We start from the raw sequence: 57,671 nt of genomic DNA, 5'->3' as shown, positions 1-57,671 counted from the left end.
ACGGCAAATGAAGCATTTGTAATAAGGAACGGTTTGTAAAATGAATGTGCAAATCGGTATCATACGTTATCACACCATCACGGATGGAATGAAATACATTATCGAACTCATTACGCTGTTCCACCAGTTTATTCTGTACCAGCAGACGGGTCTGTGCCTGAATCCGTCGTTTGGATTCACGCCGGTTGGCACGCATCAGCCACACGATAGAGGCTATCAACAATGCGAGGATAGATGGATAGAGAAGTATAAAAAGGTATTTATATTTCTCCCAATATGGTTCATTGACTATCGTTCCGCTAGAAGATACTTTATCAGGATCGATATGGAAAAAATCTAATTGCTTGTAGTCAAAGATGAATCCCTGTGTAATTTCCGTCACTCCTATATCCCGGGGAGAGGTACCTTTCAAGACCGAAGCAGCCCTTTGAGCAGCCAATGATGCAGAAGTATAGCTGTCGGCATCATAAGCGCTAAACACACCGTTAGTCAATCCTACATTTTGAGTTGAAAATACGGGAGCTTTTGAGTTTTTACCTACAAATGAAAGGAAAGGCGACCATTTAGGAGCAACAACCAAACGTTCGTAGCTGTTACGAGGGTAACAAATTGCCGCAATGATATGACTAGTCGTATGATTTTGGGTATTATAGATTTTCATTCTATAATCCGGGTTGTCTTTCTGAAAGATTTTCCACTCTTCTTCAAAATCTTCAAGCCCTTTGTTACTTAAAAAGCTGTTATCTATCACACAAACCACTTCTTTCCGTCGGGGAAATATCTTTTGTGCCTGACGTAATATGACATCGAAATCCGGATTGGCTGTGAATCCGCAAACATTGGGATGAGTGGTAATCAACTTCGTATCGGGATACTTAATACCGAAAAACACCACCGGAATCTGCAAAGGCAACGAATCTCCACATGCAAAAAGGGTATAAAAAGCTTCATCACTCGCAGTTACAATCAAATCTGTCTGCCTGTCGCGGGCACGCTGACAAAAACGACGCATGATTACCTTCTCGGAATTGAATGCCCAAAAATCTGCATCAAGATATTCCGTTGTTATGTTAACCTTTAGACCGCTCTCTTTAAACCCTTTAGCCAAGCCCTGATTAAGGTCACTGTGCCAAGGAGTCTGCGAGGTGTAAGACTGTATAAAAAGGATATTGAATGTACGTTCCGCTGCCGCCGCCTGAGTAAGAACAGCAAAGAACAGAACTATAAACATACAATAGTAGCGTCGATTCATATAATTAAAACCTGCGGTGTTTTCAATATTATGCCGACAAAGATACGTTAAATCTATTGAAAACAAATAGATAGCCCAAGTTTTTTATTCTTCGCGCAGTGCTTCGGCAGGCTGTATGCGGATTACCTGACGGGCAGGAAACCAAATACCTATAAGAATCATTAAAGACATCAGGAAGTAGGTTATGACAAATGTAATAAGAAAACGCACTACTCCCCACTCCATATACCCTTCAGTCAACTCCAGATGGCCGATATTATAACAGATGGCGGCGGCAGGCAAAGCAGCCAGAGTCAATAATAGCAATCCTTCTTTATTTAAACGTTGCCAAAGCTGCATCCGGCTGGACCCGACTGCTATACGAAGCGCAGACTCGGCACGACGGTGCTGCGTACGGAACCAGAAGGTGCCGACAATGCCCAACAGGATATTAAGCAATAAGAAGCCCATCATCCAGAAACGTACCTGTACCTGATTATAACTTCCTTGCTGGAAGTCATTCCGCAGATCTTCATAATCATGCACTTTCAGGATGAATAAGTTACCAACACTCAACTGGTTGGCGGACAATTTCATCAAATGTTCCGCAAAGTCTCTGGAAGTCCCCGGTTTCACCCGCAGACAAACTTCTACACTCGAAGGATAAAGTTCATCGTCAAGTTCGACCATTATCTTTTCAGTAAGTTCAATGGCTACATACCGGTCACTGTAGTTAGGCCAAAAATCATTGTAACGCACTTTCTTCGAAACTCCCCCTATCTTGTACACTTTCGTAGAATCATCCACATCGACCATTTCTTTACCCAACAGCGTACGATCGCCTTTATAATCTTTGGGCCAGAAATTTTCACCAACAACAACATTGCCATTCCTTAAAGCTTGCACCAACGGCTGATAACCACGCCCATCAGCACTTTGATAACGAAAGACCTGAAAAAAGTCAGGGGTTACCGAACGCCGTAGCGGATTACTAACCAATGTATCGATACGTAACATACTACCGGAGTTACTCCCGATATAGGGACGCGCATTATTGGATATTGAAACGGCCTCCACTTCCGGCAACCTCCGGAGACGATTGGTCAACTCGATAATATCTTGTCCTAAAGATGTACTCTTTTGCTCTTTCGAAAGATAGGAATTACTCTTGTCGTTTTTCAGGCTTAGTTCCAAATAATACGTATCGGTAATATCAAATCCTACCGGTTCGTAATAAGTACGCGCTGTCACATACGTCCAGTCGACCACATACCACAGGACCACAAAAACAATTAATAGTTCTGACCACAACCACCCGTTTGACCGGCGCTCGTTCCATATTTGTTTTAATAGTTGCATTTTCTTTAGAATTTAGATGAGTTGAAGAATTATCTTTCGTTGATGGCATCCACAATATTGGTGCGAGTTACTCTCCATGCCGGAATGACGGCACTTAGCAAATTGAGTAAGAAGCAAGCCAGAAATGCCAGCAGGAATACGGTAGGATCGAACAGTAAGTCTACACACATGGTCCGCAAATCTTCCACCCCATTGGATACAAAGTCTACGGAAAAAAGCATTCCTCCCAAAAGGAAAGCGGCGACATAACTTAATACCAGTCCGAGAATTCCTCCGAACAGGGAATAAAGCATATTTTCGGATAGTACCTGCATCATAAGCTCCCGTCTGGGGGCACCAAAGGCTTTTCGCACTCCTATTTCGGAGATACGCTTACGCATGCGTGACAAAGTAAGTCCGGACAAGTTGACGGCAGGAACAATCAATAAGACAAGTAATGTCAGTATGTATTGCCGTACTGCTTCTTTCACAGCAGGAGGATTGTTGGCGGAATAGCGTTGCGCGGCTACGAAATAAGTATCAGGCTGTCCGCGATAGAGTAAATCGAAATTGGGATGCCCTGCCATAAAGATAGCCCGCAAGCGGTCTGCCTCCTGACGAATAGCCGGAAAATCGTCTTTCGATTTAGCCAGTATATAGACGGCAGTCATACCCATGATATTGTCATCGCCCCAAGTGGCTGTGAAGGCACTTGTTGAACTCAAAGGAATCCAAACTTGCGCATAGGCGTACTTCGCCAGTTTAGAGACCGGACGTACCACTCCGCAAACAATATAAGCCGAATGATTCAGAAGGAATGTTTTTCCAACCACTTCTGACGTTCCGAACAAGCGGCGAGCCATATCTTCGGAAATCACAGCTTTTGCTGCTCCGGCATCAAAATCGGCATTATCATACGGTTTACCGGATAGAAACTCAAATTCAAATATTTTCCAGAAAGCATCGTCTGTTTGCAACACACTACAACTTTCCATCTCACCTGCCGGTTTAGCAGCCAGCATTGTTTCCTGCCAGATATTGGTTATGGAAACAACTTCGGGAATTGTCATTGCTTTGAAACAAGCCTTTGCCGTATTGTATCCGATAGGGCCATTGCTTTGCCAATTCACGTTGGACTTACTTTGAAGTCCGGCAAACCGGAAAATAAGCATCCGGTCACGATGGGTTTCCGGTGCAAAGGGAGCAATAGTCGCACGTAAAGTAATCACAATTACCATTATCATAGCAATAGCCAAAGCTGTACCAATAATAGAAATAGAAGAAAGCAGTTTATTTTCTCCCAACAGATGGAATGCTTGTTTAAAATAGAGTTTTATCATGATCGTTACCAGTATAGAGTTCAGTATATTTCTTACCCGTCTTTTTTATTCTTCTTCGATTAGGTTCCACAGAAGTTCGTCAAAGAACGTTCCATATTAGAAATTCCATCCCTTCTTTGTTATATCCTTACATTTCAAGTTTTTGTGATTGATTTTACCAACACCATCCTTTTTAAAGAAAGCAGTATCAGCCTTACCTGATAAAGTGATATTACCTACTCCATCCACTTTAGCCTTGATAAGGCCACAGTCAACATTCATTTTCATATTGCCTACTCCGTCGACATCGAGTTTCAGTTCATCGCAATGAAGATTTTTCACGTTGCAATTTCCCACTCCGTCAAGTTCGAAAGCTATATTTTTAAGATTCAATTTTTCCTTTGCATCAAAGTTCCCTACCCCGTCGATTTTCACTTTACTCAAATCGGGAGCAGTGATGTAAAAAATCAGATTCTTGACATTCTTTACGTTCTTCTCTTTATAATCGATAACCAGTGTGCCGTTCTTCACCGTTACCCGGGTTTTCTCTACAAATTCAGAAGGCCCTTCCAAACGGCAGGTACATTCTGCCGATTGAGCGAAAATAATATTTCCGACAGATTGCAGGTTGATGGCAGAAAAGTCGCCTACATTATAATCTTTACTCACATTTTGTGCCGATAGCGAACAAAAAGCAACACTTAACAGGACAGCTATCGCAACGATGAAAATATTCTTTGTCATGGTGGTTTTTAATTTAGAGAAATATTAATCTGTTTTTCTATTTAGTTTCATGTATAAAACGCAGGTTCTACTGCACCTGACGTCCGTCAAAGAAACGGATGGTACGCGAAGTCTGCTTCGCCTGTTCTTCATTATGGGTAACCATGACGATGGTGCGTCCGTCTTCTTTATTCAGTCGGTGAAGCAGTTCCATGACTTCGGCTCCCATCCTTGAATCCAAGTTACCTGTCGGCTCATCGGCAAGAATTATTTCAGGATTACCGATAATAGCACGGGCAATAGCTACACGTTGGCACTGACCACCGGAAAGTTGTGTAGGAAAATGTCTCATACGATGGCTTAACCCTACTTTTTCCAATACCTCTTGCGCCAACCGCTTTCGCTCACTACTGCCAACACGGCGATAAAGTAAAGGCAACTCCACATTATCCGTCACATTTAACGAATTAATCAGATGAAAAGACTGAAACACAAAACCAAGCGTTTTATTACGGAAAATTGCCAATTCTTTGTCTTTCATTCCTTCGGTACGTATTCCATTGATTTCCACTATTCCCATGGTAGGTGCGTCAAGCAATCCCATTATATTCAACAATGTAGATTTTCCGCACCCGGAAGGTCCCATTATACTTAGGAATTCTCCACGTTCTACCGTCAGATTCACATTTTCCAACGCTACCGTTTCAATCTCATCAGTACGGTAAATTTTGGAAAGAGAGTTCAATGTTATCATAACTTCTAGTATTTAATTTATTTAATCTTCAGCTTATTCTTGTTCTTATATGCACTCATATCGCTTACCACTACCTTGTCACCCGGTTGCAACCCACTCAAAACTTCTACATATTCAAAGTTTGAATCACCCAACTGTATCTTACGTTTGACCAGTTCATTGTCAGAGTTGCAGACAAACAATTCGTATTCACCACGCCCCACATAGAAAGAGCCATTGGCAACACGCATCACATCTTCCTTCACGGCATTCATCACATAAACATCTGTCTTCAATCCGGAGCGCAGACGACGGTGATTATCTTCCTTCAACTGAACCGTGAATGATATGACGCCATTCTTGGATAACGGTGTTACACTGCTGACCGTTCCTTCCAGTTTATCGCTTCCTATCTTAACAATTGCTTTTCCTCCAGCTGCCACACGGTCGCCATACGTATCAGCAATCTCGCCTTCTACCTTAAAATGACTTAAATCGGAAATGATAGCGACTTGTCCGCCTTCGGAAACCTGCGCACCAATCTGGTTATTAATATAGGTAAGAATAGCTTTGCGCGGAGAACGGATTTGCGCATCATCCAAAGTACGTTTCTTTTCGGAAAGGCTCTTGCGGAAGATATTAAAATCAAGCTCCTGAACTTTTAGTTCGGCAGCAGCTACTTCCTTCTCATTTTTATATTGTTGCTGAAGTTGTTCGTACTCTAATTGAGCCACATTATAGCTCAATTCAGCCTGGCGTACCTTATCCGTTGTTCCTGCACCGAGACTGTCCAGATAGTGTTCATTTCTCAACTCCACTTTCATACGACTCAATTTCATTGCCGAAACTTTAATCTGCATCGCCATATCGGAAAGCTTCGTCTGATTATTGACACGAAGCTGATCGAGCTTATACCGACGCATCTGCTCTTCGTCCAGCAACTTTTTATATTCGGTTTCCGTACTCTGAAGATCTAGTTTCAGAATCGGAGTACCTACATCTACGCTATCTCCTCCTTTTTTATAAACTTCAAGAATACGACTGTTGATTGGAGAATTGATTATTTCTTCAAATGCAGGAACCACCTTGCCGGAAGCACTGACACTTACCTCAATAACTCCTGTATCGACTGTGGAAAAGACAAGATCTTTTGCCTCCACTCCTGCCCTTAGTACAGATATAAGTACACCAATGACAACAATACTTGCCACCCCGATGGATGAATAACGAATGATCTTCTTGTTACGTTCTTTCTGACGTATTTCTTTAGGAATTTCTCTGTCCATATCTGATCGTTTACGATTTTATCATGTATCAATTTAGCATTTCATATACCAAATCTATGCCAAAATCATAAGTAATTGATAAATAGAATGTAACAAAAAACAAAGGGTGTCCGATATCGGACACCCTGTACGAATTTACTGTTCAGAATATGAATCTATCCACCTGTCGGCGGAAGGTCAGTATACCTGGATAATGCCGGATTGTCAACTACGGTATAATGACTTCTCATTGACTATTTTTTCTCTTGTTCGGAAGCTTGCTGAATCTCCTGCGGAGAGTGTTGCTTCGGTTCCTGTATCAGTTCTTTTCCCCAATGGGTAGTTTCCTCCACCTTTTCACGATCACGAATCTCTTTTGCTTTACGGGCATAGACAATCATACGCATAGACTGATCGTAAGTGAAATAATTCCATACCCAATTCAAGAGTACAATAACCTTATTGCGTACTCCAAGGATAGAACGCAGATGAACAACGAGCCACATCACCCAGGCAAACCATCCCTGCATCTTTACTTTACTAAACTCTGCTACGGCACGATTGCGCCCGACAGTCGCCATCGAACCTAAATTGCGGTAATGGAAAGGTTTCATTTCCTGTCCTTTCTCCATACGAATCAGATTCTTTGCCAATAGTTCTCCTTGCTGGATCGCCACTTGTGCCAGTTGAGGATGCCCGTTCGGGTAATTTTCATCAGCTAACTGAATACATTGGTCGCCAATAGCAAACACATTATTCATCCCTTCTACACGGTTAAATGAATCGACTTTAATACGTCCTCCACGCCCAATCAGAGAGGCATCCAGATTTCCGATAGTCACACCGGTGACACCACTCACCCAGATAAAAGTACGCGTGGCAATCTCTGTACCATCTTCGAGTACTACTTTATGGTCACGATAATCCACAACGCGTTTATTCAACAGGATATTTACTCCCATTTCACGGAGAAACTGTTCAGCATGTGCAGATGATTCTTCCGACATTCCGGCAAGCAATCGCGGCCCGGCTTCAATCAAATAGATGTGCATCAGACTGCTGGACATATCAGGATAATCATTCGGCAAGACAAATTTCTTCATCTCGGAAAGTATTCCGGCTACTTCTATCCCGGTAGCTCCACCTCCCACAATTACAATATTCAATAACTCTTGTTGTTCCTGCTTCGTTGAACAGGTCAGCGCTCGTTCCAGATTAGCCAGAAGAGCGTTTCGCAATCCCATCGCTTCTGACACATTTTTCATCGGCATGGCTTCCTCTTCGATATGTTTATTACCGAAATAGTTGGTTGTAGTACCTGCTGCTAACACCAGATAGTCATATTCTGCTTTTCCGATGGAAGTCTGTATCATATTCTTTTCCGGGAAAATGGCACGTACTTCCGCCATACGGAAAAAGAAATCTTTCCGATGCTGGAATATTTTACGGAAGGGGAAGGATATGGAAGTTGGCTCCATACCAGCCGAAGCCACCTGATAAATCAAAGGAGGAAACTGATGATAGTTGTTTTTATCTATCAATACGACTTGAAAGCCTGACTTTTTCAGCTTGTTAGCCAGTTTCAAGCCACCGAAACCACCGCCTACTATGACGACACGTTTCTTATTACTTTTTGCAATGTTTAGACTCATATTCTAATCATGTTTTATCAAGATAATAACACATGAATGAGTCATTAAGTTTCCGAAATTCGAAACTTTTGAGAGAAGTCTCTACCGCAGACGCAATCTATCTCCGATTTCCGGAACATACTCACCATCCTTACGATTCATCTTATACAGATTTTTGAGGCGGATACCATATTTTTGAGAGATGCCATGCATGGAATCTCCATCTTTCACAACATATACAGTATAAGGTTTGGAAGCCTTTTTCTTCTTGCTCTTCAGGTAGATGATATCTCCTTCCATCAAGGTATAATCACGCTGCAAGTCGTTGTACTTCACAAGTTTTTTCCAACTAATATCGAATTCGTTGCCTAAATCTTTAAAGGTATCACCGTTGCGGGCTACCACATAAGCGATATCATTAGCGATATACACCTGATGCGGGCTCATCAACCAAGGATTCTTTTTCAGCTTCCGTTCCGAATATACACCCTTACGGTCGTATTTATACAAGTCATAATCTTCGATAATCGTAATCAGACGGTTAGCATAAGAAGGATCGGTAGCATAGCCTGCTTTTTTCAGTCCACGCGCCCAGCCTTTATAATCGGTGATATCCAGTTTGAAAAGAAAAGCGTAACGGGCACCTCTTCTAAGGAAGTCGGAATGATCTTCGTAAGAGTCACGCGGATGCTTATAAGCACGGAAACATTCGTTGCGCGCATCATCATCATGACGAACCGTACGTCCCCGCCAACTGCCACCACACTTAATACCAAAGTGGTTATTACTCTTTCGTGCCAACTGGCTGTATCCGGCACCGCTTTCCAGCAATCCTTGCGCCAACGTGATACTCGCCGGAATCTTATGAAGCTTCATCTGTTCAACAGCCAAATCACTATACTTATTTATATACTCGACGTAACGGGCATTCCGTTTCTGTGCCTGCACTCCTACGGCAAAGAAAAAAACAACGGTTAAAAAGATAAGTCTATGCAGTTTATTCTCCATTTTTATTCAGATGTGAATTAGATGGCACAAAAATCCGAAAAATAATTGGGATTATCAATCTCTTTCCTAACTTTGTAACATTAATTGTAGAAACCAATACCCTGACGTATATGAAAGACCTCACAATTACCGCTATTATTAAAGTATATCAATATGATGAGTTGAATGAGGGCGATCGGTCACTTATAAAGACTGCCATGGAGGCAACAGCTCGTAGTTATTCTCCGTACTCCCATTTCTCCGTAGGTGCCGCTGCGCTATTGGGCAACGGGACAGTAGTGACAGGAACCAATCAGGAAAATGCGGCCTATCCGTCGGGGCTTTGTGCAGAACGTACTACATTATTCTATGCCAACTCCCAATATCCCGACCAACCGGTTGTCACTCTTGCCATTGCGGCACGAACGGAAAAGGACTTCATCGACCATCCGATTCCTCCCTGCGGTGCTTGCCGGCAAGTGATTCTGGAAACGGAAAAGCGTTACAAACACCCCATCCGCATCCTATTATATGGCAAAGAATGTATCTACGAAGTAAAAAGTATAGGTGATCTACTGCCATTATCATTTGACGCATCAGCAATGGAGGATTAATTATGTTACAACAATATCACACGAAACTAAAAGGAACACTCGCACTTACAGACTCTTATCTGACAGAAAAAACACTGCAAAAAGAAAAAGGGCTTTATAAATTTATATGGGTACGCAACGGAAGCATCACGGTAGAAATCGACCATCAGGAAATGACGCTTACCCAAGATGAAGTGATTTCACTCACTCATCTGCAACACCTCGAATTTAAATCGATTGATGGCGAATACCTGACTTTATTGTTCAACAGCAATTTCTATTGTATCTATGGCAACGACCATGAAGTGTCATGCAGCGGTTTCCTGTTCAACGGTTCATCTCACCTGATCCGTTTCACACTGAACGAAAAAGAACGTAAAGAACTTGACACTATTACCGAAGCACTGGAAAATGAGTTTACCGTTTCCGACAGCCTGCAGGAAGAGATGCTGCGCATCCTGCTGAAACGTTTCATCATCCAATGTACCCGGATTGCACGTCACCGCATGAATATCACTCGTGAAAAAGAATCCGGATTCGAGATTGTCCGCCAATACTATAACTTGGTCGACGAGCATTACCGGACGAAGAAACAGGTGCAGGACTATGCCGATATGTTGCATAAATCTCCCAAGACACTATCGAACATCTTTTCTACCTGCAAACTGCCTTCGCCGCTTCGGGTTATCCACGAACGGGTGGAAGCGGAAGCTAAACGTCTCCTGCTTTACAGCAACAAAAGCGCCAAAGAGATTGCCGATATTCTGGGATTTGAAGACCAGGCTTCTTTCAGCCGTTTCTTCAAAAATATGACTGGACAGAGCGCCGTGCAATTCAGAAACACACAGGAAGGGAAAAATTGACAAGGCATACGGAAGTATTGCTATTTTGGGGGTAGTGGAAATGGACGACCTTTGCAACATAAGATAAACCCATTAAAACCCCAACAAAATGAAAGAGAAATTGATCGCTTTACTGACCTTCACTTCAAGTCTGAAAAGTTTTGGTATGAAATTTATCCGCGTTGCCATCCTGGTAGTATTTGTATGGATAGGCGGATTGAAGTATTTCCATTATGAAGCCGACGGGATTGTTCCGTTTGTTGCCAACAGTCCTTTTATGAGTTTCTTCTATGCTAAAGGTGCACCCGAATACAAAGAACATAAAAATGCGGAAGGTGCTTTTGTCCCGGAAAATCGTGCATGGCACGAAGCAAACCGCACTTATACTTTCTCTTACGGACTGGGAGCTCTTATTATGGGTATCGGCATACTGGTATTCTTGGGAATCTTTTTCCCAAAAGTGGGATTGGCAGGCGACACCCTCGCCATTATCATGACGCTCGGCACACTTTCTTTTCTTGTCACCACCCCGGAGGTCTGGGTTCCCGACTTGGGAAGCGGAGAATTCGGTTTCCCATTACTATCCGGTGCAGGGCGGTTGGTGATTAAAGACATTGTGATCCTGGCCAGTGCCGTAGTGTTATTATCCGACTCGTCACAACGCGTACTCAAAACACTTAAAAAAGACTAAGACAACCACTAAAGAGGATTCTGACTTCTTGCCATTGCGGAACAAATCGTATTTTCAGACTGTTATATAGTCTCATACAAATCGTTAATACAAGAAGTTATGAAACAATATGATGCAATTATTATAGGATTCGGCAAGGCAGGGAAAACCCTGGCTGCCGAACTTTCCAACCGCGGATGGCAAGTGGCCATCGTAGAACGTTCCAACATGATGTATGGAGGAAGCTGTCCGAATGTTGCCTGTATCCCAACAAAGACGCTGGTGCATGAAGCCGAGGTTTCCGCTTTGCTTTACCACGATGATTTTCCGAAGCAGACGAATATGTACAAACAGGCCATCGGCCGAAAGAACCGCCTCACTTCCTTTCTTAGGAATGATAATTACGAAAGACTAAGTAAACGTCCTAATGTGACTATCTATACCGGAACGGGTTCTTTTATATCCGCGAATACTATAAAAGTAACACTACCTGAAGGATATATCGAGCTGCAAGGAAAAGAGATTTTTATCAATACGGGGTCTACTCCTATTATCCCGGCAATAGATGGCATTCAGCAAAGTCAGCATGTATATACCAGTAGCACGCTTCTGGACTTAAGCGTACTTCCTCATCACCTGATTATCATAGGTGGAGGATATATCGGACTGGAGCTCGCTTCTATGTATGCCGGTTTCGGCAGTAAAGTGACGATACTCGAAGGAGGAAACAAATTTATGCCTCGTGAAGATCGGGATATTGCAAACAGCGTCAAAGAAGTGATGGAGAAGAAAGGTATTGAAATCCATCTGAACGCTCGTGCGCAGTCTATCCATGACACGAATGACGGAGTGACACTGACTTACTCGGACGTATCCGACGGTACTCCTTATTATGTAGATGGAGATGCCATTCTTATCGCAACGGGACGTAAACCGATGATTGAAGGATTGAATCTGCAAGCAGCGGGTGTAGGAGTTGATGCTCACGGAGCTATCATCGTAAACGATCAGTTACGCACTACTGCTCCTCATATATGGGCAATGGGAGATGTGAAAGGCGGATCGCAATTTACATATCTCTCGCTGGATGATTTCCGGATTATCCGCGATCAGCTCTTCGGCGACAAGAAACGTGATATCGGAGACTGTGATCCTGTGCAATATGCAGTGTTTATTGATCCGCCATTGGCACATATTGGAATTAGTGAAGAAGAAGCTCTGAAAAGAGGATATTCATTTAAGGTTTCCCGGTTGCCGGCTTCCTCCATCGTCCGTACCCGTACATTGAGGCAGACAGATGGTATGCTAAAAGCTATCATCAATAATCATAACGGGAAGATTATGGGCTGTACTCTATTCTGCGCCGATGCTTCAGAAATCATCAATATCGTAGCTATGGCGATAAAGACAGGCCAGACGTCTACATTCTTGCGCGATTTTATCTTCACGCATCCCAGTATGAGTGAGGGATTAAACCAACTGTTTGATGTATAAGAATAAGAAAGAGTATAACTCACTTCTAAAACAGAGCCTCTGAATAGGGTAAACAGAGGCTCTATTTGGAGTAATCGGAGGCTCTGAATGAGGTAAACGGAGCCTCTAAATAAATGAAATTCATTCTTTTTCAGTCTTAATAGAGTGAAATCTAATAGAAAGTGTTATCTTTGCAGCCAAGTTAAACTATATACCTACCACAATGAGAATTACTAAGTAAGACAACACTTCTAAGTAAACATCACTTTTCTTATATGCTTTTTCTATTTTGTTAAGCATCACGAAATCCGTGTTGTTTAGCCAGTATTGTGTTTGTCGTTCCCCTATCCTGTGATTTTTTTCACTCTATTTTCAACCTCAAACCCAATAGATCATCATGTCTATCAGTATCCAACAAATCAGCTATATCCATCCGGATAAAGAAGTATTATTCAGTGACCTCAATTTCGCCATCAGTAAAGGGCAGAAACTAGGATTAGTCGGTAACAATGGTTGTGGCAAGTCTACTTTGCTACAAATTATTGCCGGACAGTTATCACCCTCTTCCGGTGTCATTGTCCGCCCGGACGACCTATATTATATCCCGCAACATTTCGGGCAATATGATTCACTGACCATCGCACAGGCTCTTCAAATAGAGTGTAAACAGCAAGCTCTGCACGCTATCCTGACAGGAGATGTCTCAAACGAGAATTTCACCATTCTAAATGATGACTGGAATATCGAAGAACGTTCCATCGCCGCTCTCGATTTATGGGGATTAGGACAGTTTACGCTATCCTACCCGATGAATCTGCTTAGTGGCGGCGAAAAGACCCGCGTATTCCTGGCAGGTATGGACATTCATCATCCATCTGTCATACTTATGGATGAACCGACCAATCATCTCGACTCTTCCGGCAGACAACGTTTATATGACTGGGTAGAGAAATATCGTTCCACCCTGTTGGTGGTAAGTCATGACCGTACTCTGCTCAATCTTCTCCCCGAGATTTGCGAACTAGAGAAGCATCAAATCAATTATTATGGCGGAAATTACGAATTCTACAAAGAACAAAAAACGCTGATGCAGGAAGCATTGCAACAACGTATTGAAGAAAAAGAAAAGGCACTACGTATTGCCCGTAAAGTGGCTCGCGAAACGGCCGAACGCAGGGACAAACAGAATGTACGCGGCGAAAAGAGTAATATAAAAAAAGGAGTTCCACGCATTGTATTGAACGCACTCCAAGGGAAATCCGAGAAGAGCACTAGTAAACTGACTGGCGTTCATCAGGAGAAAGCCGAGAAGTTAACAGATGAGCGCAACCAGCTTCGAGGTTCGCTCTCTCCGACTGCTGCATTAAAAACCGACTTCAACAGTTCCTCGCTTCATATCGGGAAAATATTAGTGACAGCAAAAGAGATTAATTTCAGTTATCATTCCAATTCGATTAACAATAATATTCTGACAAATGATGAAATAAATTCGTCTGACACAGGTTATCATCCCAATCCGAATAGCAATGATATTCAGGAAAATAGTATCTCAAAACAACAGCTTTGGCAAGCTCCTGTCAGCTTTCAACTAAAGAGCGGAGACCGCCTCCGCATAGAAGGAGCCAACGGCAGCGGGAAAACAACTCTATTGAAATTAATCACCGGCCAACTTCAACCACAGGAAGGAACCCTGACACGGACGGACTTTAGCTATGTCTATTTGAATCAAGAGTATTCGATCATTGACGACCGGAACAGTATTCTTGAACAGGCTTACGCTTTCAACAGTCGGAATCTGCCGGAGCATGAAATAAAGATTATTCTAAACCGTTACTTGTTTCCTGCATCCGAATGGGACAAATCCTGCCGGAAACTTAGTGGTGGTGAGAAAATGCGTCTCGCTTTCTGCTGTCTGATGATTAGTAACAATACCCCTGATATGTTTATCCTGGATGAACCTACCAACAATTTGGACATACAAAGTATTGAAATTATCACTGCTACTATCAAAAATTATGCAGGTACTGTGATAGCAATCTCACACGACAATTATTTTATTCAGGAAATTGGTGTCGAACAATGCATTTTATTGAGTTAGTCTATTGATATTTTATCCAGGGCAACCGCACCAAAATTTAATTCATATCCGCACAGTTTTGAATAAAATAATGGAGTATTCTGGAAACGTTGTGGTAAATCTGAAAAAGATGATTGAGTTTTTAAGATTCCCCGTTATCTTTTTATTATAAGATATGGGTCAAAGGTGAGGGTTGGTGAGGGTAGATTTATAACTTTTTATTTTATTATTTTCTATACTATCTCCTTTTTTATCTATAAAAAAAAATACGAAAGTTATAAATCTACCCTCACCAACCCTCACCTTTGACCCATTCATTAGCGCACCGTTTAACTCATTTCAGTACAGTTCTTAATTAAATGGGAATTTAGCGGTTAAATGAGAATTTAGCGGTTAAATGAGATTTTATCGGTTAAGCTGAAAGCCTTACAATTATATATTTATTGGAGTGCCCTGAAAGGGCTTAATTATATAGCGTAGGGCAACGCCCTACGAAAAAACGGTAATCTGAATTTGCGCCCTGAAAGGGCATAATTGTATACGGTTCCGCCCTTTCAGGGCTTGTGGCTGGTGTGTTTTTTTCGTAGGGCGTTGCCCTACGCTATATAATTAAGCCCTTTCAGGGCACTCCTCAAAATTATCATTTAGCTCATTTCTGCACGGTTATGAATCAAATTTTGGTGCAGTTGCCCTGTATTTTATCTGATAAGCCTAAATATCAATCTAGTTTTTTTATAACTTCGCAGCGCGAAGATCAAGAATTAGAATTAAAATGAATCAGACAGCACAATCATGGTGGTTTATCTTTTACAAAGACCAACTGCTTCTTGAGAAAAAAGAGGATGGTATATATGCCATCCCGTGTGGAGAAAGCTCTCCTATTGTTATTAAAGAAAAAACAACCGTACACAATATCACTACACTGGAAGGGAGAAACTGCAAGGCTTTCTCCCTCTCCTCTCCCATTGAAGAATCGGAGCAATGGATCATGATAGGGCTTCGTGCCTCCTATGAATATCTTCCTTTGTCTCATTATCAGACAGCAGGAAAAGCACATGAGATTCTGCATTGGGATAGAAACAGCCGCTTTTGTTCCGCCTGCGGCACGCCTATGGAACAGAAAGAATCTATCATGAAGCGTTGTCCGAAATGTGGCCGGGAGGTATATCCTTCCATTTCCACAGCGATTCTTGTATTAGTGAGAAAAAAAAATTCACTACTCTTAGTGCACGCCCGCAATTTTAAAGGAACATTCAACAGTCTCGTTGCCGGATTTCTGGAAACCGGAGAAACGCTAGAAGAATGTGTAGCACGTGAAGTGAAAGAAGAAACCGGACTGAATGTAAAGAATATCACTTATTTCGGTAATCAGCCCTGGCCTTATCCCAGCGGACTAATGGTCGGCTTTATTGCTGATTATGCCGGAGGGGAAATCAACCTCCAAGATGAAGAATTGAGTTCGGGAGACTTTTATACAAGAGACAATTTACCCGAACTTCCCAGAAAACTTAGTCTTGCCCGAAAGATGATTGATTGGTGGATAGAGCATCCAAATGAATAAATCAAACATGGAAAATATCATCAAAGAAATCCGTCAGTATGTTCCCGAAGCCTGCTTAGAGATGGGTAAAATGAACATTTACTAAAAACAATCATAAATTAGCCCCATGGAATTATCAACAAAAACACCCCGAATTGAAGTAGTAGATGCTCTTAGAGGATTTGCTGTAATGGCCATCCTTCTGGTTCATAACCTGGAGCATTTCATTTTCCCCGTATATCCGGAAAGTTCTCCTGAATGGCTTACCATTTTGGATGCCGGAGTATTTAATGCGACATTTTCACTGCTTGCCGGAAAGTCTTATGCCATATTCGCTCTGCTTTTCGGATTCACTTTCTATATCCAGTCGCACAACCAGCAGTTGAAAGGAAAAGATTTTGGTTACCGCTTTTTATGGAGAATGATATTGCTGGCAGGATTCGCCACTTTGAATGCTGCTTTCTTCCCGGCAGGAGATATCCTGCTTCTGTTTGTTGTAGTCAGTCTTGTACTATTTATCGTACGTAAATGGAGTGACAAAGCGATTCTAATCACCGCCATCTTGTTTTCACTGCAACCGATTGAATGGTTTCATTATATAATGAGCCTTTTCAATCCTGCCTATACCCTACCCGATTTGAATGTCGGAGCCATGTATGCTGAAGTAGCGGAATACACCAAAGCCGGAAGCTTTTGGGATTTTCTGATAGGTAATGTTACGCTGGGACAGAAAGCAAGTCTGTTTTGGGCTATCGGTGCCGGACGTTTCTTGCAGACTGCCGGACTTTTCCTGTTTGGCTTATATATCGGACGCAAAGAATTGTTCGTTACTACCGAATCTCATTTGAAGTTCTGGATGAAAGCACTTATTATTGCAGCTATCAGTTTCGCGCCACTGTATTCTCTGAAAGAACAGATCATGCAAAGTGACAGCAGTTTAATTCAGCAAACGGTAGGTACTGCCTTTGATATGTGGCAGAAATTTGCATTTACGATTGTACTTGTTGCTTCTTTCGTGTTGCTTTATCAGAAGGATCAGTTCAAGAAAACTGTATCTAATCTGCGATTCTACGGAAAAATGAGTTTGACCAATTATATTTCTCAATCTATTTTGGGAGCCATTATCTATTTCCCATTCGGATTCTATCTTGCTCCTTACTGTGGATATACTCTTAGCCTGATTATCGGTATTATTCTTTTCCTGGCGCAGGTTCGGTTCTGCAAATGGTGGCTGTCTAAACATAAACAAGGACCATTGGAAACAATATGGCATAAATGGACTTGGATAGGCACGAAGAAATAACAGAAAAAAAGAAATAGCACTGACTGAAAAATAGACTAAAAAAGCAGGCCACGAAATACACATAACTACAAACGAACAACTTACGAATATGAAACTGAACGTATCACTCTAAAGCATCAACAAAACATGTGTATCCGCAGCCTGCGGGTTGAAATTGAGATGATGTCAATACAACAAGATTCTCGCAAGAAGGATTAGCAAGTGGACTTAAAGAATGCAAAGGAAATGAAAGAACTGTGCCAAGTTGGGGAAAAAGCCCGAAAATAGGCAGAATCAGGGCTATGTATAGAGAAAAAGAAGCGCCTCCATAATCTTCGAAAAGACCATGGAGGCGCTATTTATTTATCTTTCGTTATCTATATCTGAAATTTCAGAAGAAACAAAATCAGATACCCAATGATTTCTTCACTGCTTCAATCTTTTCCATTGCAGCAGATTCGGCAGAAGCATAACAATTGCGGCAACCCATTTCACCCTGAACTTCCATATAGAACTTAATCTTCGGTTCTGTACCTGAAGGACGAACAGAAACTTTGCTACCGTCTTCAGTGAAATATTGAAGTACGTTAGATGGTTCCGGCATATCGATTGCAGTTACGTTACCTTTATCATCTGTCTGTTTCAGTGTCTTATAATCTTTGCTCAAGATCACTTTAGAGCCACCCAATTCTTTCGGAGGATTGGCACGGAAGTTCTCCATCATCGCTTTGATTTCTTCTGCACCGCTCTTACCCGGTTTCACTACGTTTACAGTAAACTCTTTAGAGAATCCGTATTCTACGTAGATATCCAGCAACAACTGATACAAGGATTTACCATTATCTTTTGCCCATGCAGCAACTTCAGCAATCAAACAGCAAGCTGATACGGCATCTTTATCGCGAACGAAATCTTCGGCAAGGAATCCGTAGCTTTCTTCACCACCACCGATATATTTCTGTTTGCCTTCACGCAGACGGATTTCACGGGCAATCCATTTAAATCCGGTGTAGCAGTCAAGCATTTCGATATTGTTCTTATCTGCGATTTTCTTGATTAGTTCAGTTGTAACGATTGTCTTCACGCAGAACTCGCCACCTTTAATCTTACCCAGTTGTTTGTACTGTGTCAGAATATAATAAAGGTACATCATACAAGTCTGATTACCATTAATCAGTACCCATTCGCCTTTATCATCCTTGCAAGCAATACCCACACGGTCAGCATCCGGGTCGGAAGCCATTACGAGGTCAGCGTCAATTTCTTTGGCAAGGTTTACAGCCATAGAAAGAGCTTCCGCGTTTTCCGGGTTCGGAGATACGACAGTCGGGAAGTTACCGTCCTTAATCATCTGTTCGGGCACAGTAAATACGTTTTCGAATCCCCACATTTTCAATGCACGAGGAATCAACATCATACCTGTACCGTGGATCGGAGTATAGACAATCTTCATATCTTTGTGACGGGCAATAGCTGCCGGATCAATAGAAACAGTTTTCACCATATCCAGATAAATCTTATCGATGTCTTCACCGATAATCTGAATCAAATCCGGATTTCCCTGGAATTTAATATCGGCAGCAGAAGCAATTGCATTCACTTCGTCGATGATACCTTTATCGTGTGGAGCCAATACCTGTGCACCATCGTCCCAATATGCCTTGTAACCGTTGTATTCCTTCGGATTGTGAGAAGCAGTCAGAATGATACCGCTCTGGCAACCGAGGTGACGGATGGCGAAAGACATTTCCGGTGTCGGACGCATGTCGTCAAACAGATATACTTTGATACCATTGGCAGAGAAAATATTAGCAGAAGTCTCCGCAAACAAACGGCTGTTGTTGCGGCAATCGTGACCTACTACTACAGAAATCTGCGGCAGGTCTTTGAAGTTCTTTTTCAGATAGTTGGAAAGTCCTTGAGTGGCAGCACCTACCGTATAGATATTCATACGATTGCTACCTACCCCCATAATACCACGCAGACCACCAGTACCAAATTCAAGATCTTTGTAGAAAGCTTCAATTAGTTCGGTTTTATCATCGTTTTCCAACATACGTTTCACTTCAGCCTGGGTTTCAGCATCATAAGCCGGGGTTAGCCATTTTTCGGCTTTTTCAGTGACCTGTTTAATAAGTTCCTGATTTTCCATTTCGATTGTTATTTATTGGTTAATGAATTATTTATTATCAATTTCTTGAGCACACAAATGTAAAATAATAAGTTTATAATTCCTAGTTATTTAATGAAGAATTAAGAATGAAAAATGAAGAATCGCATTATAAGACATATTTGCAAAGCATAATTCTTCATTTTTCATTCTTAATTCTTCATTTTACCAAATATCTGTCACCAGTCTGCTTGACATATTCCTGCAAGAATTCTTTCGGATATCCGGGACGCATCACTCCGGCAGGTTGTCCGATAGAATTACGCTCAAACTTACCGTCTTTAACACGTTTCACCACTCCATCATTGTACTTCACAATCAAGAATGTACCCAATTGTTTCCAAGTATCGAAAGTGCTTTGTGCAGTCATATTTGTATAGTTTGTCAGAAAGTCAATTGCTGCGTTCTTATCTTTTGCCAGCAGTTTGGCAGCCATTTCTTCAATGCCTTCCTGTGCATTGTTGAAAGTAGTTTCCATTTCTTTCTGCGCTTCCCGTACATCACCGATCATCAAACCATAACGCGGATAGACCATATTAGATACCCAGTTGAAAATCCAGAAAGCAGAATTCCAGGAGAAAGTAATATAATCGGCCCCATCTACACGGGTATAACATACCGGCACTTTAGTAGCACAACAATAAACCGGGGTAAATACAGCCATGTTCGCATCATCCACGCCAAACCAAAGTACACCGCCTATCGGGTCCGGCTTATGAGCCCGCATTTGTGCAACAAATACAAACCCGCTTTGTTGAGTGGAAATCGGACGTTCGTTGAAATATTCCTGACCATCTACCTTGAAGTTCAGAGGAGAAAGACGGTAAGGTGTCTTATAAGGTCCGGCTCCAAAATCATTGGAGATGTCAAGAGGCGTTCCTTCATAATGGTCGCGCATCATATCTTTCACATCTTGCACGGATAACTTATGTTTCGGTTTCACAAAAAGAGGCATCGGCGTATTGGTCTTTCCCTCAATGTAAGGAAGATAATCTTTTCCGTTATCTGTGAACTTATTAAAATAGCTCCACACACGAGCCTCACAGAAACGGCGGGCACCAAAATCAAGAGGCGCATAGGCTAATGAGAAGCTAAAGTCTTTGTTTACTCCATTAAAATATCCCTTCTCACGGGCAAAAGAAACGACATCCGGAGAGTACATACAGTTTTCCTTGTCGTTCATATCAAACTGGTGGATACGTGACTGGTTGGCATGGGCTGAAATACAATCATCGGGCACACGTACAGCTACCCAAACTGCTCCACGGATGCCGGGACCTTTACCAATCATTTCCATAATCCATATTTCGTTCGGATCGGCAATAGTAAAGGATTCTCCTTCGCTATAATAGCCGTATTGCTGCACTAAGTCGGTCATGATCTTAATTGCTTCACGGGCAGTGCGCGAACGCTGCAAACCGATATAAATCAGACTTCCGTAATCGATAATCCCTGTAGAATCGGCCAATTCCGGACGTCCGCCGAAAGTTGTCTCACCAATGGTAACCTGATATTCATTCATATTACCGACTACATTGTAAGTCTGGCGTGCCTGCTCTATTTCTCCCAGATACTTGCCGGTATCCCATTCATAAACTTTCAGCATCGTACCTTTTGGATAGGTAGCAGCCGGATAATGATAAAGTTCTCCGAATAAGCCATACGAGTCGGCAGAATAGGAAACAATCGTCGAGCCATCGGCAGACGCATTTTTTCCGACAATCAGGTTGGTGCAGGCGAAGGTGTTCGCCACAGCCGCCATCAATACGGCGGCACAAAGAATAATTCTTCTCTTCATAATAAATATATGATTCACTTTTAATAATTTACCAAACAAAGCTTTCACGGGCCACTGTTTCATTCCCACAATAGTCGGTCACTGTAAATTCAACAGTATGCTTGCCTCCTTTCTTTACGCGTTTGGGGTCCAACGTACATTCCCAGTATGATTTCACAATATTGGGACGTCCGAAAAGCGCATACTTTCCGTCAATCGTTCCACGATAGGAAGCAATTCCCGCGCCCTGATCTTTCAAACGATAGACAATTTTTCCGTTTCTTCCCCACTGATTCTTGTTGACAGGGATAATCTCCGGCGGGATGGTATCGATGGCAACAGTGTAAGTTCCCAACTCCCGGATAGATGCTTTCATGTATCCGTCTTCATACTTTCCGCCTACGCTGTACTTTCCTCCTTTTGGAGTTATGCGGGCCACATAATATTTCGTCGTATCGGCAATTGGTTTTCTACGCAACCCGATACACAGTTCACAAGCTGCATGCAGCGGAACCGCCTTATCATTCAGCTGATAAGTAAAAGCAACGGCACCACTATCCGCCTTCACCTGATAATTGAGGAGAACATCATCATACAACATTCCTTTCGGAACAACCAGGTTCAATCCCGGTTCTTGCAGATAATTAGTCTTATTCCAGGTAAAATAATATTTCTCCCGATGATTCAACGGTTCAATCGGCTGTTTCCGACCCCGTACGGTGAAACTATATTTGGAAGTGTTTCCGAAAGCATCTTTTAATGTATATAAGAACTGATAGTCCCGTTCCTCATCAATCGTCACCAAGCCACGGTTATCATTCGATGCTTTTAGCAGACGCAAAGTGTTGCCCGGATCAATGAATGATTTCATATATTGCCCGTAAGTCCAGGAATTAATCATCCGGTTCTCTTCCTGCGAGAAGCGATCTACGGTGCTGCGAAATATTTCATTGCCATCTACCGTAAGCACAACCGAATAAACTCCATAATGGTTATTCACTCCATCCATGTAATCGTATGCTTTGATCCCCACACCTATCACTCCCCATGCTTCCACCGGACGCTCACTATTGGGAAGGATGGTTTTATTCTCTTGCTTTCCATCCACTACTCCTTTACCCAGTTGCGGAAAAAATAGAATGCCATCCGCTTTCGGAGCACGCGTATCTTTTATTTTCGATTGAAAGAAAGGCATAGGGTCAATATAATCTCCCGATTCCGTTTCAAATACATCCAGGTGAAGATGCGGACCGAACGAATATCCGGTATTTCCGCTCCATGCGATCTGCTGACCTCCTTTCACCGGATATTCTCCCGGTTCGGGAACAATCTCTACTTCCCAGCTTTCTTCTTCATATTGAAGTTTCTCCACCCTTTCGGCAATGGGAGAAACAAAACCACTCAAATGGCGGTTGATCGTTGAATAGCCATTGTGATAACAGACATCAAGTACATATCCCGAACCATTCGTGACGCGAATACGCGAAATATAGCCATCAGCGAGAGCACGAACGGGTTTACCGATTACTCCGCCTGTCTTAAAATCCAGTCCGCCGTGGAAGTGATTGGAGCGGATTTCTCCAAAGTTCCCACTCAATGTAAGAGGAAAGTCAAAAGGAGGTACAAAGGTTACTTGCTTCTTCTCTTGTCCATACCCTCCGATGCAGCAAGCCAACATCAAAGCAGTGATATATCGTCTCATCATTCCGTTCACTTTTTTACTCCCGCAAATGTACACTATTCCCACTAAACTATGAAATATCCGAGGAGAATGATGACCGTAGATACTAGTTAATATTTCTTTTTAATGTTATATTCATTGCAAATTAGTAGTCATTATGTTATTTATATTAGTACTTTTGTAGCCGTTTTTTAATTATAATTAAAAGTTAGAAACTCAATGAGAATGTATGTAAAAGTAATGGCAGCGGTCATTGCATGTATATTGCTGAGTGGAGAAGCGCTCTCGGCATTTGCAACTACCCCCGCTACAGAAAATCTGAGTTGGTTTAAAAAGAAAAAGAAAAAACCAGAAGAGAAAGAAGAGAAGAGTAAAAGCGACTACGAGAAATTAGTGGAAGACAGTAAAACGACCAAAGGGATGTTTGCTGTACATCAAAAGAAGAATGATTATTATTTTGAAATTCCCACCTCACTTTTGGGACGTGACTTATTAGTTGTCAATAAGCTGCAACGAGTTCCTGCCGAACTTAATGATGCGGGCGTAAACCGCGGAGTAAACTATGAGAATCAAATGGTTTGCATGGAATGGGACAAAGCGACGGGCAAACTAATGTTACGTCAACAACGCCCATTACCTCTGGCCCCCCAAACGGATGCTATCTTCCGTTCGGTAAAGGATAATTTTATCTCTCCGCTGATTGCCGCATTCAAGATCGAAGCAGTCAATGCAGATTCTACGGCATTAGTAATCAAGGTGAATGATATTTATGATGGTACGGAAACCAGTATCAATAACGTATTTACCAATATTAATCTGGGTACTTCGGCTATCAAGAATTTATCACGTATTCTATCCATCAAATCCTTTTCAAACAATGTCGTGGCAACTTCCGAGTTGACTACCCGGGTAACGGAAGGTACTACTACTGTTTATGTAACGGTGGAAGTTAGTTCTTCTATTCTCTTATTGCCCGAAAAGCCGATGATGGGACGATTCGACAATCAGAAGGTCGGTTATTTCACGAATCCGTTATTAAGTTTTAGTGATGCGCAGCAGCGTACGGATAAGACACAGTATATCACCCGCTGGCGTATGGAACCCAAACCGGAAGATCGGGAGGCTTATCTAAAAGGTCAGATGGTGGAACCTGCCAAACCGATTGTCTTCTACATTGACAATTCAACTCCTTACCAATGGCGTTCGTACATTAAGAAAGGTATCGAGGACTGGCAGATTGCCTTTGAAAAGGCGGGTTTCAAGAATGCGATTATCGCCAAAGAAATCACGGACAGTATGCATGTAGACATGGATGATGTCAACTACTCCGTACTGACTTATGCTGCTTCGGAAAAGAAAAATGCAATGGGACCTTCTCTGTTAGATCCCCGTTCCGGAGAAATCCTGGAAGCTGATATTATGTGGTGGCACAATGTGCTTTCTATGGTACGTGAATGGATTACTGTCCAGACCGGAACAGTGTGTCCGGAAGCACGTAATGTACAATTGCCTGATGCTTTGATGGGAGATGCCATTCGATTCGTCGCCTGTCATGAGGTAGGCCACTCATTGGGACTCCGTCACAATATGATGGGATCATGGGCTTTCCCGACGGATTCATTACGTTCCGAAGCATTCACTTCCAGAATGAATTCTACCGCTTCATCTATCATGGATTATGCACGATTCAATTATATCGCACAACCAGGAGATGGCGTGAAAGTTCTTTCTCCGCATATCGGTCCTTATGACATGTTTGCTATCGAATATGGTTATCGTTGGTACGGAAAGAAGACTCCGGAAGAAGAAAAGGATGTTTTATTCGATTTTTTGAGCAAACATACTGATCGTCTTTATAAATATAGTGAAGCACAGGATGTACGTGATGCGGTAGATCCACGTGCACAGAACGAAGATTTAGGTGATGATCCGGTTCGTTCTTCTTTACTTGGCATTGAGAATCTGAAACGTATTGTTCCGCAAATTCTTCAATGGACTACTACCGGCGAGAAAGGACAAACTTATGAAGAAGCATCACGCCTCTACTATGCAGTAATCAACCAATGGAACAACTATTTATATCATGTCCTTGCCAATATTGGCGGTATCTACATTGAAAATACAATTGTTGGAGATGGCGTCAAGACTTATACATTCGTTGAGAAAGAGAAACAACAAGCTTCACTAAAATTTCTGATGGATGAAGTTTTGACATACCCTAAATGGCTGTTTGACACGGAAGTGGGGCAATATACTTATCTACTTCGCAATACTCCCATCGGAAAACAGGAAAATGCTCCTACACAAATCTTAAAGAACGCCCAAGCCTATATCCTTTGGGATTTACTTGGCAATACTCGTTTGATGCGTATGATAGAGAATGAATCTGTCAACGGAAAGAAAGCCTTTACAGTAGTGGAACTTATGGACGGACTTCATAAGAATATTTTCGGTGTTACCGAACGCGGTGGTATCCCTAATGTTATGGAACGTTCTTTGCAGAAAAACTTCCTTGATGCATTACTTACAGCCGCTGCAGAACCGGAAGCCGTTAAAATCAACAAGAAGATTGCCAACGAGCATTTCTTGCTTGACCACGCTACTCCTTTCTGTAGCTGTTACGCTGCCGAACAACGTGCACTTCGTCAGGAAGACCGGATGGGTGCTCCACGTGTGCTCAATTTCTATGGCAGCCAGCTCAACCGTATTTCAGATGCTATCTCTGTGAAACGCGGTGAATTACTACGTATCAAGAAGTTGTTGCAGAACCGTCTCGGAACTTCCGATACTGCTGCACGCTATCATTATGAGGACATGATTCTGCGTATTAATACGGCTTTAGGAATCAAATAAAACCACTTATTACTTTAACTATCTACATTAATGAGAAAAAAATACTTGTGCATTCTTATATGCCTCTTTGCAAATGCGCTGGCCTTTGCCAGCGCTGCTAATCGTACAATCACCGGAGTCGTTATATCCGGTGAAGATAATGAACCTCTGATCGGTGCTTCCGTATATGTTAACGCAGATGACTTAAAAAAGGCCGGAGCATCACAGACTTCTCTAGGTACTATCACTGATATGGATGGTAAATTCTCCATTTCCATTCCGGAAAAGGTGACTAGGTTACATTGTAGTTATATAGGATTTGAAGAACAAGACATCGTTTTGCAAGCAGGAAAAGATACTTATCGTATTGTACTTCAAGCTTCTGCACACACATTGGGAGACGTCGTAGTAACCGGTTATCAAGAACTGGAACGTCGTAAACTGACTGCTGCCATTGCCAAAGTAGATGTTACAGATGGAATGGTAGGTGCTGCAAAAAGTATCGACCAGGCATTAGCGGGACAAATCGCCGGTGTGGCTGTAACGACAACTTCCGGTGCACCGGGAGCTCCAGCACGTATTCGTATTCGTGGTACTGCTTCACTGAATGGAACACAAGACCCGTTGTGGGTATTGGATGGAATACCTTTAGAGGGGACAGATATTCCAGAAATCAACAAAGACAACGATAATGACATCGTAAATATGTCACAATCTTCTATCGCAGGTTTAAGTCCAAACGACATTGAAAGCATTACGATATTAAAAGATGCAGCTGCTACTGCTATCTATGGTGCACGTGCTGCAAATGGCGTAATTGTGGTAACAACCAAAAGAGGAAAAACCGGAAAACCTGTTATTAACTTCAATACTAAATTGACTTATACTCCAAATCTCAATACTTCACGACTCAACTTACTAAACTCGGAAGAGAAAGTCGATTTGGAACTTCAATTATTAAAAGAAGCACGGTTTGACATATTATGGGGATTAACAGATCCGATACCGGTATTTCCTGAAAAAGGAAAAGTTGCTGCTATCATGAAACAATATAACTTAATAGACATCTATAAAGAACAGGGGTGGAACGGACTGACACCTGAAGCCCAAAATGCTATAAACAAACTGAAAACAATCAATACAGACTGGAATGATATATTATTCAGAGATGCTTTCACGCAAGAATATAACTTTAGCATTTCCGGTGGTAGCGAAAAGGTTACTTATTACAACTCACTTGGTTATGTCAAAGAAAACGGAAATGTACCAGGTGTAAGCATGAGCCGTTTTAATCTGACCAGTAAAACGTCTTACCAAATCAACAAAATATTAAAAATTGGAATGTCTATTTTTGCCAACAGACGCAAGAATAACACATTTATGACTGATACTTACGGACTTATTAACCCTATATATTATTCACGTATCGCCAACCCTTACTTTGCTCCGTTTGACGAACAAGGAAACTACCTTTACGATTACGATGTAGTCAGAAGTAATGAAACAGATGAAAAGCAAGGCTTTAATATATTCGAAGAACGAGCAAACACCAATAAAGAATCTGTCACCACAGCCATCAATTCTATCTTTGATGTTCAGCTACGTTTTAACGATCAGTGGAAAGTTTATTCACAGATTGGTGTGCAATGGGATCAATTGTCGCAAGAAGAATATGCCGGGATAAATTCATATAATATTAGGAATATACGTGAAACCAATAAATATTGGAAAAATGGTGTACAAACCTATCTTATACCAGAAGGAGGCATGCTTAAAACAACTAATAGTACAACCTCACAACTCACATGGAAAATCCAAGGAGAATACAAAAACACATTTGGGGATATACATGACATACAAATAATGGCTGGTTCGGAAATTCGCAAAAACTGGGTAGACAACCAAGCCTCAACCGGATACGGATATGATCCCAAGAAACTAACATTCCAGAATCTCATATTTAAAGATGAAGCACAAGCCAATGATTGGAATCTAAAAACTAAATCGTACAAGGAAAACGCTTTTGCTTCTTTCTTTGCCAATGGTTCATATACTTTAATGAATCGTTATACATTGGGAGGAAGTGTGCGCATGGATGGTTCTGATTTATTCGGAGTAGATAAGAAATACCGTTTCTTACCAATCTATTCGGTAAGCGGTTTGTGGCGTTTATCTAATGAATCGTTCATTAGACAATACAAATGGATTGATAATTTAGCTCTTCGCCTTTCTTATGGCTTACAAGGAAATATTGATAAGGGAACCTCTCCATTCCTAGTCGGGAAATATGATAATGTGAATATTTTACCTGGTTACAGTGAAGAAAATATTATTATCAATAGTGCTCCCAACAGTAAATTACGCTGGGAAAAAACTGCATCTTACAATTTAGGAATGGATTTTTCCGTACTCAATCAAGCCATTAATCTTAGTGTAGATTACTACTATAGAAAAGGAACAGACTTAATTGGTTCTAAAGCATTAGCTTTGGAAAATGGATTCACTAATATGTCTATAAACTGGGCTAGTATGGAAAATAAAGGTGTAGAAGTAAATCTGCAGACACGTAATATCACCACTAAAAACTTCTCTTGGTACACTACTTTCAACTTCGCATATAATCAAAATAAAGTACTAAAAGTACTTACAGATAAAAGCCAAGTGACTCCTAGTCTAGAAGGATATCCTGTAGGTGCAATCTTTGCCCTAAAAACAAAAGGTATAAATCCTGATACAGGGCAAATCTATCTTGAGAATAAAGAGGGCAAAGCTGTCACTGTAGAAGAATTATTTAGAATGACATCGAATGAAGACGGACTTGGCACTTACCAAATAGGACCGAATAGCGAAGAACAAAGAGATTTCTACAGCTATGTCGGAACGTCAGACGCTCCTTATACGGGCGGTTTTCTAAATACGTTCAATTACCGAAATTGGGAACTGAATCTGAATTTTTCATATAATTTTGGAGCACACGTAAAAACAACTCCAAGTTATAATGTGTCTGACTTAGATCCAGGACGCAATATGAATAGAGACATACTAGATAGATGGACGCCGGAAAATAAAACAGGAAAATTCCCTGCATTAGCAACGTATAACTACAATCCGGCTGACTACTACTTGTTCAGTACTCGAAATGACATTTACAGATCACTGGACATCTGGGTAAAAAAACTAAGCTTTGTACGCCTACAAAATATTCGTCTTGCTTATCGGGTGCCATCCGAATGGCTGCATAAACTAAGTATCGGCGGAGCAACTGTAGGATTAGAGGCTCGTAACCTATTCGTTATCAGCTCTAATTATGATAATTATATGGATCCGGAGTCAATGGGCAACTTATACTCTACCCCAGTTCCCAAATCCATTACCTTCAATCTAAGTCTTAACTTTTAAAAAATATATTATGACAAAGAAAATATATTATATATTCACATTAATAGGAAGCCTGTTATTATCTTCTTGTGATAGTTATTTGGACATACAGCCAGTAGGCCAAGTAATTCCCAATACGCTAGCTGAATACAGAGCTTTATTCACAACAGCTTACAATACAGCACTCAATGACAGAGGAATATGCGAAATCAGAACAGATATCGCAACCATATTACAGTCTGATGCCACTTCCAAAAATTCTTTAGGAGATGTTGAAAAATGGAATGATGTTAATCCGAATGCAAGTACGAGACAATTTGGATGGGCGGCCTATTATACCAATATCTATTATGCCAACGCAATCATCGATAAAAAGGATGAAATATCAGAAGGAAGCCAAGAAGATATTAATCAATTAGTTGGAGAAGCTTACCTCATGAGAGCATATATGCACTTTATATTGGTCAACCTTTATGGACAACCTTATACAGCTGCCGGAGCATTAGAAACCAAAGCAGTTCCTCTCAAACTCAATACTGATTTAGAAGAAATACCATCACGAAACACTGTAAAAGAAATATATACCTCCATATTGTCTGATATAGAAACAGCAAGGAAACTGATTAATAAAAAAGAATGGGAAGTTCAATATTCATACCGTTTCTCAACATTGTCAGTAGATGCTATGGAGTCACGGGTATATTTATACATGGGTGAATGGGGCAAATCTTATGAATCTTCGGAACGTGTACTAGCCGGAAAATCAACATTAGTGAACCTAAACGATGAAGGAGACAAACTTCCTAATGAATTTACATCTGTAGAAATGATCACTGCCTATGAAATTTTCCCGAATAGCGATTATGCCGGATCACTCTTACTGTACCCTGCATTTTTACAAGAATATGAGGAAGGAAAAGATCTACGCCCAAACAAGTACTATCAAGCAAATAAAAATGGAGATTATACTTCTATCAAAAGTGGTGAATCTAAATTCAAATGTACTTTCCGCACCGGAGAGCTTTATTTAAATTCAGCAGAAGCTGCTGCACATTTAAACAAATTACCTGAAGCACGTACCCGGCTCTTGAAACTAATAGAGAATCGTTATACATCAGAAGGTTATGAGCAGAAAAAGAATGAAATAAATGCGATGAGCCAAGAAAAGCTAGTCACAGAAATTCTGAAAGAACGTGCTCGCGAGCTTGCTTTTGAAGGCCATCGTTGGTTTGATTTACGCCGAACTACCCGACCGGAAATCAAAAAAGAAATTGAAGATGTAACCTACACACTTGTACAAGATGATTCCCGTTACACATTGCGTATTCCACAAGATGCAATTGATGCTAATCCCGGACTTTTAAACTAATAACCAAGCATTTTTCATAGAAACAAACCGCCTGACATCATAGACTAAAAAGCTCCCTTTACCTAAAGCGTAAAAGGAGCTTTTTTTAATCTATCTATTAGCCATTTCTCATTTTGTACACCTACCTCATTCACCATTAAATCTTTATCCCCTAAAAGCATTGTTCTTTAACAAGAAATCCGTATCTTTGTAGCGACTTATTACGATTAATAACGTAGAAGCGTTTAGAATATTATCTCTATTCAGAATCTGGTAAATTCTTTAATTGGGGAGATAATGGCAACTAAGCGTTCACGTCTTTGTTATATGCAAGGGCGTGGACTCTGTTGTTCATTTCCCAATAGGTTTACCAGAGCCTTGAATAGAATGAACTAACGACGTCCACGCTTCTCTTGTATATATATGGTATCCGGACGCTTACCACACAAACAATAAAGGTAATGAGCAGCACTATTACAAAGTTCTTCGCTTCTTTTTTAGCTTATGGGGTAGCTAATAAGAAAAAGCGTTTCTCGGCAATTGGCCGTTTCTCCGAAGGATTGGCTCCGGTAAAAGGAAAAATCCAATGGGGATACATCAATAAAGGATATGACGTTGTCATTCCTCTAATGTACGAACGGGCTTTCTCTTTTAAAGAAGGATTAGGGATGGTAGTACTCAATTCTCAATACGGATTCATCGACCATACCGGACAAATACAGATTCCGTTTAAATACACAGCCGCTCACTCGTTTGAACAAGAATGTGCACGGGTATGCCACGATGGATTATGGGGATTGATTGACAGACAAGGAAACTACATTCTTCCACCGACTTACAGTCAAATAGAACAATTCGCGGAAGGATTAGCTCTCGTCTCGCTACACAATAAGATAGGATTCATTAACAAGAAAGGAGAAGTTGTCATTCCCCTGGAATATGATAATGGACGCTCTTTCTCTGAAGGATTGGCTGCTGTTTGTATTGAAAGTCAGTCGTCCAAGTGGGGGTATATAAACAAAGACAATGAAGAAGTACTTCCTTTTAAGTACGATATTGCAGAACCCTTTTATAACAACATAGCTCGAGTGGGTCTCTATGGAAAAAGCATGAAAATCAACAAACAGGGCAGTGAATGTCTATAAAACAACCACTCTACGCATTTATTCATCTCAACACGCGAAGACATTCTGTTCTAAAACATCCCCTTACGAACAACAACGTAAGGGGATTTTTCGTACTTTCGAACATGTTAAATCTTTAATACGCAACATTATGATTATCGGAGTACCAAAGGAAATCAAAAACAATGAGAACCGTGTAGGCATGACACCTTCGGGAGTGGCTGAAGTGGTAAAACAAGGGCATCGGGTATTTATCCAACATACAGCGGGAATAAATAGCGGTTTTCCGGATGAAGCATATCAAGCTGTCGGCGCACATATCCTGCCAACAATAGAAGATATTTACGCCACTGCCGAGATGATCGTAAAGGTGAAAGAGCCGATAATCACTGAATATAACTTAATAAGAAAAGGACAGTTACTATTCACTTATTTCCATTTTGCTTCCGACAAGGAATTAACCCTTGCTATGCTCTCTAACAAATCAATATGCCTGGCTTATGAAACTGTAGAAGAAGCAGACCACTCATTACCTTTATTAATTCCCATGAGTGAAGTTGCCGGACGTATGTCTATCCAAGAAGGCGCCCGTTTTCTGGAAAAACCGCAAGGCGGAAAAGGTATCCTTTTGGGAGGTGTACCAGGTGTTAAACCAGCTAAAGTATTAATTTTAGGAGGTGGAGTTGTAGGTAGCAATGCTGCACAAATGGCTGCTGGAATGGGGGCAGATGTCACTATTACAGATATAAATCTGGCACGTCTGCGCTATTTGAGCGAGACACTGCCGAAGAATGTAAAGACATTGTACTCATCCGAACTAAGAATCAGAAAAGAATTGCCGGATGTTGATTTAGTTGTCGGTTCCGTATTGATTCCCGGCGATAAAGCACCACATCTGATTACTAAAGAGATGCTTTCGATGATGCAACCCGGCACAGTATTAGTAGATGTAGCAATTGACCAGGGAGGATGCTTCGAGACTTCTCACCCAACCACCCACAGTGCACCGACCTATATTGTAGACGGAATCGTTCATTATGCAGTAGCTAATATTCCGGGAGCCGTACCTTATACTTCCACTCTTGCACTGACTAATGCTACCCTCCCCTACGTGATCGCTTTATCAAATAAGGGATGGAAAAAAGCCTGCAAAGATAATCCGGCATTGGCTCTTGGACTGAATATTGTAGAAGGAAAAATCGTTTATAAAGCTGTAGCCGATGTATTTGGTTTGAAATACGAACCTGTCAGCCTATAATAAATGGGAATTTATCGGTTAAATGAGAATTTATCGGTTAGGCTGAAAGCCTTACAATTATATATTTATTGGGGTGCCCTGAAAGGGCTTAATTATATAGCGTAGGACAACGCCCTACGAAAAAAACACACCAGCCACAAGCCCTGAAAGGGCGGAACTGTATACAATTATGCCCTTTCAGGGCGCAAATTCAGATTACCGTTTTTTCGTAGGGCGTTGTCCTACGCTATATAATTAAGCCCTTTCAGGGCACTCCGCAAAATTATCATTTATCGTTCAAACAAATATTTTTTCTCCACAGCTTGCCGATAAGATTCAACCAATTCATTCATCACCTCTGCCACCGACTGTCGACGGGATATTATTGCCGAGACCTGACCTATTTCCAGTTCACCTTCTTCCAAGTCACCTTCGAAGATACCTTTCTTAGCACGTCCGCGTCCGAGCAAAGTTCTTAATTCCTCGGAAGTAGCACCACTATCTTCAGCCTTCTCCACCGCTTCACGAAAAGCATTTTTTACCAATCGTGTCGGAGCCAGCTTTTTCAACAACAACTTAGTATCCCCTTCACCGAGACTCAAACAATAATCTTTAAATACCGGACTCGCTGAACTTTCTTCAGTCAGCGCAAAACGTGTTCCTATTTGCACACCTTCCGCCCCCAACACCATAGCAGCCAGTATTCCTTCTCCTGTACCAATACCTCCCGCGGCTATCAAAGGCAATGTGGTAGCCTCATGCACAGCAGGAATCAAACAGAAAGTCGTTGTTTCCTCCCGTCCATTATGCCCTCCGGCTTCGAAACCTTCAGCTACTACTGCATCCACCCCGGCTTCTTCACATTTCATAGCAAAACGAGAAGATGAAACGACATGAACAACTGTTATTCCACGCTCCTTCAACCATCCGGTCCACGTTTTCGGATTTCCGGCAGAGGTAAAAACACTCTTCACTCCCTCTTCCACTACAATATTCATAATCTCTTCTATTTGGGGATACATCAAAGGGATATTCACTCCAAAGGGAAATTTTGTGGCCGCATTACATTTACGGATATGTTCACGTAAAGTGTCCGGATGCATAGAACCGGCGCCGATCAATCCCAATCCGCCGGCATTGCTCACGGCAGAAGCAAGACGCCAACCGCTACACCACACCATACCACCTTGAATAATAGGATATTGAATACCCAGAAGGGAAGTAATTCTATTCATAATTAATTATTTATCTATGTTTTAATATGCCAAAATACCAATGATAACGACAGAGTTATATAACAATGCGCCAACATAACAATACACAAATATACTAATTATTCAATTACAAACGCTCTCAAGTCAGTACATTACACATTGTTACATCAACACATCATTATAACGTCTTCAGCGTGCAATCTGTTCAATCGGTTTATTTATCAACACAGTTGTAGAATCTCCATAAGTTCTCAAAACCTCCAATGTGCGGGCGCGGTTATCTCTGCCTTTCTTATTCCAGAACTCTTTGGTAAAGACAGCCATCAGGTCAAGTCCGCCGACCGTTCCGCCATTGATATATACCCCACTTCCACCAAACAAGGGAATAGGTGCGTCCATCACTACCGTGTTCACCATCATTCCATTGGCACGTTCGCTCAACTGTCGGAAACGTACTCCACTCGCCTGTATCTCATCCAAAGATTTACGCACCCCTTTCGCCATCGGATTACGTGCCCAGTTCGAGTAGGATCTTTGATGGCGTATCTCATAGAAAGGATCTCCCCGCCAAGTGTTTTTATCAATCTTTATCTTCTTCTGATAGATAGGGTCCCAGTTATAACGGGTATTCGCTTTATATGGCATCAAACTCAACACCACTTTCGGTTTAGGCAATGCTTCAGGAAGCGATTCATCAGGCATCATCCAGCTTTTCTCCTCCGACATTCGGGGAGTACCAACCGCAGTTCCGAAATCAATCGACTTTACAGCATCCATATTCAAATGCAACTCCTGGTCACTCTCCAGCAATTTCTTCAAATGCAAAGAGTCTTGCGCCGTCCATACTTGCGAATATGCAAATAAAGCCGTCAGGCACAGTACCATCGTTGCAATAAACCGTTTCAATCTATCCATCCTCTATCCTCTTTCATTACCTGTTATTTTGGAGCACTTCATATACACTAATGCACATACGTTTCTCCCTTACGTTACCACCTATATTCTCCTACGAGAAGCGGTCTTTTGAGCGTAGTAATCCCCTGTCAGCAGCATAAGACTACTGATACAAACAAACGTTCCCACATGAATGTTTCCTATTTTTTACTTTCCGAAAGCTCCTCCTTTGTTACCACCAACGATAACCCGATCCACAAAGCGGCTCATCGTAGCACGGATCGATCGTCCATCTTGTTTTCGGATATTGGCGCTCTTCCCACCAACTACGATAACAAGCGGCTGCATCGAGCACCTCCTCATCAGTCAGAAAATAGATTGCTTCATAATTTTCGGCATTCGCCAATACCATTTTGCAACCTAATGACGGCGGTGTGCCCTGGCGGATAGACTCAATCACCCAAAGCATACACTCGCCCAACCGAATCTTACCGTTGTTCATATTATAAACCGACGGAAAAGAAGGAATAATGGTCAGATCTTCTGCATATTTTAAAAGTTCGGGGATGTCCTCTTCCGTAAAATGAGGGACCTCCACCACCCCTTTATCATTTTTCATCTTGTACGTACCCGACTTCAATTGTTTCACAAAAAGGGCAACATCCGGATTGTTATAATCCATTTCTTCGCTGGTGCATCCTGTAAAAGATACGATCAGGCAAACAGCCATCCACAGCATTAGTAGTGTTTTTTTCATTTTCATAAGGATTAATACGTCATGCGAAGTCCGCAAAGTAAATTAAAATTAGTCGGCCGTTTCGTTCGTACCGTAGCCAGTTTCGAATCTGTTTTGAAATGATGCGAAACTCCGGGTTCGGCAAAAACAGCAAGTCGGTCATTAATCTTATAATTGATTCCAATGCCGGCAGTCACTGCCAGTTGGATAGGTTCTTCTTTAAAACTGTTGTCCGGCGCGCCGGCGATACATTTATCGGCTATTCCGCCTACGGTAGCATAAAGGTCAAATTTCTTCGTATCTACCAGTGTTACATTTACTTTAACGGGGATACCCAGATAGTGCAAATGCTGCCCCGCCGAACGAAGATTTGAATAAAGCAGTCCGGTTTCTATTCCGAGAGATTCGTTTAATTTACGCTCTACCGTTACCCCTGCGGAAACCGGCATTTTATAAGTGCCATTATCAGCCGGAAGCGCCGTGCCTACCTGAACTTTCATCGCCCAGCGATGCTTTTTCACCGCTTTGGGTTGAGCCACATTCACATTCGATTGTTCTTCCGGAGCTACAGATGATTCCGTATCACCGTTTGTTGCCTGCCAAAAGCCGTTATTCCCTTGATTACCATATCGGTTGCCATTTCCTGTGGAAGTGGTGGCGGAAAAAGAAAACGACATGGAGAAAGTGATAGAAAGCGAATCTTCTTCCTCCGTGTATTGTGACAGCATACCGTAAGACTTTGGAGCCGGTTTCGGCAACACCGGTTCTACCGGCAACGGTAACTGATTGACGCGTATTCCATCTCCATCCATCTGTCCTCCATTTGTCACGGCTATCTTTGTAAATGCTTCTTCCATTTCTTCTTTGGGAGAGAAATACAAGAAAGTAGCCGACGAGGCCGCCAAAACGAGCAATACAGATGCCGCAGCCGCCACACGGAAGAGCAGAATCCGACGGCGATGCTGGCAAGCCACAGGTATTTCCTGCGAGAGCTCTTCCCAAAAGCCATCCCGTACACTCATCCCTGCATCAGCGAGACGCGTGCGAAACAGATCGGTTATTTCATCATTTTCTTTCTTCATGATTCCTATACTCTTTAATTCTTTTTGCTAACAAATACTTGGCCCGGTGCAACTGCGAAGTAGACGAATGTTCCTTAATGTGAAGCATCTTGGCTATCTCCTTGTGCGATTTCTCTTCAAACACATAAAGGTTGAAAACGGTTCGGCAACCATCCGGCAATTCGGCAATAAAAGCCATCAATTGCTCTTCGGAGATTCCAGCCCCTCCTCCCGAGTCCGATATATCCGGTATATCGGGAAGCTGCTCTTCATGCACTACCAACTGGCTGACTCGTTTCTCCCGCCGCAGGAAATCGAGTGATTGAGTGACCATCACCCGGGTTATCCATGTACAGAGCGAAGACTCGCCCCGGAACGAGAAGTTGGTAAAAATCTTGATGAAACCGTCATGCAGTACATCGTGCGCCGCATCCATATCGCCCGTATAGCGGAAACATACCGCCAGCATCTGTTTGGAATAGAGGGTGTAAAGTTCCTTTCGGGCTGAATCCTTTCCTGCCCGACAGCCCTTTATCAGTTCTATCTCGTTTTCCAAAGTCAATTACTTTTTTTTAAAATCGAACGTATGTCTGCGTCGTTTTACTCATTAGACGCAAGAGTTTGAGGAATGCTGCAAGGAATATTGCTAAAAGAAGTTAAAGAATAGAAGAGATTTCACCACAGAGGACGCAGAGTACACAGAGGAACAATGATAGGAAATTCTTCCTATAAAGTAAGTTTAAAACCTCTGTGTACTCTGCGTCCTCTGTGGTGAAAAAAAATCAGCATGCTTTGAAACTCATATCCAGTCCTTTCACTGAATGAGTCAAAGCCCCTACCGAGATGAAGTCTACGCCACATTCGGCATAGTCACGGAGGGTATCAAAAGTAATGCCGCCCGAAGATTCGGTTTCGTATTTGCCTGCTACCATCTCCACTGCTTTCTTAGTCATTTCGGGAGTGAAGTTATCAAACATGATACGATCCACTCCGCCGAGGTCAAGAACTTGTTGCAGTTCGTCGAAGCTACGGACTTCTATTTCTATTTTTAGGTCTTTGCCTTTTTCCTTGCAATATTCTTTAGCGCGAGTGATAGCTTTGTCGATACCTCCGGCAAAGTCTACGTGGTTGTCTTTCAGAAGAATCATATCGAACAAACCAATACGATGGTTTACTCCACCACCGATTTTCACTGCCATTTTTTCGAGGATGCGCATACCGGGAGTTGTCTTACGGGTGTCGAGCACACGGGTATTTGTTCCTTCCAATACCTTTGCGTATTTGCGGGTCATGGTTGCGATGCCGCTCATACGCTGCATCACGTTCAACATCAGGCGTTCGGTCTGAAGCAAAGATTGCACTTTTCCTTCCACTACCATTGCTACGTCGCCCGGTTTCACTTCTGTTCCGTCGTTGATAAACACTTCCACTTTCATAGTGGGGTCGAAGCGGTTGAAAATTTCTTTGGCAACTTCGATACCTGCCAGCACACCGGCTTCTTTGATAAGCAATTTTGATTTTCCCATTGCCGTAGCGGGAATACATGAAAGGGTGGTATGATCGCCATCACCTATATCTTCTGCAAAAGCAAGATCGATCAACTTGTCGATCAGTTCTTTTTCCTTATTCATTGATCTTGTCAATTCTTATTTGGTGTATTAAATATTGATTCTGCACTTTCTTCAGGAAACAGTTCACACGAAAGTTCCCATTAGTAGTAGCCAACGTGCCGATAACGAAACTTGATTCGTCCCGTTTTCCCTGATGGTTCACATTAAATCCGCTGACTTTATTCTCCGTAAAGAATTCCTGCATCGCAGCTGTTGCTTTCTGTTTGTCAACGTTTGTCGAGCGACCTTGGAGCACCAGGTTTACCTTGTCCCCCATATACTTACTTAGCTCTTGCGAGCTTCCTCTTTTAAATGCCGTAATCACTCCTGCCGGTATCTCTTGCGCCATTAGCAACGAGAGGGAAAGAAGCAATGCGGTCATTCCTACGAGCACTCGTTTTTTCATAATTACAAGCTTTTAAGTTGAAGTTTAAAGGCTTAAACTTTCAACTAATGATAGGCAAAGGTAAGCATTAATTGCAGAATAACATAAAAAATGCCTATTTTTGTGCAATAATCAGAATTGTAGACGTATGAAAACAACCCTGCTCGTCGTAGGACGAACCGTAGAACAACACTATATCACTGCCATCAACGACTATATCCAGCGCACCAAACGCTATATCACTTTTGATATGGAAGTGATTCCCGAACTGAAAAACACCAAGAGTCTTTCAATGGAAGTACAGAAAGAAAAGGAAGGAGAACTGATACTGAAAGCTCTTCAACCGGGTGACGTCGTGGTGCTACTCGATGAACACGGAAAAGAAATGCGCTCTCTTGAGTTTGCCGAATATATGAAACGGAAAATGAATACGGTAAATAAACGGCTCGTTTTTATTATCGGAGGCCCTTATGGCTTTTCAGAAAAAGTGTATCAGGCAGCACACGAAAAGATTTCAATGTCGAAGATGACTTTTTCTCATCAAATGATTCGGTTAATATTCGTGGAGCAGATTTATCGGGCAATGACGATATTGAATGGAGGGCCGTATCATCATGAATAAAGTATTCCAATATAGTGTTAAAAGGAGTAGCCTATTTTGGCTACTCTGAAATAAATAGTTTCTTTGTAAACTACAACCCGATAAATATAAAAGTAAAAAAATATCAGGATAGTCTATCCTAATTCATCTGAATACAACTTATCAAATACCTTAATCAGTTCGTCCTCATTAGCAATCAAATTTCGAAGTTCCGCCAACCGACCTGCATTATCCGATTGGGGTATCCATAGTTTCAGATACCCTCCTTCTGCATATTTATCAGTAAGATGTTTCCGGAAGCGGGCATATTGCCCCTCTTTATCCATTTCCGGATAATGGGATAATCCATATTGAACGGTACGACGCAAAGTTATTTCGGGATCAATAATTCGGTCAGCCTCGGCAACAATCATTCCATAGATTGTTCTGGGAGCCTGTTTGTTGGAAGCCCGATGATCTTCTATCGCTTCTTTCATTTGCAACAGTTGTTCTTCGGTAAACCAACGACGTAAAGTTTCATCAGCTAACAAAACTTTACCGGAGGCTATATGATGAAATTCACGTCCCTCATACAACCCCAAGTCATGATAAGCAGCAATGATGTAAACCATCGAATAATCGACTTCATAATGCATCGCTAATTTCAGACTTTCCTCAATCACCTTTTCTACATGATCGATTTGATGCGCTTTATCAAAGTTGGCATATTGAGAGATAATATTTTGGCAAACATAGCTTTGCAAATCAGCGGGCACATGATGAGTCATATTCAATATTTTTAGCTAATGAGTTTTTATATCTTTACTATTATTCCCGATTCATTTACTCCTGATTCATCAAACGATGTTCCGCCATCTGCTCGAATTTTGTTCCCGGACGACCGTAATTGGCGTATGGATAGATAGAAATACCGCCACGAGGAGTAAAGATACCTGTTACTTCAATATATTTGGGATTCATTAGTTTTATAAGATCCTTCATAATGATATTTACGCAGTCCTCATGAAAGGCTCCATGACTGCGGAAACTGAAAAGATAGAGTTTCAAACTTTTGCTTTCTACCATTTTTATATCAGGAATGTAGCTGATACGCATTTCAGCAAAATCCGGTTGCCCTGTGATAGGACACAAACTTGTGAACTCCGGGCAGTTAAAACGTACCCAATAGTCATTTTCAGGATGCTTATTATCAAAAGCTTCCAATACTTCAGGAGCATAATCTTGCTTATACTCGGTCTTTCTTCCTAATAAAGAAAGTTGGTCTTTTAATTCTGTCATTGTACTCGTTAACTACAACCCCTATCTTAGATAAAAAAACACATTTCCTCTTTCACCTATCACCGGCCAGTCTCAAACGCTCTATTCATCAATGTTTCAGTGGTGAAAGATTCGTTTTACAACCTATCACCACATCTATCACCTATCACCATCAACTCTTAACCTACGGTTGCTTTATCCGCAGCTTACTTGTTACAGTTTGTTTCATTATCTGAAACAAAGAGTTTCCCGTAGAGAAACAAAGTGTTTCACACCGAGGAACCAAGTGTTTCACGCCTTGGAACTAATAGTTTCAAGTAACAGAAACTTTAGTTTCCCACCGTTGAAACTCTAGTTTCCTACCGTTGGAACTTTAGTTTCAAGCTGCTAAAACTAAACTAAGCCAATACATTCCAGGCAGAAGCTACTATCTTCTATTAGTTGAAACTTACCGGTGACAATAGATGTGACGGCAAAATATCAAGTTTTGTTGCTGTCACCACTTGCTGTCACAAACTATTTATTTTATAATCAACCGTTTAACAATAACAATGTGACAGATGACAGCAAAAAAATGCATTTTAATCTCTATGTAGAGATATTATTGATTCTTACTTTTTAAATACTTCTCCAATCCTTCCCGGCGTAACGTACAAGCCGGGCAATGTCCGCAGCCATCTCCTTGAACACCATTATAACATGTCAAAGTCTCGGTGCGAATCAGTTCCAGTACTCCCAGTTTGTCGGCCAACGCCCATGTCTCTGCTTTATCAATCCACATCAAAGGAGTATGAATCACAAACTGTTCATCCATAGCCAAATTGAGAGTCACATTGAGAGACTTGATAAACGCATCCCTACAATCGGGATAGCCGCTGAAATCCGTTTGGGAAACTCCCGTTACCAAATGATTAATACCACGTTCACGGGCATACACCGCCGCAATACTCAAAAAGAACAGGTTGCGTCCCGGAACAAATGTATTGGGAACACTATCTGCCGGCTTTTCCTGATCCATCACCATGGTGGTATCGGTCAATGAATTATGGCCTAACTGTCCGATGAAGGAAACATCCATCACATCAAATTCCACTTCCGCTTTCCGGGCTATCTCCCGCGCAAATTCCACTTCTTTCTGATGCTTCTGACCATACAGAAAACTCAAGGCATATACTTTCTTAAAATTGCGTTTTGCCCAAAACAAGCAAGTGGTAGAATCCTGCCCACCACTAAACACAACCAATGCTGCTTCTCTATTCATATTCTATATTAAATATCTTTGACTTTCAATACGTTATAAGAGATGTCCGTGTCGTAAACATCGCTACCGTCTATTTTCTTGATTGCTTTCACCACACGGATCGTTACCGGGAGGATCATCACCTCATACAAGGATTTCAATACAATCTGAATCCCCATCATGATAAGCAGTTCTTTCCAAGCAATGACACCTCCAAAAGCTACCGGGAAGAAAATCAATGAATCGGCAGTCTCACCCACCACAGTAGACCAAATGGCACGGGCTGAAAAGTTACGTCCCTGACTGGCTACTTTCATTTTACTCATCACATACGCATTAAGAAACGAGCCTACCAAAAAGGCCATCAGACTGGCAGCCACAATACGTGGAGCCATACCGAACACAAAATCAAAGTGCTCTTCACCTTCCCAAAAAGGAGCAGCAGGAATGGCAACAGCTATCAACCCAAGAGCGACCACAAAGAAGTTCATAGCAAAACCACTCCAAATGATAAGGCGCGCTTTCTTGAATCCCCAAACCTCGGCGATACAGTCATTTATAATATAAGAAATAGGAAAAACCAATAATCCGGCTGTCACGGTCAAACTACCGATCTGGATTACTTTCGTTTCAAGAAGATTGGCTGCAATAAGGCAAACGTTAAAAAGGATACCCAGCAGCATAAAGGGTACAGATACTTTTTCTTTCATAATTCCTGTTTTTTACGTGGTGTTCTAGAATACACGACCGCTATTCACGGCATCAAATGTCTTTTTATTCTTTTGCGCTGCAAAGGTATAGGAAAAACTATGAAAAAGCAAAAGAAATCCGATGATTGACATACATTTCACTGAAAAGACATAACTTTGCCAAATACAGAGCTTAATGTTTGTATCAAAGATTAAACTTATAAACTATATTTTAAAAAACGATATCTCTAAATCATGGCAAAAGAAAATAAAAGCAATATCATCATCTACCAAAGTGAAGACGGGCAGACACACATAGAAGTGCAGATGGACGAAGATACCGTATGGCTATCCCAACAGCAAATGGCCGACCTTTACCAAACGTCTCGAACAAATGTGGTAGAACATATTAAGCACATTTATGAAGATGGTGAACTTGTTGAAGAGTCAACCTGTCGGAAAATCCGACAGGTTCGACAAGAAGGAGCGCGCATGGTTGAAAGAGAAATTCCTCACTACAATCTTGATATGATAATATCTTTAGGCTACCGAATAAATTCAATTCAAGCCACACACTTCCGTCAATGGGCAACGGCACGCCTTAAAGAATATATCATCAAAGGCTTTACCATGGATGATGAACGATTGAAGCAGATGGGAGGAGGCTATTATTGGAAAGAGTTACTCGACCGCATCCGTGACATCCGATCGTCTGAAAAGGTGATGTATAGACAAGTACTTGATATCTATGCTACTGCCGTAGATTACGATCCCCACGCCAAACAATCTATTGAATTCTTCAAGATTGTTCAGAATAAGCTACACTTTGCAGCCCACGGACATACAGCTGCAGAAGTTATTTATGAACGAGCCGATGCCGACCAACACATGATGGGACTAACTTCCTTTAAAGGCGACCATCCGACATTGCGCGATGCAAAGATAGCCAAGAACTACTTGAGCGCAGAAGAACTCAAAGTGCTGAACAACCTTGTCTCCGGATATTTTGATTTTGCCGAAGTACAAGCTATCAAGCACCGTCCAATGTACATGAACGATTACATCAAACATCTGGATGCCATACTGTCTTCTACGGGAGAAGTTCTATTGATGGATGCCGGTATGATAAGTCATGAACAAGCTATGGATAAAGCTGAAACAGAATATCGCAAGTGGGAAGTACGCACGCTTTCACCCGTAGAACAAGCCTACCTCAACAGTATCAAAACACTGAATCATAAAACTAAAAAGAAAGGATGACTAAAAAAAATGAAAACTCTCTATGAACAATCCTTTTCAGACGACTACAGTGAAAGAAAAAGCTATAGAAGCAGCCCATACCGCACAAGCAACTGTCCAAAAGGCTAAACACAGAGTACAGGAAATACTGGATTGACAATAAAAAAGAGCCTTCCCATCAGCGTCGTATTCTGACAGGAAGGCTCATCACTTTGACCTTAAAACACATCACTCAATTAAAAAGGCCCATCAGGAAGAGAAATCTTTCAATTCCTCTTTCAACCGTTTACGGATGAAAAACAGACGGCTCTTCACCGTTCCCATCGGCAATCCTAATTTCTCGGCAATTTCTCTATACTTAAATCCAGCTACAAACATCTGAAAAGGCACTTTCATCTCTTCCGGTATGGAATGTATCACCCTATACAACTGTTTCATATCGTATGTAAATTCGAATCTGTCAGCATCCTCATCTTCTATCAGATGTTGTTGATTGATGGAGTAACTATCATCAATCAAGTTCATTTCGCGAACTGTACGACGATAGTTGTTCACGAAAATATTACGCATAAGCGTATACATCCATCCTTTCAGATTTTTGCTATACGTAAACTTCTCTTGATTATCCAATGCCTGCAACAAACAATCCTGAACCAAATCATTGGCAGATTCGCGATCTGCCGTCAATTTATATGCGAAGCGATGCAAATCCGGTTGTATCGCTAATATTCCTTTCGTAAAATCTACTTTTTCCATCGTCGTATTTCTTTTATCTAAATTAGTATGATACAAAGATCCGCTTTTTTAGAATCATTATAAATAGCAATTCTTCCGATTAGTTTGGCAATTTTTCCTTTGCCCCTCTCAACCATTTCTTTTTTTAGTTGTTGATTGGGCATTCACCTAAAACTTAACTCATAATGAAAACAAGCTTTAAAATGGTAGCTATGCTACTGGGGATAGGAATTTTCCCCCTCTGTGCCCATGCACAAAAGAAGGTAATCATCGAAGATGAAGAGCCCAACTCGATCATGTTTGTCTCGAAGAACAAAGCAGGAGATGAAATCATCCGAATCATGAACGACCGTTCACAGATGCGTTTTCACGACCCCAATGCTCCCCGCTTCCTGCTCACTGACCAGAAAGGGAAATTCGCCCTCGGCATCGGAGGGTACGTTCGTGCAACGGCAGAGTATGATTTTAACGGTATCGTTAATGATGTAGATTTCTATCCGGCATTGATACCACAACGCGGAAGCGGCAATTTTGCAAAGAACCAATTCCAGATGGACATCACCACTTCCACCCTGTTCCTCAAATTGGTAGGACGTACCAAACATTTGGGAGACTTCGTAGTTTACACTGCCGGAAACTTCCGTGGCGATGGAAAGACCTTTGAATTACAAAACGCTTACGCACAATTCCTCGGTTTCACTATCGGGTACAGCTATGGTTCGTTCATGGACCTCTCCGCACTGCCTCCAACTATCGACTTTGCAGGTCCTAACGGTTCAGCCTTTTACCGCACTACGCAATTAAGCTATATGTGTGATAAGTTGAAAAACTGGAAGTTTGGTGTTTCTATGGAAATGCCTTCGGTAGACGGAACAACCAATAATGATTTGTCTATCAACACCCAACGGATGCCTGACTTTGCCACTTCCGTACAGTACAACTGGAACAGCAACAGCCATATTAAATTAGGAGCCATTATCCGCAGCATGACTTATTCGAGCAATGTGCATGAGAAAGCCTATTCTGCTACCGGCTTCGGTCTGCAAGCCTCTACAACCTTCAATATTACCAAAAAATTGCAGGCATACGGACAATTTAATTATGGAAAAGGTATCGGTTCCTACCTGAATGATTTAAGCAACCTGAACGTAGATATCGTCCCCGATCCCGACAAGGAAGGAAAAATGCAAGTTCTTCCGATGCTGGGATGGTATGCAGGATTGCAATACAATCTTTGCCCGAGCATCTTTATATCCGGAACATACAGTCTGTCCAGACTTTATTCTGAAAATGGATACCCTAGTGAGAATCCCGAATCCTATCGTAAAGGACAATATCTGGTAGCCAATGCTTTCTGGAATGTAAGCAGCAATCTGCAAGTCGGCGTTGAATATTTGAGAGGATGGCGCACTGATTTCAGTTCCGCAACCCGTCATGCCAACCGGTTGAATATGCTGGTGCAGTATTCTTTCTAAACTGACATAATAAAACAAAAAAGCCGTCTCAACACCATGTTCGAGACGGCTTTTCTATATATAAAAGGACTAGAAATTTAGAACTTATAGTTCACGCTCACACCAAATACTTTATTAGTACGGCTGTAAACGTCTTTATCCACTAATGATGCCATCGATGTTGCCTCTAAACCACGTGGTTTTTCTTTAGTGTAATCACTATATGTAGTCCAGAAATAAGCTACATCAAGGCTCAATGCCTGAGTAAAATTGATACGACCTCCAAAACCTACTGAATAAGAGTCACAAGAAAAACTTGTATCTGATTGGAAAGCGTCGCTCAAACCGTAGTCTGTTTTCTGATAACCTCCACTAACAGTGAATAATTTGTTAATATCCCACTCAACACCAGCCAAATACTCGTGTGTACCATGTTTCAATGTTTTCTGTTTGCCATCTGCCATACCAGCATTCTTATCATCAAAGAAGTGATATTCTACTGAAGCCCGAAGTGAAGGCAAAAACTCATAACTTGCTGCAACAGAAAGCATAGAAGGAAGGTCACTTGGTGTATTCACACCATTTTGGTAAGGTGCCACAAATGCTGCTGCGGCATCCGGAGCAACAATCTCATGAGTATCATTCTCAATATTCATATTGGCTTTAAACTCATACTTTGCAGCTAAATTCAACTTACCGAATTTTGCATCTACACCGATAATTGGCGTTAATCCCCAACCTGTCTGATCACAATCTAGTTTCAGCTTCGCATCATTCAACTGCTGCGATTTTTGCAATGCTGCTTGTTGCGCCTGCTCTAAAGTCATACCACCAGCCATAAGCTGTTTTATAATCTCACGTCCCAATTCTTCTGCCACACCTTCTTTCAAATTGATATCCAGAAAACCTTTATAGCCACCTGTAAAATAATTCATACGTGCACCAGCAAAAACTGAGAAGTGCTCATTTATTTTATAACTTGCACCTAACTGCAAACCATAGATATACTGACGTCCCTCCATAGCGGAACTAATACTGTATTGATTAGGAGCTAGCATCCCCTGACCTATTGTATTGACCAAACTAATAGCAGCAGCATCGAACATAGGCAAACCATTATCAAAAGAAGCTTTTCCGCCACCACCAACAATAGCAAAGCTACCAGAAAATGCCCAGTCACCTTTTTTATATACAGCATGTATGGAAGGAATAACGGGAGCAGAAGCTTTTCCTTCATAATTACGCACAGTGGTCTGTCCATCCATAGTCCATAAAGGACTTGTAGCAGCTATATCACGAGTCTGATATGCACTTTGAATAGTGAGCGCTACTTGAAGACCATCTTTGGGAAGAAATGCCAGTCCAGCAGGATTACTATAAACTCCATCAACATCAATGGAAGCGCCGCGGGCTATCATGCGCAAGAAAGCAGCATTCTGATTCGTATTGGTTAGATAATCTCCGGCAAAAGTTGGAATTGAAACGATCAACATTGCAAGACCAATCAACGAAATTTTTCTCATCTAAATCTTTTTTTAATTATTTCGGGCGCAAAGATACGATATTATTGCACACGAGAGATATGTTTGTGCATTTATTTTCGTTTAGCCTCCTATTTTAATTGAAAAAGTAAACTGTTTCTAATGAAACAATTCTCATTTATAACCCAAAAAAGGATAAACAATTCACCCTATTTTAGCGTTTACTAGTAAGCAATAAAAACTGAAAATATTATGGCCTATACAATTGCATTTTTCGGCACAAAGCCTTATGACGAGTCCTCTTTCAATGACAAAAACAAAGAGTTTGGATTTGAGATACGCTACTATAAAGGACATCTGAATAAAAACAACGTACTACTGACACAAGGAGTGGATGCAGTCTGTATCTTTGTGAACGACGTTGCCGACGCAGAAGTAATCCGTGTAATGGCGGCAAACGGAGTGAAGCTACTGGCATTACGCTGTGCCGGATTTAATAATGTAGATTTAAATGCTGCCTCCGCTGCCGGAATCACCGTAGTGCGGGTTCCCGCTTATTCTCCCTATGCTGTTGCAGAATACACGGTAGCTCTTATGCTATCGCTAAACCGCAAAATACCTCGCGCTTCCTGGCGTACCAAAGACGGTAATTTCTCCCTGCATGGTCTGATGGGATTCGATATGCACGGGAAAACAGCAGGTATCATCGGCACAGGAAAAATAGCGAAAATATTAATTCATATTTTAAGAGGTTTCGGCATGAACGTACTGGCTTACGACCTCTATCCAGACTACAACTTCGCCCGTCAAGAACAAATTGTTTATACTTCACTGGACGAACTATACCACAATTCGGATATTATCTCCTTACACTGTCCGCTCACTGAAGAGACCAAATACCTGATAAACGACTACTCTATCAGCAAAATGAAAGACGGAGTAATGATTATCAATACCGGTCGCGGGCAACTGATTCATACCAATGCGCTGATTGAAGGACTGAAGAACAAGAAAATAGGTTCCGCAGGACTGGACGTATACGAGGAAGAAAGCGAATACTTTTATGAAGATCAATCCGACCGCATCATCGACGATGATGTACTCGCCCGTTTGCTCTCGTTCAACAATGTAATCGTCACTTCTCATCAAGCTTTTTTCACACATGAAGCAATGGAGAATATTGCCGCAACCACCCTGCAAAACATAAAAGATTTTATCAATCACAAGCCTTTATTAAATGAAGTGAAGAAATAAAACTTTTAAGCCGCTTTCTTTGTTTACCAAACATATAAACAAATAAGAGAAAGGACAGTTTTTATGAAAAAAGTAATACATAAAGCAGATACAAGAGGACATTCCCAGTACGATTGGCTGGATAGTTATCACACTTTCAGTTTTGACGAGTACTTCGACTCCGATCGTATCAATTTTGGTGCTCTTCGCGTATTAAATGATGATAAGGTTGCGCCCGGACAAGGTTTTCAGACTCACCCGCATAAGAATATGGAAATCATTTCCATTCCTCTGAAAGGACATCTGCAACATGGAGACAGCAAGAAGAACAGCCGCATTATTACTGTCGGAGAAATTCAGACAATGAGTGCGGGAACAGGAATCTTCCATAGTGAAGTAAATGCAAGTCCGGTAGAACCGGTGGAATTCCTGCAAATTTGGATTATGCCGAGAGAACGGAATACCCGTCCCGTTTATCAGGATTTTAGCATTGCAGAACTGGAGCGTCCGAACGAACTGGCAGTCATCGTATCTCCCGACGGTAGCACACCTGCTTCCCTTTTGCAAGATACCTGGTTCTCCATCGGCAAAGTAGAAGCCGGAAAGAAATTAGGTTATCACATGCATCAAAGTCATGCAGGCGTCTATATCTTCCTCATTGAAGGAGAAATAGTAGTAGACGGTGAAGTGTTGAAACGCCGTGACGGCATGGGTGTTTACGATACGAACAGCGTTGAACTGGAGACATTGAAAGACTCACATATTCTATTAATAGAAGTACCTATGTGATATCATCATTAAAAATAATAAACTAAAGCTGCCAGATAATCTTATGGCGAAATTAAACATAGCAGATATCCGACAGGAATATACGAAAGGCGGGTTGCGGGAAAGTGAACTTCCCGGCGACCCGCTTTCGCTTTTCAGTCGTTGGCTGCAAGAAGCGATTGACGCAGAAGTGGACGAACCGACTGCGGTCATTGTAGGAACTGTATCCCCCGAAGGGAGACCGTCCACACGTACAGTATTGTTAAAAGGACTCCATGATGGAAAATTTATCTTTTATACCAATTACGAAAGCCGCAAAGGCAAACAATTGGCACAAAATCCATCTATCTCCCTCTCTTTTATCTGGCACGCCCTCGAAAGACAAATACATATAGAAGGAATAGCGACAAAAGTTTCACCGGAAGAATCGGATGAATACTTCCGGAAGCGTCCTTATAAAAGCCGGATTGGCGCACGAATTTCTCCGCAAAGTCAACCGATAGCAAGCAGAATGCAATTGATACGATCCTTCGTCAGAGAAGCTGCCCGATGGATTGGAAAAGAAGTGGAAAGACCTGATAATTGGGGCGGATATGCCGTCACACCTACAAGGATTGAATTCTGGCAAGGACGCCCCAACCGACTGCACGACCGCTTTCTATACACCCTACAACCGGACGGTGAATGGAAAATCAGTCGTCTTGCTCCTTGATTTCGTCGATTTTTCTTGGCAACTCCAACGAGAATACGTAATATTGCAACTATAAAATAGTCAGCTATGACACTGGATTATATTTATCACAGCGGTTTCGCCATCGAAATGGAAGGTGTAACCATTATCATCGATTACTACAAAGATTCTTCCGAAACGGAACACAACCGGGGAATCGTGCATGATTATCTCCTGCAAAGGCCGGGTAAACTATACGTATTGGCCACTCATTTCCATCCCGATCACTTTAACCGTGAAATATTGACTTGGAAAGAGCAACGCCCCGACATTCAATATATCTTCTCCAAAGATATTCTGAAGTCCCATCGTGCCAAAGCCGAAGATGCTTTCTATATTAAAAAAGGAGAAACATACGAAGACGACACGATCCGTATCGACGCCTTCGGATCGACAGATGTCGGCAGTTCGTTCCTTCTTCACTTACAAGATTGGAGTATCTTCCATGCCGGCGACTTGAACAACTGGCACTGGAGTGAAGAATCGACCGAAGAAGAGATACGAAAAGCCAATGGTGATTTCCTTGCAGAAGTTAAATATTTAAAAGAAAAAGTGCCTAACATCGATCTAGTGCTATTCCCGGTGGATCGGAGAATGGGAAAAGATTACATGAAAGGGGCAAAACAGTTCATCGAACAAATAAAAACTACTATATTTGTGCCCATGCACTTCAGTGAAGATTATGAAGGAGGAAATGCGCTTCGTAGTTTTGCAGAAAATGCAGGATGCCGTTTTATCAGCATCACCCGTCGGGGCGAAAGTTTTGAGATTACCAAATAAACACATTATAATTATGAATAAATTTACGATTCTGTTTCTTACTATGTTTCTCGCATTGCCGATGGCAATGAAGGCAGATTCTGCAAAAGAGAAGAAAGATGACACCAGGTACCTTGCAGGAGCTGTTCCTGAAGTAGAAGGTAAAGTAGTATTTTCCAAAGAGTTCCAGATTCCCGGAATGAGTCAGGCACAAATCTACGACACAATGACAAAGTGGATGGATGAACGTCTGAAAGAGAATAAAAACATTGATAGCCGCATTGTTTTCTCCGACGAAGCAAAAGGAACAATTGCCGGTATTGGAGAAGAATGGATTGTTTTCAGCTCCAGTGCCCTGTCATTAGACCGTACATTAGTTAACTATCAGATTACCGTTACCTGCAAACCCGGAAACTGCCTGGTAGAGCTTGAAAAAATCCGTTTTACTTATCGTGAAACAGAAAAATATAAAGCCGAAGAATGGATTACTGATAAATATGCGCTCAATAAAGCTAAGACTAAATTAGTACGTGGCTTGGCTAAATGGCGTAGAAAAACCGTAGACTTCGCCGATGATATATTTATGGATGTAGCGGTAGCTTTCGGAGCACCTGACACCCGTCCGAAAACAGAGAAAAAGAAGAAAGAAGAAGAACAAAAAACTCCATCAATCGTTGCAGCCGCAGGTCCGATTGTCATTGGTGCCGCAGATAAAAAAACTGATATAAAAGTGACAACTGGCGAACCTGCCCAAACCACTGTTCCTGCTGCAACTCTCACTCCTGCTACTCCTGCAGGCAAGGCTTCCGCTGATATGCCGGGTTATATAGAAATTGATTTGAAACAAATCCCGGGTGAAGTATATGCTTTGATGGGAAGCGGAAAATTAGTAATCAGCATCGGAAAAGATGAGTTCAACATGACCAATATGACTGCAAATGCTGGTGGCGCACTTGGTTATCAATCAGGAAAAGCAGTTGCCTATTGCACGCTTTCACCCGATCAAGCTTACGATGCAATAGAAAAGGCAGATAGCTATACATTAAAATTGTACGCTCCGAACCAAACAACACCTTCGGCTGTTATCGAATGTAAGAAAATGCCTTCACAGACAACTCCGCAAGCCGGACAACCGCGCACGTATGTTGGAGAAATCGTGAAGCTCTTAATGAAAAAATAAGGAGAATCGCAACAATGGAAATAAAAAGCAAATTTGACCATTTTAATATCAACGTCACTAATCTGGAGCGGAGTATAGCTTTTTATGAAAAAGCACTCGGCTTAAAAGAACATCATCGGAAGGAAGCATCCGACGGCTCGTTCACGTTAGTCTACCTGACTGATAACGAAACAGGTTTCTTGCTGGAATTGACGTGGTTGAAAGATCATACTGCTCCATACGAACTGGGGGAAAACGAAAGCCATCTCTGCTTTCGTGTAGCCGGCGATTACGATGCAATCAGAGCTTATCACAAAGAAATGAATTGTGTATGTTTTGAGAACACGGCCATGGGGCTTTATTTCATCAATGACCCGGATGATTACTGGATTGAGATTCTTCCGCAGAAGTAAGAGAGGTCGTCTCAAAAGTCCCTAAAAAGAAAAAATCACCCTTACTACAATTTGGAGTGCCCCTAAAAAGCTAAACAGATAAAAAAGGACTTCAATAAACAAAAAAGATAAGGCAACTAATTCACTGCGAATTAGTTGCCTTTTTGTATTGCTAGGCAGAGATATTCAACAAATGTCTCTAAAAATTAACAAGATTGATAAAGAGTCCGGTTTTGCATCGGGCTCTTTCCTTTTAACCTTGATTTGACTCTACTATTATTGTACTACTCTATAATATTCCTCTAAGGCTTTTCGGACAGCCTATGCTGTTTCTAAAAAACAAAGCATAATCCTAAAATTGCCGCCAGTATAAAAAAACAACCAGGAACAAATTGGTTAACAAGCAGCCTCATTAGTTGCATTCTGGGCAACACAAACATATCATTCGCCTTACCTTTATCATACAATATGGTAACCTTATCATCTATATGATACTGTTTTGGATAAAGATAAATGTTATTTTCCTCTCCACTCTTTAGATTAGAAGGAAGAAATTGGCAACACTTTTCGTCTTCTCCCTCCAATTTATATTTTATTTTTGGTATACATACATCAGTAATATTCATACCATCAGACTTTACCTGTGTCTCTATATCCACTACCTTTCCATGTGTTTTCCTGTCATACGATTTTATTATCCTGCAATGAAGCATCCACAAGAGTCCCATTTTCAGAATTAGAAAAGCACCCCGCAACATAAGTACAACAGATACTACACAAATTATTATATTTATAACCATACTTTTATTTCTTATGACGGCTAGCTCTCTTCTTCCGGATATCTGCTTTCATCTTCGCTGCACCCGAACCATGCTGTCCACGAATATACGTCGCTTTTTTCGCTTTCGTCTTCACTTTTTCCTCTTCTTTGGGCTTATCTTTCTTACCTTTAAAAACGATTCCACCCATGATTGCTTCTTCTATACTCATATAATCATTTATTAGTATTCAACATTTCCGACGGCAAAGATAACCCTTTTCTGCGGATTTATTTATCTTTGCAGAGTTAACAATCGTAACCACCAATGGCAACAACAACTCTTTCTGCAGAAAAGGACCCGATGGGAGCCGCTATTTCTGATTATTTCAACCATCACAGAGCTGATCGTTTGCGGGTATTCTCTTCCCAATTCGAAGAAGATGAAATTCCCGTCAAAGAATTATTCCGTAGTATACAGTCTATGCCTATATTAGAGCGTACCGCCCTACAAATGGCTACAGGACGAATATTGGATGTAGGTGCCGGAAGCGGATGCCATGCACTGGCACTTCAGGAAATGGAAAAAGAAGTGTGTGCCATTGATATTTCTCCGTTATCCGTCGAAGTGATGCAACAACGCGGAGTGAACGATCCGCGCCTCATCAACCTTTTTGACGAAACATTTACCGAAACATTCGATACGATCCTGATGCTTATGAATGGTTCCGGAATTATCGGAAGACTGAATAATATGCCCGGATTCTTCCAACGAATGAAACGTATTCTCCGTCCCGGCGGATGCATACTCATGGATTCCAGCGATTTGCGCTATCTTTTTGAAGAAGAAGACGGCAGCATAGTCATCGATCTGGCCGGAGATTATTATGGAGAGATTGACTTCCAAATGCAATATAAAGATGTAAAAGGAGACACATTCGACTGGTTATATATAGATTTCCAGACTCTTAGCTTATACGCTTCCGAATGTGGTTTTAAGGCAGAACTGGTGAAAGAAGGAAAACATTACGATTACCTTGTCAAACTTAGTATTGCTTGAAAAGCTCATTATTATATAGTGACGGTATGCGTTCCGGATAGCGTCACTATATAACCCAAATAGTGACGCCATCACATCAGGATAGCGTCACTATTTTTATATGCTCATAAATGCTCCGTCAAAAACGCCTAATGAAGGCTTTCTTTCATTTCAGCATCTCATTAATCTTCTGTACAAGAGAAGCAAACTCTTCTTCATTATACAAACGAGTCAGTTTTACAATTCTTCCTTCCTTATCAACTAACACATTTCTTGTTATTCCGGATTCACGCAATGCATATTTCGCAAAAATATCAGCTCCCGGATCCAGTCCTAACGGATAAGTCACTCCGGTAGATTTGGCAAAAGCCAATACTTTATCAAGTGGTTCGTCACGGTCAATGCCAATTAAAGCAAAGTCTGCATTATTTTTATGCTTTAACCAAATATCCTTCTCAATAAATGGCATTTCTTTACGACAAACTCCACACCAACTTGCAGTAAACTGCAACATGACAACCTTACCACGAAGGGAAGATAGACTCACTTGTTTACCATCTGTCAGGGTAATCGTAAAGTCCGGAGCCATCTCTCCTACCCGAACAATATATCCTGTACTATCTGCCTGAACAGATATAGCATCTGCAGCTACTTCTACACTATCTGTTGCAACTTCTACATTCGCCGTCCCCTTTTTCTGTCCGGAACAAGCCCATATACCTATGGCTAAAATCGCCATACCACATACATTCATAATTTTCATTTTCATCTAATCATTGGTAACTTTGCAAATATAAAAAAAGTATGCGATGTATTTGCATTTTTAAAAGAAATTCATACCTTTGCACCCGCAAAAGAAAAACGCCTCTTTAGCTCAGTTGGCCAGAGCACGTGATTTGTAATCTCGGGGTCGTTGGTTCGAATCCGACAAGAGGCTCTCCTATAAAAATGTTGTTTATCCGATCAGGTAAAACAGCATTTTTTTTATTTATACTCTTTCATTTTTTTGTTTACGAAATATTACCACACTCACAGCCAACAAAATTAAAATAATCCCAATAGCGCTATTCAGAGTAAATAGGGCTCAGTCTGAAAACTTGGGGGATTGCGTTAAAATTCTTATTTTTGCATCATGAAAACATCCTCTTCCCAAACGATTGATCCTGTTGCTTCTTTAAGCTTGTTCTTGCCTTCAGGAATCCTTGATTACTTTACCCTAGTCAATCATGTTTCTCAGGATACTTGCTTTATTCGGGTCAGTCCGAAAACCCTGTGGATATGTTAAATTCACACTGTCAGTTTGCATAATCTAAACATAAAGAATGGTATATCTCCTACTCCCCTAAACTGTGCTCTGAACGCTTTAATTTTTGCATTGAATGATTCTGCAAATGCATTCGTTTCCCTGCTAACGAAATAGTTTAGTATTGTTTCATAATAGTTCTGCATGGTATTTGTTACGGTTCTGAAACATCCGTATCCAAGCTTTTCTATTTTATTGTACCACAAGGCAAGCTTTCCACGTGCCACATCCTTGTCATAGTGCTTATTATATATATTGGTCAACTCTATAGCCAAGTCGTAAACTGATTTCAGTTCCGGATAATGGTCGAATATGATTTCCGCACGTATTCTTTGGGATTCAGTCCATTTACTATAATGCTTGACAAGTACATGTTTAGCCCTTGCCAACAGCTGCTTACGGGTATCACCATTGGTATATCGAAACGGGACATACTCTATATTTTGTTCTTTGCACCGCTGAATTTCATCGTTCTCTAAATCCCGTGCCATCCAGCGATAAGTAATCCTGAGCTCATCAATTGCCTCATAAAAGAGCTTCTGGACATGAAACCGGTCATTGGTCATCGTGGCATTGGGAAAACCCGTTCGGACAATCCGCATCATGGTCGGTGAAAGATCCAAAGTGACCTCTTTGACTGTCTTACGCTTGGAGAGATGAATCATTTCAAGCACCTTTATGACGTCTTCAGACTTCGTGCCACGTATCATGGCCACAAGAGTACCTCTGCCACCATGTCCCGCACGGTTAGTGACAACAGTATATAATTCTCCGCAACTTAAAGAAGTCTCGTCAATACAAAGGCTGGGACCTATGTTCTGTTTGAACAGGACATATTCTGTGGCATGATCTAACTGATCCCACTGTCTGTATGCGCTGATAAACTCCTTGTACTGGGAAGTTAACTGTTTACCGTTTACCCCATAAGCATCTGCTATGGAGCTTATGCTGGCCGCGGTAGTTTCAATCTTCTTCTTTTAAAAAAGCAACGAACTCAGGAGTGAGTTTCGTTCCTTCGGCAGTTAGATCATCGTAGGTATAAGAAAACGTTTCCCCGGTAGCTTTGTCATACCAGCGACGACGTCTTACGTGGAGATAAACAGGTTTGCCACGCAAAGGAAAGTCCTGAATAACTTTCTCATCGGTAAAACCATGGGAGATCACGGTTCCGCTCTTATAGTCAGAACGTTCCAGGTAGTGTTTTTCGTCAAGCCAAACTTCAATTTTATCAGAGCCGTCATGCCAACCGGAGATATCGAAATACTCCATTAAAACTTCGGGAAAGATGACTCGTAGTAACTTATCTAGATTGCGATTAGAATTCATTGGATTGTTATTTTTTTAATCTTCCGCAAAGATAGTTCACTTGCGCGTATTAACATAACATATCCACAGGGTTTTCGGACTGACCCCTTTATTCTTTATTTAGAGGAGAAAGCCACTATTCCTTCTGAGTACTCAGATCTACATCTTCACTCAAAAGGTTTCCTCCCTGAGATTGAAGTTCAGGACTTCCCTATCCGTAGTAAAGCCGTTTATTTACGTATCAAGCGTCGTCGCTGGGAAGATCCCTCCACTGGGCAGACATATAGTCGTGACTGGAGTTTGGTAGCCACCGGTACTCGCATAACCGCTGAGTTCGGTGCTTTTTTAAAAGAATTACTTAGATAATCACGCCGTTAGC

51 protein-coding genes, 1 tRNA gene and 1 pseudogene (1 of these 53 cut by a window edge) are annotated in these 57,671 nt (G+C 41.5%); 24 read left to right on the top strand and 29 right to left on the bottom strand.

Translation table 11 applies throughout. From position 1 onward, the window contains the following. The 8 genes from BSAG_RS19385 to BSAG_RS19420 form a co-directional block, all read right to left on the bottom strand. On the bottom strand, positions 1–1,252 hold the 5' end (the start) of the coding sequence (locus tag BSAG_RS19385; protein WP_008771246.1) for a PAS domain-containing sensor histidine kinase. The gene continues 1,358 nt to the left of window position 1, outside the view; only the first 1,252 of its 2,610 coding nucleotides appear in the window; its start codon is at positions 1,250–1,252; its stop codon lies beyond the left edge, outside the window. Between the two features lie 84 nt (positions 1,253–1,336). Next, positions 1,337–2,590 (bottom strand): ABC transporter permease, encoded by a 1,254-nt coding sequence (locus BSAG_RS19390; RefSeq protein WP_008771247.1) that lies wholly within the window; start codon positions 2,588–2,590, stop codon positions 1,337–1,339. Between the two features lie 29 nt (positions 2,591–2,619). Further along, positions 2,620–3,909, bottom strand: coding sequence for an ABC transporter permease (locus tag BSAG_RS19395; protein WP_004321428.1), 1,290 nt, complete (start codon positions 3,907–3,909; stop codon positions 2,620–2,622). A gap of 96 nt (positions 3,910–4,005) precedes the next feature. Further along, complete coding sequence (locus tag BSAG_RS19400; protein WP_004314288.1) at positions 4,006–4,632, bottom strand: GIN domain-containing protein; 627 nt, start codon at positions 4,630–4,632, stop codon at positions 4,006–4,008. Positions 4,633–4,699: 67 nt separating this feature from the next. Then, entirely contained in the window at positions 4,700–5,365 is a 666-nt protein-coding gene (locus BSAG_RS19405) for an ABC transporter ATP-binding protein (protein WP_004314289.1), read from the bottom strand. A 17-nt stretch (positions 5,366–5,382) separates the two neighbouring features. Further along, entirely contained in the window at positions 5,383–6,630 is a 1,248-nt protein-coding gene (locus tag BSAG_RS19410) for an efflux RND transporter periplasmic adaptor subunit (RefSeq protein WP_008016715.1), read from the bottom strand. Positions 6,631–6,863: 233 nt separating this feature from the next. After that, a complete protein-coding gene (locus BSAG_RS19415) occupies positions 6,864–8,261 on the bottom strand; it encodes an NAD(P)/FAD-dependent oxidoreductase (RefSeq protein WP_004311329.1) in 1,398 nt (465 codons plus the stop codon). A gap of 81 nt (positions 8,262–8,342) precedes the next feature. Next, entirely contained in the window at positions 8,343–9,248 is a 906-nt protein-coding gene (locus BSAG_RS19420) for a glucosaminidase domain-containing protein (protein ID WP_004314292.1), read from the bottom strand. Positions 9,249–9,358: 110 nt separating this feature from the next. On the opposite strand from BSAG_RS19420, the gene cdd reads away from it, so the two are divergent. The 7 genes from cdd (at position 9,359) to BSAG_RS19455 (ending at position 17,725) form a co-directional block, all read left to right on the top strand. Next, positions 9,359–9,841 carry a cytidine deaminase gene (cdd, locus tag BSAG_RS19425; protein ID WP_004314293.1) on the top strand — a complete coding sequence of 161 codons (483 nt, stop codon included), beginning with the start codon at positions 9,359–9,361 and terminating at the stop codon, positions 9,839–9,841. Between the two features lie 2 nt (positions 9,842–9,843). Next, positions 9,844–10,683 (top strand): AraC family transcriptional regulator, encoded by an 840-nt coding sequence (locus tag BSAG_RS19430; protein WP_004314294.1) that lies wholly within the window; start codon positions 9,844–9,846, stop codon positions 10,681–10,683. An 88-nt stretch (positions 10,684–10,771) separates the two neighbouring features. Further along, positions 10,772–11,353, top strand: a complete 582-nt coding sequence (locus BSAG_RS19435) for a DUF417 family protein (protein ID WP_004304234.1) — start codon at positions 10,772–10,774, stop codon at positions 11,351–11,353. A 99-nt stretch (positions 11,354–11,452) separates the two neighbouring features. Next, a complete protein-coding gene (locus BSAG_RS19440; RefSeq protein ID WP_008771248.1) occupies positions 11,453–12,826 on the top strand; it encodes an FAD-dependent oxidoreductase in 1,374 nt (457 codons plus the stop codon). A 376-nt stretch (positions 12,827–13,202) separates the two neighbouring features. Further along, positions 13,203–14,903 carry an ABC-F family ATP-binding cassette domain-containing protein gene (locus BSAG_RS19445; RefSeq protein WP_008771249.1) on the top strand — a complete coding sequence of 567 codons (1,701 nt, stop codon included), beginning with the start codon at positions 13,203–13,205 and terminating at the stop codon, positions 14,901–14,903. Between the two features lie 745 nt (positions 14,904–15,648). Continuing rightward, positions 15,649–16,443: an NAD(+) diphosphatase gene (gene nudC / locus BSAG_RS19450; RefSeq protein WP_255344347.1), complete on the top strand. Its 795-nt coding sequence runs from the start codon at positions 15,649–15,651 to the stop codon at positions 16,441–16,443. Positions 16,444–16,549: 106 nt separating this feature from the next. Beyond that, positions 16,550–17,725 carry a DUF418 domain-containing protein gene (locus tag BSAG_RS19455; protein WP_004315665.1) on the top strand — a complete coding sequence of 392 codons (1,176 nt, stop codon included), beginning with the start codon at positions 16,550–16,552 and terminating at the stop codon, positions 17,723–17,725. Positions 17,726–18,110: 385 nt separating this feature from the next. Here BSAG_RS19455 and BSAG_RS19460 read toward each other — a convergent pair whose 3' ends face one another. The 3 genes from BSAG_RS19460 to BSAG_RS19470 all read right to left on the bottom strand — a co-directional run bounded on the left by BSAG_RS19460 (position 18,111) and on the right by BSAG_RS19470 (position 23,353). Continuing rightward, complete coding sequence (locus BSAG_RS19460; protein WP_004300737.1) at positions 18,111–19,856, bottom strand: phospho-sugar mutase; 1,746 nt, start codon at positions 19,854–19,856, stop codon at positions 18,111–18,113. A 178-nt stretch (positions 19,857–20,034) separates the two neighbouring features. After that, complete coding sequence (locus BSAG_RS19465) at positions 20,035–21,672, bottom strand: C69 family dipeptidase (RefSeq protein ID WP_032815222.1); 1,638 nt, start codon at positions 21,670–21,672, stop codon at positions 20,035–20,037. Between the two features lie 28 nt (positions 21,673–21,700). Then, on the bottom strand, positions 21,701–23,353 hold the full coding sequence (locus BSAG_RS19470) for a M23 family metallopeptidase (RefSeq protein ID WP_008771251.1): 1,653 nt from the start codon (positions 23,351–23,353) through the stop codon (positions 21,701–21,703). A gap of 198 nt (positions 23,354–23,551) precedes the next feature. Between BSAG_RS19470 and BSAG_RS19475 the strand changes: the two genes are divergently transcribed. The 5 genes from BSAG_RS19475 to ald all read left to right on the top strand — a co-directional run bounded on the left by BSAG_RS19475 (position 23,552) and on the right by ald (position 33,272). After that, positions 23,552–26,185 (top strand): zinc-dependent metalloprotease, encoded by a 2,634-nt coding sequence (locus tag BSAG_RS19475; RefSeq protein ID WP_004315668.1) that lies wholly within the window; start codon positions 23,552–23,554, stop codon positions 26,183–26,185. 30 nt (positions 26,186–26,215) lie between these two features. Then, positions 26,216–29,563: a SusC/RagA family TonB-linked outer membrane protein gene (locus BSAG_RS19480; protein ID WP_008997343.1), complete on the top strand. Its 3,348-nt coding sequence runs from the start codon at positions 26,216–26,218 to the stop codon at positions 29,561–29,563. 10 nt (positions 29,564–29,573) lie between these two features. Further along, positions 29,574–30,911, top strand: coding sequence for a RagB/SusD family nutrient uptake outer membrane protein (locus tag BSAG_RS19485; RefSeq protein ID WP_004315670.1), 1,338 nt, complete (start codon positions 29,574–29,576; stop codon positions 30,909–30,911). 440 nt (positions 30,912–31,351) lie between these two features. Continuing rightward, positions 31,352–32,035, top strand: coding sequence for a WG repeat-containing protein (locus tag BSAG_RS19490; protein WP_004311339.1), 684 nt, complete (start codon positions 31,352–31,354; stop codon positions 32,033–32,035). Between the two features lie 130 nt (positions 32,036–32,165). Next, positions 32,166–33,272 (top strand): alanine dehydrogenase, encoded by a 1,107-nt coding sequence (gene ald, locus BSAG_RS19495; protein WP_004315671.1) that lies wholly within the window; start codon positions 32,166–32,168, stop codon positions 33,270–33,272. Positions 33,273–33,541: 269 nt separating this feature from the next. On the opposite strand, the gene BSAG_RS19500 is transcribed toward ald, so the two are convergent. From BSAG_RS19500 to BSAG_RS19530, 7 genes are all read right to left on the bottom strand, one after another. Then, positions 33,542–34,486: an NAD(P)H-dependent flavin oxidoreductase gene (locus tag BSAG_RS19500; protein ID WP_004314510.1), complete on the bottom strand. Its 945-nt coding sequence runs from the start codon at positions 34,484–34,486 to the stop codon at positions 33,542–33,544. Positions 34,487–34,654: 168 nt separating this feature from the next. Then, positions 34,655–35,380: a DUF4858 domain-containing protein gene (locus BSAG_RS19505; protein ID WP_004314511.1), complete on the bottom strand. Its 726-nt coding sequence runs from the start codon at positions 35,378–35,380 to the stop codon at positions 34,655–34,657. Between the two features lie 211 nt (positions 35,381–35,591). Beyond that, on the bottom strand, positions 35,592–36,116 hold the full coding sequence (locus BSAG_RS19510) for a DUF4943 family protein (RefSeq protein ID WP_008644616.1): 525 nt from the start codon (positions 36,114–36,116) through the stop codon (positions 35,592–35,594). Between the two features lie 11 nt (positions 36,117–36,127). Next, on the bottom strand, positions 36,128–37,177 hold the full coding sequence (locus tag BSAG_RS19515) for an outer membrane beta-barrel protein (RefSeq protein ID WP_004314513.1): 1,050 nt from the start codon (positions 37,175–37,177) through the stop codon (positions 36,128–36,130). Then, the gene (locus BSAG_RS19520) at positions 37,161–37,712 is read right to left on the bottom strand and encodes an RNA polymerase sigma factor (RefSeq protein WP_004300758.1); all 552 of its coding nucleotides are present in this window, start codon (positions 37,710–37,712) and stop codon (positions 37,161–37,163) included. Before BSAG_RS19520 ends, BSAG_RS19515 begins: the two co-directional genes overlap by 17 nt. A gap of 226 nt (positions 37,713–37,938) precedes the next feature. Beyond that, positions 37,939–38,787, bottom strand: coding sequence for a carboxylating nicotinate-nucleotide diphosphorylase (gene nadC, locus BSAG_RS19525; RefSeq protein ID WP_004314515.1), 849 nt, complete (start codon positions 38,785–38,787; stop codon positions 37,939–37,941). Next, on the bottom strand, positions 38,780–39,172 hold the full coding sequence (locus tag BSAG_RS19530; protein WP_004311346.1) for a DUF4783 domain-containing protein: 393 nt from the start codon (positions 39,170–39,172) through the stop codon (positions 38,780–38,782). Before BSAG_RS19530 ends, nadC begins: the two co-directional genes overlap by 8 nt. 127 nt (positions 39,173–39,299) lie before the next feature. Here BSAG_RS19530 and rlmH point away from each other — a divergent pair, with 127 nt between their 5' ends. Further along, positions 39,300–39,773 (top strand): 23S rRNA (pseudouridine(1915)-N(3))-methyltransferase RlmH, encoded by a 474-nt coding sequence (gene rlmH / locus BSAG_RS19535; protein ID WP_004314516.1) that lies wholly within the window; start codon positions 39,300–39,302, stop codon positions 39,771–39,773. A gap of 113 nt (positions 39,774–39,886) precedes the next feature. Here rlmH and BSAG_RS19540 read toward each other — a convergent pair whose 3' ends face one another. From BSAG_RS19540 to BSAG_RS19555, 4 genes are all read right to left on the bottom strand, one after another. After that, positions 39,887–40,519, bottom strand: coding sequence for an HD domain-containing protein (locus BSAG_RS19540; RefSeq protein ID WP_004314517.1), 633 nt, complete (start codon positions 40,517–40,519; stop codon positions 39,887–39,889). A 55-nt stretch (positions 40,520–40,574) separates the two neighbouring features. After that, a complete protein-coding gene (queF, locus tag BSAG_RS19545) occupies positions 40,575–41,030 on the bottom strand; it encodes a preQ(1) synthase (protein ID WP_004314518.1) in 456 nt (151 codons plus the stop codon). A 580-nt stretch (positions 41,031–41,610) separates the two neighbouring features. Continuing rightward, on the bottom strand, positions 41,611–42,270 hold the full coding sequence (gene queC / locus BSAG_RS19550) for a 7-cyano-7-deazaguanine synthase QueC (RefSeq protein ID WP_004314519.1): 660 nt from the start codon (positions 42,268–42,270) through the stop codon (positions 41,611–41,613). 8 nt (positions 42,271–42,278) lie between these two features. Further along, entirely contained in the window at positions 42,279–42,959 is a 681-nt protein-coding gene (locus BSAG_RS19555; RefSeq protein WP_004311352.1) for a queuosine precursor transporter, read from the bottom strand. Between the two features lie 234 nt (positions 42,960–43,193). Between BSAG_RS19555 and BSAG_RS19560 the strand changes: the two genes are divergently transcribed. Beyond that, positions 43,194–44,198 (top strand): virulence RhuM family protein, encoded by a 1,005-nt coding sequence (locus tag BSAG_RS19560; RefSeq protein ID WP_004314520.1) that lies wholly within the window; start codon positions 43,194–43,196, stop codon positions 44,196–44,198. A gap of 228 nt (positions 44,199–44,426) precedes the next feature. Here the strand turns inward: BSAG_RS19560 and BSAG_RS19565 are convergent, their stop codons facing one another. Next, a complete protein-coding gene (locus BSAG_RS19565) occupies positions 44,427–44,933 on the bottom strand; it encodes an RNA polymerase sigma factor (RefSeq protein WP_004314521.1) in 507 nt (168 codons plus the stop codon). A gap of 164 nt (positions 44,934–45,097) precedes the next feature. Here BSAG_RS19565 and BSAG_RS19570 point away from each other — a divergent pair, with 164 nt between their 5' ends. Next, positions 45,098–46,387, top strand: a complete 1,290-nt coding sequence (locus BSAG_RS19570; protein WP_008644596.1) for a DcaP family trimeric outer membrane transporter — start codon at positions 45,098–45,100, stop codon at positions 46,385–46,387. A 77-nt stretch (positions 46,388–46,464) separates the two neighbouring features. Here the strand turns inward: BSAG_RS19570 and BSAG_RS19575 are convergent, their stop codons facing one another. Then, on the bottom strand, positions 46,465–47,889 hold the full coding sequence (locus BSAG_RS19575; RefSeq protein WP_004314522.1) for an OmpP1/FadL family transporter: 1,425 nt from the start codon (positions 47,887–47,889) through the stop codon (positions 46,465–46,467). A 210-nt stretch (positions 47,890–48,099) separates the two neighbouring features. Between BSAG_RS19575 and BSAG_RS19580 the strand changes: the two genes are divergently transcribed. The 6 genes from BSAG_RS19580 (at position 48,100) to BSAG_RS19605 (ending at position 52,909) form a co-directional block, all read left to right on the top strand. Beyond that, on the top strand, positions 48,100–49,101 hold the full coding sequence (locus BSAG_RS19580) for a 2-hydroxyacid dehydrogenase (RefSeq protein ID WP_004314523.1): 1,002 nt from the start codon (positions 48,100–48,102) through the stop codon (positions 49,099–49,101). A gap of 63 nt (positions 49,102–49,164) precedes the next feature. Then, positions 49,165–49,869, top strand: coding sequence for a pirin family protein (locus BSAG_RS19585; protein ID WP_004314524.1), 705 nt, complete (start codon positions 49,165–49,167; stop codon positions 49,867–49,869). Between the two features lie 43 nt (positions 49,870–49,912). Next, positions 49,913–50,560, top strand: coding sequence for a pyridoxamine 5'-phosphate oxidase (pdxH, locus tag BSAG_RS19590; protein WP_004314525.1), 648 nt, complete (start codon positions 49,913–49,915; stop codon positions 50,558–50,560). A 66-nt stretch (positions 50,561–50,626) separates the two neighbouring features. After that, positions 50,627–51,358, top strand: a complete 732-nt coding sequence (locus BSAG_RS19595) for an MBL fold metallo-hydrolase (protein ID WP_004311361.1) — start codon at positions 50,627–50,629, stop codon at positions 51,356–51,358. A 13-nt stretch (positions 51,359–51,371) separates the two neighbouring features. Then, complete coding sequence (locus BSAG_RS19600; RefSeq protein WP_004314526.1) at positions 51,372–52,517, top strand: DUF4468 domain-containing protein; 1,146 nt, start codon at positions 51,372–51,374, stop codon at positions 52,515–52,517. A 14-nt stretch (positions 52,518–52,531) separates the two neighbouring features. Next, positions 52,532–52,909, top strand: coding sequence for a VOC family protein (locus BSAG_RS19605; RefSeq protein ID WP_004304308.1), 378 nt, complete (start codon positions 52,532–52,534; stop codon positions 52,907–52,909). Positions 52,910–53,220: 311 nt separating this feature from the next. Here the strand turns inward: BSAG_RS19605 and BSAG_RS19610 are convergent, their stop codons facing one another. Together BSAG_RS19610 and BSAG_RS19615 are read right to left on the bottom strand one after the other, a co-directional pair. Next, positions 53,221–53,688 carry a hypothetical protein gene (locus BSAG_RS19610; protein WP_008025807.1) on the bottom strand — a complete coding sequence of 156 codons (468 nt, stop codon included), beginning with the start codon at positions 53,686–53,688 and terminating at the stop codon, positions 53,221–53,223. Between the two features lie 4 nt (positions 53,689–53,692). After that, on the bottom strand, positions 53,693–53,878 hold the full coding sequence (locus tag BSAG_RS19615; RefSeq protein WP_004300779.1) for a hypothetical protein: 186 nt from the start codon (positions 53,876–53,878) through the stop codon (positions 53,693–53,695). Positions 53,879–53,973: 95 nt separating this feature from the next. Here BSAG_RS19615 and BSAG_RS19620 point away from each other — a divergent pair, with 95 nt between their 5' ends. Then, positions 53,974–54,705 (top strand): class I SAM-dependent methyltransferase, encoded by a 732-nt coding sequence (locus BSAG_RS19620; RefSeq protein ID WP_004314528.1) that lies wholly within the window; start codon positions 53,974–53,976, stop codon positions 54,703–54,705. 145 nt (positions 54,706–54,850) lie between these two features. On the opposite strand, the gene BSAG_RS19625 is transcribed toward BSAG_RS19620, so the two are convergent. Next, complete coding sequence (locus tag BSAG_RS19625) at positions 54,851–55,453, bottom strand: TlpA family protein disulfide reductase (RefSeq protein WP_008018304.1); 603 nt, start codon at positions 55,451–55,453, stop codon at positions 54,851–54,853. A gap of 94 nt (positions 55,454–55,547) precedes the next feature. Between BSAG_RS19625 and BSAG_RS19630 the strand changes: the two genes are divergently transcribed. Further along, positions 55,548–55,621: transfer RNA gene (locus BSAG_RS19630), tRNA-Thr, on the top strand. 350 nt (positions 55,622–55,971) lie between these two features. Here BSAG_RS19630 and BSAG_RS19635 read toward each other — a convergent pair. Together BSAG_RS19635 and BSAG_RS19640 are read right to left on the bottom strand one after the other, a co-directional pair. Next, positions 55,972–56,817: a transposase gene (locus BSAG_RS19635; RefSeq protein ID WP_008997340.1), complete on the bottom strand. Its 846-nt coding sequence runs from the start codon at positions 56,815–56,817 to the stop codon at positions 55,972–55,974. Between the two features lie 133 nt (positions 56,818–56,950). Then, complete coding sequence (locus BSAG_RS19640) at positions 56,951–57,256, bottom strand: transposase family protein (RefSeq protein WP_004316141.1); 306 nt, start codon at positions 57,254–57,256, stop codon at positions 56,951–56,953. A 144-nt stretch (positions 57,257–57,400) separates the two neighbouring features. Here BSAG_RS19640 and BSAG_RS26010 point away from each other — a divergent pair. Next, positions 57,401–57,658 (top strand): annotated as a pseudogene (locus tag BSAG_RS26010) (transposase); the annotation flags it as partial. Positions 57,659–57,671 lie beyond the last annotated feature (13 nt).

Source organism: Bacteroides sp. D1, from assembly GCF_000157095.2.
Lineage (GTDB): Bacteria > Bacteroidota > Bacteroidia > Bacteroidales > Bacteroidaceae > Bacteroides > Bacteroides xylanisolvens.
The sequence above is the reverse complement of the archived record's forward strand: the minus strand, read 5'-3'. Positions and strand labels throughout refer to the sequence as shown.

Bases quoted from the DNA above. Each gene is read 5' to 3' on its own strand.
- BSAG_RS19390 (WP_008771247.1), bottom strand. From the start codon at position 2,590: ATGCAACTATTAAAACAAATATGGAACGAGCGCCGGTCAAACGGGTGG.
- BSAG_RS19395 (WP_004321428.1), bottom strand. From the start codon at position 3,909: ATGATAAAACTCTATTTTAAACAAGCATTCCATCTGTTGGGAGAAAAT.
- BSAG_RS19400 (WP_004314288.1), bottom strand. From the start codon at position 4,632: ATGACAAAGAATATTTTCATCGTTGCGATAGCTGTCCTGTTAAGTGTT.
- BSAG_RS19405 (WP_004314289.1), bottom strand. From the start codon at position 5,365: ATGATAACATTGAACTCTCTTTCCAAAATTTACCGTACTGATGAGATT.
- BSAG_RS19410 (WP_008016715.1), bottom strand. From the start codon at position 6,630: ATGGACAGAGAAATTCCTAAAGAAATACGTCAGAAAGAACGTAACAAG.
- BSAG_RS19415 (WP_004311329.1), bottom strand. From the start codon at position 8,261: ATGAGTCTAAACATTGCAAAAAGTAATAAGAAACGTGTCGTCATAGTA.
- BSAG_RS19420 (WP_004314292.1), bottom strand. From the start codon at position 9,248: ATGGAGAATAAACTGCATAGACTTATCTTTTTAACCGTTGTTTTTTTC.
- cdd (WP_004314293.1), top strand. From the start codon at position 9,359: ATGAAAGACCTCACAATTACCGCTATTATTAAAGTATATCAATATGAT.
- BSAG_RS19430 (WP_004314294.1), top strand. From the start codon at position 9,844: ATGTTACAACAATATCACACGAAACTAAAAGGAACACTCGCACTTACA.
- BSAG_RS19435 (WP_004304234.1), top strand. From the start codon at position 10,772: ATGAAAGAGAAATTGATCGCTTTACTGACCTTCACTTCAAGTCTGAAA.
- BSAG_RS19440 (WP_008771248.1), top strand. From the start codon at position 11,453: ATGAAACAATATGATGCAATTATTATAGGATTCGGCAAGGCAGGGAAA.
- BSAG_RS19445 (WP_008771249.1), top strand. From the start codon at position 13,203: ATGTCTATCAGTATCCAACAAATCAGCTATATCCATCCGGATAAAGAA.
- BSAG_RS19455 (WP_004315665.1), top strand. From the start codon at position 16,550: ATGGAATTATCAACAAAAACACCCCGAATTGAAGTAGTAGATGCTCTT.
- BSAG_RS19460 (WP_004300737.1), bottom strand. From the start codon at position 19,856: ATGGAAAATCAGGAACTTATTAAACAGGTCACTGAAAAAGCCGAAAAA.
- BSAG_RS19465 (WP_032815222.1), bottom strand. From the start codon at position 21,672: ATGAAGAGAAGAATTATTCTTTGTGCCGCCGTATTGATGGCGGCTGTG.
- BSAG_RS19470 (WP_008771251.1), bottom strand. From the start codon at position 23,353: ATGAGACGATATATCACTGCTTTGATGTTGGCTTGCTGCATCGGAGGG.
- BSAG_RS19475 (WP_004315668.1), top strand. From the start codon at position 23,552: ATGAGAATGTATGTAAAAGTAATGGCAGCGGTCATTGCATGTATATTG.
- BSAG_RS19480 (WP_008997343.1), top strand. From the start codon at position 26,216: ATGAGAAAAAAATACTTGTGCATTCTTATATGCCTCTTTGCAAATGCG.
- BSAG_RS19485 (WP_004315670.1), top strand. From the start codon at position 29,574: ATGACAAAGAAAATATATTATATATTCACATTAATAGGAAGCCTGTTA.
- BSAG_RS19490 (WP_004311339.1), top strand. From the start codon at position 31,352: ATGAGCAGCACTATTACAAAGTTCTTCGCTTCTTTTTTAGCTTATGGG.
- ald (WP_004315671.1), top strand. From the start codon at position 32,166: ATGATTATCGGAGTACCAAAGGAAATCAAAAACAATGAGAACCGTGTA.
- BSAG_RS19500 (WP_004314510.1), bottom strand. From the start codon at position 34,486: ATGAATAGAATTACTTCCCTTCTGGGTATTCAATATCCTATTATTCAA.
- BSAG_RS19505 (WP_004314511.1), bottom strand. From the start codon at position 35,380: ATGGATAGATTGAAACGGTTTATTGCAACGATGGTACTGTGCCTGACG.
- BSAG_RS19510 (WP_008644616.1), bottom strand. From the start codon at position 36,116: ATGAAAAAAACACTACTAATGCTGTGGATGGCTGTTTGCCTGATCGTA.
- BSAG_RS19515 (WP_004314513.1), bottom strand. From the start codon at position 37,177: ATGAAGAAAGAAAATGATGAAATAACCGATCTGTTTCGCACGCGTCTC.
- nadC (WP_004314515.1), bottom strand. From the start codon at position 38,787: ATGAATAAGGAAAAAGAACTGATCGACAAGTTGATCGATCTTGCTTTT.
- BSAG_RS19530 (WP_004311346.1), bottom strand. From the start codon at position 39,172: ATGAAAAAACGAGTGCTCGTAGGAATGACCGCATTGCTTCTTTCCCTC.
- rlmH (WP_004314516.1), top strand. From the start codon at position 39,300: ATGAAAACAACCCTGCTCGTCGTAGGACGAACCGTAGAACAACACTAT.
- BSAG_RS19540 (WP_004314517.1), bottom strand. From the start codon at position 40,519: ATGACTCATCATGTGCCCGCTGATTTGCAAAGCTATGTTTGCCAAAAT.
- queF (WP_004314518.1), bottom strand. From the start codon at position 41,030: ATGACAGAATTAAAAGACCAACTTTCTTTATTAGGAAGAAAGACCGAG.
- queC (WP_004314519.1), bottom strand. From the start codon at position 42,270: ATGAATAGAGAAGCAGCATTGGTTGTGTTTAGTGGTGGGCAGGATTCT.
- BSAG_RS19555 (WP_004311352.1), bottom strand. From the start codon at position 42,959: ATGAAAGAAAAAGTATCTGTACCCTTTATGCTGCTGGGTATCCTTTTT.
- BSAG_RS19560 (WP_004314520.1), top strand. From the start codon at position 43,194: ATGGCAAAAGAAAATAAAAGCAATATCATCATCTACCAAAGTGAAGAC.
- BSAG_RS19565 (WP_004314521.1), bottom strand. From the start codon at position 44,933: ATGGAAAAAGTAGATTTTACGAAAGGAATATTAGCGATACAACCGGAT.
- BSAG_RS19570 (WP_008644596.1), top strand. From the start codon at position 45,098: ATGAAAACAAGCTTTAAAATGGTAGCTATGCTACTGGGGATAGGAATT.
- BSAG_RS19575 (WP_004314522.1), bottom strand. From the start codon at position 47,889: ATGAGAAAAATTTCGTTGATTGGTCTTGCAATGTTGATCGTTTCAATT.
- BSAG_RS19580 (WP_004314523.1), top strand. From the start codon at position 48,100: ATGGCCTATACAATTGCATTTTTCGGCACAAAGCCTTATGACGAGTCC.
- BSAG_RS19585 (WP_004314524.1), top strand. From the start codon at position 49,165: ATGAAAAAAGTAATACATAAAGCAGATACAAGAGGACATTCCCAGTAC.
- pdxH (WP_004314525.1), top strand. From the start codon at position 49,913: ATGGCGAAATTAAACATAGCAGATATCCGACAGGAATATACGAAAGGC.
- BSAG_RS19595 (WP_004311361.1), top strand. From the start codon at position 50,627: ATGACACTGGATTATATTTATCACAGCGGTTTCGCCATCGAAATGGAA.
- BSAG_RS19600 (WP_004314526.1), top strand. From the start codon at position 51,372: ATGAATAAATTTACGATTCTGTTTCTTACTATGTTTCTCGCATTGCCG.
- BSAG_RS19605 (WP_004304308.1), top strand. From the start codon at position 52,532: ATGGAAATAAAAAGCAAATTTGACCATTTTAATATCAACGTCACTAAT.
- BSAG_RS19610 (WP_008025807.1), bottom strand. From the start codon at position 53,688: ATGGTTATAAATATAATAATTTGTGTAGTATCTGTTGTACTTATGTTG.
- BSAG_RS19615 (WP_004300779.1), bottom strand. From the start codon at position 53,878: ATGAGTATAGAAGAAGCAATCATGGGTGGAATCGTTTTTAAAGGTAAG.
- BSAG_RS19620 (WP_004314528.1), top strand. From the start codon at position 53,974: ATGGCAACAACAACTCTTTCTGCAGAAAAGGACCCGATGGGAGCCGCT.
- BSAG_RS19625 (WP_008018304.1), bottom strand. From the start codon at position 55,453: ATGAAAATGAAAATTATGAATGTATGTGGTATGGCGATTTTAGCCATA.
- BSAG_RS19640 (WP_004316141.1), bottom strand. From the start codon at position 57,256: ATGGAGTATTTCGATATCTCCGGTTGGCATGACGGCTCTGATAAAATT.